The organism is Mycobacteriales bacterium, from assembly GCA_030697205.1.
Classification (GTDB): Bacteria; Actinomycetota; Actinomycetes; order Mycobacteriales; family SCTD01; genus JAUYQP01.
This window is the reverse complement of sequence record JAUYQP010000025.1, coordinates 1-55355: the sequence shown is the minus strand read 5'-3', so window position 1 is coordinate 55355 and position 55355 is coordinate 1. Positions and strand designations below refer to the sequence as shown.

Here is a 55355-nt window from a genome sequence, read left to right as displayed (position 1 = left end):
GGGAGAGCCACGGCGCGTACGGCGTCGTCGACGCCCTTGTAGGGCACCAGGCGGCCGAGCACGACCGCAGTGGGGCGGTCGTCGAGCACGAGGCCGTGGCCGGCCAGCTCGGCGCGGGCAGCAGCGCGGTCGAGGGGTGGCTGGTCGGGTCGTGGCGGCGGGACGACGACGACGTCGTCGCGACCCACCGGCTCGCCGAGCTCCTCGACCGCTGCGACCACCCGGGTGCACAGGCGCCCGAGCAGCGGTGCGATGCGGTCGTAGGAGTGGTCGTGCTTGGCCCACACCAGGGGGGACCCGACCTGCAGGCACGCGGGAGCGGTCACGACCGCAGCCTTCACGCCGTTGGCGAGCACCACGTCGGGGCGGACGCGCCGCAGCACGCGACCGACCCCGGCCGTCGCCGTGACCAGGTCGACGGGCCGGTTGCCGACGGGGAGCAGCTCGACCGGGACGCCACGGGCCTCGAGCGCGGCGCGCAGCGGGCCGTCCTGCAGGAGCAGGACCTCCGGCTCGAGCCGGTCGGTGGCGGCGAGGACCTTCAGCAGCCAGCCCTCGGCCCCGCCCAGCACCGCCGACGGGACGACGACGAGCACCCGCAGCCGCCGGGTCACGACGACTCCTCGGCTGCCCGCCCCGGCAGCAGGCCGCGCAGCAGCGCCACCGGTTCGGGAGCGAGGCGTACGGCGAGCAGCAGCCAGGCCACGGCGTACGCCACCGCGCCGACGGCGACCGCGGCGAGCAGCGGCAGGCCGGTGAGCAGGACCGCGGCGAGCGGGACCGTGGCCAGCACGGGCACCAGCAGCGGTCGCAGCACCTGCTGCGCCTGCAGCCCCACCTCGCGCCGCAGCCAGACGACGAGCACGACCGCCTCCAGCAGGTAGGAACCGGTGGTGGCCGCCGCCGCGCCGGACGCCCCGAACACCGGGATCAGGGCGAGGTTGGCGGCGATGTTCACGCCCGCTGCAACGCAGCTCGCAGCCAGCACCCGCCCGCGGCGCTCGCGGGCGAGCAGGGCGTAGGAACACAGGTAGCCCAGGGCGAAGGCCAACGGCGCCCCCGCGAGCAGCCGCAGGACCAGCGCGCCGTCGGTGACGAAGGCCTCCGTGTAGAGCAGCCGGAGCAGGTCCTCGGGCCGCAGCAGCAGGAGGACACCGAAGGGCACGTAGACGGTCGCGATCGCCGCCAGGCCGGTGTCGACGCTGCGACGGACCCGCCACGGCTCCGGGTCCGCGGAGACCGAGGGGAAGACGGCGCTGTTGACGACCCAGGTGAGGAACAGCACCGTCTCGAGGAAGCGGTACGCCGCCGAGTAGTGCCCGACCGCCCGATCGCCGGCGAGCAGACCCAGCAGTACGGCGTCGAGCCGGAACAGCGCCATGGACACGATGCTGTCGACGCCGATGGCGAACGACGACCGGGCCAGCTCGGCGAGCTCGCCGCGGCTCGGTAGGGCCCGGTCGACCCGGACGCCCGCGCGGTGGGCGGCGACGGCGAAGGCCACCAGGCCCAGCGCGCTGCCGACCAGGTAGCCGGTGCACAGCGAGACCACCCCGCCGCCGAGGGCGAGCAGGACGCACACGACGGTCGTGGTCACGAGCCGCTGGACGACCAGCGCCGCCGAGACCCCCGCCTGGCGCTGGAGGGCCTGGGCACCGGCCCGCAGGACGTCGCCCCACAGCTCGAGCAGCACGGCCACCATGAGCAGGCCCACGGCGATGCCGCCCTCGCGGGTCGGTCGGGCCACCGCGGCGGCACCGCCGACCAGCCCGAAGACCGGCAGCGCGATGAGGGTCGTGAGCGCCAGGCACCGGGCCATCAGCAGCGGCAGCGACGCGGGATCGGCACTCGCCCGCTGGACGAGCACGGTGGTGAAGCCGCCTGCGGGGACTGAGGCGAGCAGCAGCGCCAGGGCGAGGGCGAAGGAGAAGACGCCGAAGCCCTCCTCGCCGAGGCTGCGCGCCGCGACGACCATGAGCACGAGCGTCGCGACCTTGCCGAGCAGCTCGGCGACGCCGCGCACCGCGGCATTGCGGGCGGCGACGACGGTCCTGGACCCCTCCTCGGGGACGGCCGCGTCGTCCTGGGGGGTGGTCACCTCCACAGTGTGCCGTCCTCACCTGTGGGCTCTCAGGTGCGATGCTCCCGCGGTGCAGAGCGAGCGCGACCAACCGGACCCCTCCACGCGGCGGGTCGTCGTGCGCAGGGTGCTGCTCGGCACCGGCGTGCTGCTCGGGACCAGCGCGCTGTGGACGGCGGTGGCGCTGCTGAGCGTGCGCGACGACCTCGAGCAGGCGCGCGAGGTGCTGTCCGAGGCCCGCGACGCGGGGGACGTCGACGCGAGCCGCCCCCGGCTCGCGGACGCAGAGGAGCGGCTGGACCGCGCGTCGTCACGGCTGCGTGCACCCGGACCGGCGCTGATCGGCGCGCTGCCCGTCGTGGGGCGCCCCGTCCGCGGGATCGAGAGGGCCTCGACGGCCGGGCTCGCGGTGGTCCGCGGCACTCGCGCGGCGCTCGACGCGGCGGACCCCGGGGGCACGGGCCTGGTCGGCGAGGGGAGGGTCGACGTCGACGGCCTGCGGGCCCTCGCCGACGTGCTCGCCGACGCGGCCGCCGACAGCCGGGGCCCGGTGGCCGACCTCGTCAGCCAGCCGACCCGTGGCGTGCCGGCATTCATCGCCGACCCGCTGCGCGGCGCCCAGGCCGACCTGGCCGCGGTGCCCGACACCCTCGACCGGGCCGCGAGGTCGGTCCGCGCCCTGTCCGGAGTGCTCGGCGGCGACGAGCCCCGCCAGCTGCTGCTCGTGCTGGAGAACAACGCCGAACTGCGGGGCACCGGCGGCATCGTCACGGTCTTCGCGGAGGCGGTGGCCGACGACGGCCGCGTCGACGTCGGGCGGTTCCGCGATGTGAAGGACGTCGCGGACGGGGCGGGCACGGCGCGTCGTGTCGACGCACCCGAGGACTACCAGCAGCTCTGGGGACGGTTCCTCGCCGACACCACGCTGTGGAAGAACACCAACATGTCGCCCGACGTGCCGACATCGTCGGCAGTGCTGGCCAACGTCGCCGACGCGGCCATCGGGCGTCGCCCGACAGCCGTGGTGTGGCTCGACGTCCCGGCGATCGCCCAGGTGCTGCGCGCCACCGGTCCGGCCGAACTCGAGGACGGCACCGTGCTCACCGCCGACAACGCCGTGAAGACCCTGCTCTCCGACGCCTACCGGACGGCACCCGACGACCTCGAGGGCCAGTCGCAGCGCCGGGCACAGCTGCGCGGCGTCGCTGACGCCGTTCTGGACCGCATCGTCGGCGGCGGCGACGGCAGCACGAGTGCGAGCCGGCTCGGGCTGGCACTCGCCGAGGCGGCCCGCGGCCGCCACCTCAAGCTGTGGTCGGCCGAGCCCGACGAGCAGGCCGACCTGCTCGCGGGGGGCCTCGCCGGCGAGGTCGCCGCCGACGGCGGAGACCTGACGTCGTTCGTCGTGCAGAACTTCGGTGGCGGCGGCGGCGAGGGCAACAAGCTCGACTACTACGCCCGCCGGCAGACCACCATGACCGTCGAGCTCGGCCGCGACGTCGCGGTGGTGCGACAGGAGGTGGCATTGCGCAGCACCGCACCCGCGCGCGGGCTGCCTCGCTACGTCGCCGGCTTCGAGACCCCCGGGATCCTCAACTCGCTGGTCACCCTCGCCCTGCCGCGCGACGCGTCGCTGCTCGAGTTCAGCCGCGAGGGCCGGTCGGTCAACACCGAGCTGCTCCCCGAGGGCGACCACACGGTGGTGACCGACACCACCGCTCTCGCGCCGGGGACGACGGCCACCTGGGTCCTCAGCTACAGCCTCCCCCTGCGCGACGGTCGCTACCGGCTCACAGCCCTCCCGCAGCCGCTCGCGGTCGACGGAGGGCTGTTCGTCCAGGTCTCGGCGTACCCCGGCCTGGAGCTGCGGTCGACCGACCCCCGCACCGACCTCACCACCGGGCGCCTGACGATGTCCGGTCCGTTCTCGGAGCGGGTCGACGTCGAGCTGGAGGTCGTGCGCCCCGGGCTGCTCTCGCGCACCCTCGACCGCGCCCGGGACTTCTGGCGCCAGCCGCTCGGGTAGCGCTCGCGTAGGCAGTGGGGCCGCTCAGCCGCCCTTGCGCGCCAGCACGGCCGACACCGTGCGCAGGATGATCTTGATGTCGCTCCAGAGCGACCAGTTCTCGATGTAGTAGTTGTCGAAGCGGGCGCGGTCCTCGATGGAGGTGTCGCCCCGGAGCCCGTGGACCTGCGCCCACCCGGTCAGCCCGGCCGGCACCCGGTGGCGCGCCGTGTAGCGGGGGAACAACCGGGTGAACTCCTGCACGAAGTGGGGCCGTTCCGGACGCGGGCCGACCACCGTCATGTCGCCGCGCAGGATGTTGAGCAGCTGGGGCAGCTCGTCGAGGCTGGTCGCGCGGATGAAGCGCCCGACCGGGCCGAGCCGGTCGTCGTGGCTGATGTTCCAGTTCGTGGCGGATTCGGACTCGTCGACGGGCTTGAGCGAGCGGAACTTCAAGACCTCGAAGGGACGGCCGTCAAGGCCGACCCGCTCCTGGCGGAACAGGATGCCGGGCCCGCCCTCGAGCCGCACGCCGAGCGCCACGGCCCCCATCACGGGGGCCAGGACGAGCAGAGCGGAGCCGCTCGCGACGATGTCGAAGAGCCGCTTGAGCCGCCACATCGGGCTGCGGAAGGCGGCCCGGCGCAGCCGGACCAGCGGGAGACCCCAGACCTGGTCCATGTCGCGGCTGGTCGTGTGGAGCTCGAACAACCGAGGCACGAAGAAGATCTCGGCCTCGAGGCGGTCGCAGGTGCGGATGATGTCGACCATGTCGGACTCGGGGACGTTGCCGAAGGCGACGACGACGTCGCGCACGCCGAACTCCACGATGACGCTCGCCAGCGACTCGTGCCCGCCGAGCAGCGGCACCGGGCGCTCGGCCTCCTGCAGGAGCGGGTCGCGGTCCAGGAAGCCCACGGGACGCAGGCCGTACTCCCGGTGCTCCAGCAGCATCCGGACGATCTGCCCGCCGATCCGCCCCGCCCCGAGGACGAGGGTCGGGTGCGACACCCAGCCACGCGAGCGGAACCGCCGCACCACGGCGTAGGAGACCGCGCGCAACGTCACCGCCAGCGTCGCGAACACCGCTGCCGTGCCGAGCAGCCCCGCGTCGACGAGCGTGGGGTCGAGCAGCAGCGCGAACGACGTGGCGAGGGCAGCGGCAGCGAGGGCCCGCCCCACCAGCGCGGGGAGGTCGTCGAGCGCGGACAGCGACAGCCGGCTCGAGTAGAGCCGCGCGGAGGCGTAGAGGGTCAGGGTCAGGGCGAGGACGACGAGCTCACCGCCGGTGCCGGCTCCCGTGAGCAGGACGGACCCGAGCCAGGCCAGGACGTCGGCCACGACGAGGAACGGACTGACGCCGTAGCGCAGCAGGGTGCGGTCGGTGAGCCGCCCGCGCATGCCCCTGAGGCGCACCGGAGGCTGGTCCACGACGACCTCGACCGGACCGGCGGCGGTGAGAGATGTCACACCGCGTGACGATCGGACCGTGCGAGACCCTCCCACCGATCTCCTCCTCGCCCTACGCGACGCCCCTCATTGCTCCATCGGCACGCTAGTGCCCGCGCTGGACGCCTGCAGCCGGACGGCGTGACTCACCCGTTCGGCGTAGCGCACAATTGGGCCATTCGGGGGTCTAGTCAAGGTGCTCCATTGGGCTGACAATGGTTACAGCGGGTGAGAGCCTGGTACGACCGCACAGCACCTCGACCCATCACCGAGCACCGCCCACCGACACGACACGGAAGACCGGTCTCCACACCGGCCGCTGTGACAGCTCAGGAGAAGCCATGCAGGACGCACGCACCGCTCGACTCAACTCGGTGGCTCGCGCCCTCGTGGCCGGCGGACTGAGCCTCACGGCTTGGACGCTGTTCACCGCCCCTGCTCAGGCCGCGCCCTGCGAGGGCTACAGCGGGGTCTGCGCCGAGACTCCGACCAACCCGCCGCCCACGAACAACCGCCCCACCCCGCCTGCGGAGCTCGAGTCCACTGGTGCCGAGGTGGCCCTTCTCACCGTCACCGGGCTCGGTGCCGTCGGCGGGGGCGCAGGCCTGGTCATCGCCGGTCGTCGGCGGTCGCGCCGCGGCGCCACCGCCACCGCCTGACGACGCACGGACGCTGCCGACCGGTCCTGACCGGTCGGTAGCGTCGTACCCGTGACGACCGCCGCGACCGACCCCTGGCCGGCGCCGCGCGCTCGCGCCCCGCTGTCGTCGCGGGTCTCACTGCCGGGTTCCAAGAGCGTCACCAACCGGCTGCTCGTCCTCGCCGCACTCGCCGACGGCACCAGCATGGTGCGCCGCCCCCTGCGTAGCCGCGACACCGAGCTGATGGCGGCGGCGCTCACCGCGCTGGGCGCCCCGGTGGACACGTCCGGCGCGGACTGGGTGGTCACCGGGTGCGCAGGCCGACCCGTCGTCCCCGGCGGGCACACCGTCGTCGACGTCGGCAACGCGGGGACGGTCGCCCGCTTCCTGCCGCCCTTCGCCGCCCTCGCCACGGGCACGGTCGGCTTCGACGGCGACCCCCGGGTGCGCGAGCGCCCGCTCGGTGCGCTGCTCGCCGCCCTCCGCGAGCTCGGTGCCGACCTGGACCGGGTCGATGCGCTGCCCGTGGAGGTCCGCGGCCGCGGTGGGCTGAGGGGTGGGCGCGTCACGCTGGACGCGTCACTGTCGTCGCAGCTGGTGAGCGGGTTGCTGCTGAGCGCCCCGGCGTACTCCTCGGGGGTCGAACTCAGCCACGTCGGTCCGCCGCTGCCGAGCGCTCCCCACCTGGAGATGACCGTGGAGGCGCTGCGCGCCGCCGGCGCCCGGGTGGAGGTCGACGGAGACACCTGGCGGGTCGCGCCTGGGCCGCTGGTCGCCCGCGACGTCGCGGTCGAGCCGGACCTGTCCACCGCTGCGGCCTACCTCGCCGCGCCGCTCGTCGCCGGCGGCTCCGTGACGGTGACGGACTGGCCCGCGACCACGACCCAGCCCGGGGCAGTGCTGCCCGACCTGCTCGCGCAGATGGGCGGCGTCGTGTCACGCGACGGCGACGACCTCACCGTCAGCGCCGGCTCCGGGCTGCACGGGATCGAGGCCGACCTGCGCGACGCCGGCGAGCTGACCCCCGTCCTCACGGCACTCGCGGCACTAGCCGACTCACCGTCGCGCTTCACCGGCGTCGCGCACCTGCGGGTGCAGGAGACCGACCGGCTCGCTGCCCTGGCCACGGAGCTCAACGCGCTCGGCGCCGATGTGCGCGAGCTCCGCGACGGCCTCGAGGTCCGACCACGGACGCTCACCGGTGGGGTGCTGCGCAGCTACGACGACCACCGGCTCGCGATGGCCTGGGCCGTGCTGGGCTTGGGCGTCGACGGCGTGCTCGTGGAGGACGTCGCGACGACCCGCAAGACGGTGCCGGACTTCGTCGGGTCGTGGACGGACCTGCTCGGGTGAGCCGCGCGTGAGCCAGTCGTGAGCCGCAGATGAGCCCGAGAGAGCTCGACGAGGACGACGTCCGCATCCGGCCCGGCAAGGGCTCGCGGCCACGCACCCGCACCCGCCCCAAGCACGAGAGCGCCTCAGGTGCGAGCGTCGTGACCGTCGACCGCGGGCGCTACCGCCTGCGCACCGACGACGACGTCCTCGTCACCGCCGTGCGGGCCCGCGAGCTCGGCCGACGGGCTGTGGTCGTCGGGGACCGCGTCGGCGTCGTGGGCGACCTGTCCGGCGGGCCCGACGCCCTGTGCCGGGTCGTGCGGGTCGAGGAGCGCACCTCGCTGCTGCGCCGCACCCCCGACGACACCGACCCGATCGAGCGGCCGGTCGTCGCGAACGCCGACCTGCTCGTCGTCGTCACCGCCCTGGCCGACCCGGTGCCACGGCCACGCCTGGTCGACCGCTGCCTCGTCGCGGCCTACGACGGGGGCCTCGAACCCCTGCTGTGCCTCACGAAGTCGGACCTGGCCGACCCCGCCGAGCTGCTCGCGCTCTACACGCCGCTCGGGGTGCGGGCCGTGGTGACCGGCCCGGGCGACAAGGACGCGGGGGTCGACGAGCTGCGGGCGCTGCTCGCCGGCCGGGTCTCGGTGCTGTTCGGGCAGTCGGGCGTCGGGAAGTCGACGCTGGTCAACCGGCTGGTGCCCGATGCCTTCCGGGCCGTGGGCGACGTGACCGGCGTCGGCAAGGGCCGCCACACCTCGTCGTCCGCTGTGGCGCTCCCCCTGCCCGGTGGCGGCACCGTCGTCGACACCCCGGGCGTGCGGTCGTTCGGCCTCGGCGCGGTCACCCCGGCCGGCGTCCTCGCGGCCTTCCCCGACCTCGCCGAGGAGGCCGAGCTCTGCCCGCCCGGGTGCGCGCACCGCACGGGCGCGACCGGCTGCGCCCTCGACGCCCTCGTCGCCGGAGGCGGCGCGACCGGCGCGCGGCTGGTGTCGCTGCGGCGGCTGCTCGACGCCCTCGGCGGCACGGACCAGGCCGAGACCGACGACGTGCCCCGGTGACCCCGGTGAGCGCGGTGCTCGCGACCCGCAACCGGCTCGACCACCTGCCGCGCGCTCTCGACGAGGTCCTGACCACGGGCGTCGGGCAGGTCGTCGTCGTCGACGACTCCTCCACGGACGGCACGTGGGCGTGGCTGACCGCCCGCGCCGCGACCGAGCCCCGACTCACCGTCCTGCAGAACCCCGGCCCGCGCGGGATCGCCGCACGCGCAGCAGGGGTGCGCGCTGCGGCGTACCCCCTGCTCCTCATGCTCGACGACGACTCGTGGCCCGACCCCGGCGCCCTCGAGCTGCTCGTCGCCCACCTGGCCGCGTCTCCCGGGACCGCGGTGGTCGGCGGGCTCGTGCGCGACGTCGACCCGACCGGCGCCGTGTCGGCGGACCACGGGCCCGGGACCTTCGACTGGTGGCTGCGGGTGTCCGCGCCGTTCTTCTTCCCGGCCTGCGGCGCGCTCGCCCGGCGCGAGGCGGTGCTCGCGGTGGGTTCCTGGCAGGACCGCTACGGCCACGGCGGGGTGCTTGAGCTCGACCTGACCCTGCGACTGCGTGATGCCGGCTGGTCGGTGGACTACCTGCCTGCCGCGTCCTTCACCCACATGAAGGCGCCCGTCGCGCGACCCGACGACGGGCAGATGCTGGCGCTGCGGGTGCGCAACGGGCGGTGGTACGCCTACCTCAACGCGCCCGGTCCGCTGCCGTGGACGAGATCGCTCGCGCCGCTGCTCGTCGACCTCGTGCTGGGTCTGGTGAAGGGCCACCCGGGCGCGGTGACGACCGGCCTACGGCGGGCCTGGACCGACCGTGCGACCGTCACCGGCGGTCGCCGACCGGTGGCAGCGGCGACCTGGCGGGCGGTCGAGCGCCCGCGGGCCCGTCGGCACCTGGAGCTGCTCACCGCGCAGGCGAGGGGCCTGCGCGCTCGAAGGCCGTCCACCACAGCAGGGCCGCCAGGCTGAGCCCGTCGAGGACCTCACCTGCGCGCAGCCGGGCCACCACCTCCTCGGCCGGCAGCCACTCGACCCGCTCCGACTCCTCCGGGTGCTCGGGCTCGCCGACCTGCTCGGCGCCGTCGGCGAGGAAGAGCACGAAGCGGTGGTCGGACAGCCCGTTGGTCGGGTGGAAGGCGTGCATCAGGCGCAGGCCCGTGGGGACCCAGCCGGTCTCCTCGCGGACCTCGCGCACCGCCGCCTCCTCGAGGGTCTCTCCCGCCTCGACGCGACCGGCCGGCACCTCGTAGCCCCACGTGCCCGTGATGAAGCGGTGCCGCCACAGCAGCAGCACGCCGCGGGCCTCGTCGTGGACGACCACGCCCACCGCCGGGAAAGGCACCCGCACGACGTGATGCTCGAAGCGCCGCATCCCGGGGATCTCGACGTCGGTGAGCCGCAGCGACACCCAGTCGCTGTCGTAGACCGAGCGCTCGCCGTGCACCGTCCACTCCACGACCCGACGCTAGCGCCGATGGGCCCCGGTGCGGACCGAAGCCACGGCGGCCCCCGTGCTGCCACCCGAGGAGCTCGCGTGGGACGCCCCTGTCGTCTTCCACGCCGAGTCACGCGCCGGCGACGGCGCCGGCTTCCTGCTGCGCCTGCACACCGATCCGGCCTGCCCGCTGCGCCTGGTGCCCGAGGGCCTGCTGGTGAGCCGCCGCTACGACCGGGCCCGCGCCGACGCGCTGTGCCCGACCTGCGCGGTCGCGACGGTGCCCACGAGCACGAGCACCGTCGTACGCCGGCTGCGTGACGCGGCCCGCACGCTGGACCGGCTGCGCGCGTCCGCGTCCGCCCCGGGCGCCGGTCCGATGCCGCGCGAGGTGGTGCACGTGCGGGCGCTGCGCTACGAGGCGCAGCACGCCGTGTCGGTGCACCCGGACGCTCCGCGTGCCGCGGAGGCCGTGGTCACGCTCGCCGACGAGGTCGCCGAGGCCCTCCGCCACGCCTTGACGTCGTACGACCGTCGCCGGTGACCCGGCCGAGGGCTCAGTCCGCGAGCGCGATCACCTGGTCGACCTGGCCCTTGCGGGCGGCCATCTCGCGCTTCTCGGCGTCGATGAGCTCGGCGGTGTCCTCGTCGTTCTTCATGAGGGCGTCGAGGTCGATGCCCTCCATGTCGAGCACGCCCATGTCGGCGTAGGCCTTCTGGACCTTGTCCGACCACAGCCCGATGTCCTTGACGCACGGCACGATCCGCTGGAAGAGCAGCGACTGGTAGGCCTGGAAGTAGGGCGCCTGCGAGACCGCCTCGAGGCAGGCCTCGACGTCGAGGCCCATGTTCTCCCAGACCTCCTGCTGCCGGAAGCGGTCGCGCATGAGGTAGCAGCCCTCGACGACGAACTCCTCGCGCTCGGCCAGCTCGGCCGACGTGAGCTGCGCGTAGTAGTCGCGCAGGGCGATCCGGCCGAAGGCGACGTGGCGCGCCTCGTCCTGCATGACGTAGGCAAGGATCTGCTTGGGCAGGGGCTTGGTCGTCATGTCGCGCAGCAGACCGAAGGCGGCCAGCGCGAGGCCCTCGATGAGGACCTGCATCCCGAGGTAGGGCATGTCCCAGCGGCTGTCGGACAGCGTGTCGTCGAGCAGCGCCTTGAGGTGCGGGTTGATCGGGTAGAGCAGCCCGACCTTCTCCTGCAGGAAGCGGGCGTAGGTCTCGGCGTGGCGCGCCTCGTCCATGGTCTGCGTCGCGGCGTAGAACTTCGAGTCGAGGTCCGGCACCGACTCCACGATGCGCGCGGAGCAGATCATCGCGCCCTGCTCACCGTGCAGGAACTGGCTGAACTGCCACGCCCCGAGGTGCAGGCCGAGCTCGTCCTTGGCCTTCTGGTCCTTGGCGAAGTGCTTGTCCCACATGGGGGTGCCGTGGATGGAGATGGCCTCCTCCGGCATGCCCAGCAGGTCATAGGGGTCGACCTGCTCGGACCAGTCGATGCGGTGCACCTGGTCCCACTGCTTGTCCTTGCCCTTCTGGTAGAGCCGCAGCAGCTGGTCGCGCTGGTCGTCGTACTCCCAGGTGAAGCGCGCGGCACCGTGCGCCTCGACGTCCCAGGTCGAGAGCTCGGCGGGCATCGTGTAGAGCTCGTGGGTGCTCATCTGGCGGTCCTTCCGGAGGGCAGCAGTCGGTCGACGAGGTGGGCGATGGAGGTGGCGGTCTGGTCAGGTCGGGCACCCGGCAGCACGAGGTGGGAGACGGTGAGGCGCACGACCGTGTCCGCGACGAGGTCGACCTCGTCGACGGGCAGGTCCGGCCAGTGCGAGGAGCAGTACGCCGCGATGCGCTCACGCACCGCCGTGAGGATGCCGTCGGCGCGGGTCGTGAGGTAGGGCAGCATCGCGCCGGCCCCCTCCATCCGGCTGTCGGTGAGCACCGCCTTGAGCAGCGGGTTGCTCGCGGCCTCGCGCAGGGTGAACTCGGTGGCCGCGCCGATCGCCTCCGCGGGCGAGCCGTCGTGGTCGACCATTGCGGCCTCTGCGCCGGTCATGTAGCGCTCCGCCTCGCGCAGCGCGAGCGCCTCGGCGAGGGCGTCCTTGGTGCCGAACTCGTAGTAGAGCGTCTGGCGCGAGACCCCGGCGGCGCGGGCGACGTCGGCCATCCGGGTGCGCGCCCAGTCGCCGTGCAGGACGGCATCGGCCGCCGCGTCGAGGAGTGCCGCCCGGGTGTCGCTCACGTCACACACCCTGACACAGATGCCGTCCGTGTCAAGACACCGATGCTCTCGGTGTCATATGACCGGGGTCACGTCGAACCACCTGGGCCGCCCGCACGAACGTGCGGGCATGTCGTCCCAGGTCCCTGCCGGCACCCTCGCGCCCGGGTCGGCGTGCGTCGCCGTGGTCGACGGCACCGAGCGCACCGCCGTCGTGGTGCGGCTGCGCGGGGACAAGGCCTACGTGAAGTACGCCGAGGGCGCGCTCTACCGCTGCGCCTGGGTGACGACGGGAGAGCTCTCCCCCGCCTGAGAGGGTCTGCGGCGTGCTCGTCGACGCCCTGGTGGTCCTGCTGCTCGTGAGCGGGATGCTCGCGACCGGGACCGTCCTGGACCGCGACCTCGTCGCCGCTCGGGCCCGGGACCTGCGGGTGCTGCTGCCCGCCCTGGCGGCCAACCTTGTCACCGTCCCGCTCGCGGCCCTGGTCGCGTGCGAGGCCCTCGACCTCGAGGGCCCGGTGCGGCTCGGGGTCCTGCTCGCCGCAGCCAGCCCTGGAGGTGGCACCGGAGCGCTGCTGTCGCTGCAGGCCCGCGGCGACGCCGCCCACGCGGTGGTCCTGCAGGGGGTCCTCGCGGTGTCGGCGCTGGTCGTCACGCCGCTGTGGGTCGGGGGCTCCACCGACGGCATCCCGCTGGCGCCGGTCGTCGGCGGCCTGCTGCTGCTCCAGCTCGCACCACTGCTGCTCGGCGCGTGGCTGCGGGCCCACCGACCCGCTGTCGCCGCGCGCCTGCACCCCCGGGCCCGCCGGGTCGCCGACACCGCACTGCTCGTCCTCGTCGTGGGTCTGCTCGTCACCGAGCTCGACCAGCTCGACCGTACCGGCACCGGGGGCTCACGGCGATGGCGCTGGTCGTGGCCTTCTCGCTGACGACGCTCGCGCTGCCGGCCGCGCCCGCGGTGCGTCGCGCCACCGCGATGACGACCGCGGTCCGCAACCTCTCGCTGGCACTGCTCGTCGCCCGCTCCGCCCCCGACCCGGACGCGACCTCGCTCGTCGTCCTCACCTACGGCCTCGTCATGTACGTCTCCGCCCTCGCGGCCGCGCGGGTCCTGCGCGTGCGAGCATCGGCCACGTGATCCGGGACCTGCTGCCGGGCGACTGGCCGGCCGTCGCCCGGGTCTACGCCGCGGGCCTCGCCGGCGGTGACGCGTCCTTTGCCACAACCGTCCCCGACTGGGCCGACTGGGACGCCTCGCACCTCGCGTCACCGCGACTGGTGGCGGCCGACCCCGAGGTCGTCGGCTGGGCCGCGCTGGCACCGGTCAGCGACCGCTGCGCCTACGCCGGTGTCGCCGAGGTCAGCGTCTACGTCGACCCGTCAGCCCACGGCCGGGGCGTGGGCACCGCGCTGCTCTCGCAGCTGGTGTCCCGGTCCGAGGCCGACGGGCTCTGGACCCTGCAGTCCGGCGTCCTGGCCGAGAACACCGCGTCGCTCGCCCTGCACACCTGCTGCGGCTTCCGCGTCGTCGGCACCCGCGAGCGGCTCGGCCGCGACGCCACCGGCCGCTGGCGCGACGTCGTCCTGCTCGAGCGCCGCAGCTCCGCGTCCTAACGCGACCAGGCGAGACTGCGCTCGAGGGTCACGCATCAGCGGGAAGCAGTCGGAACGACCCCCCGCCTAACGGGCGCAGCACCCGGAAATGCCGCTCGTCGAGGGTCAGCAGCGCGTTGGTCGCGACCCGCTCAGCCAGCACCACGACACTCGCGTCTGCGAGGCCGACGCCCAGGTCGCGGTGCGAGCGGTCCACCGCGACACAGCGCGCGACGTCCTCGGCACCGAGTGCCTCGAGCCGGTAGGCACCCGCAGCGACGTCGTCGGCGACGCGACGCGCCACGTCGGCTCCCAGCCGCGCCCGGACGAGAAAGTCCAGCTCGGCGAGCACCAAGGGGCTTAGCACGAGCGCGCCCGACCACGTCTGGAGCACGGCCCGGCACGGCTCGTGCGCCGGGTCGGCGGTGTCGAGCGCCGCGAGGATCCCGCTCGTGTCGCAGACGAGCGGGCTCACTCCCCGAAGCCGTGAAGGGCGAGCAGATCGTCGCTGTCGGCAGCGGACCTGCCGTCGGTGCTGGCGCCCAGTGCGAGGTGTGGGCGCGGCGCGGCTGCCTGCTCGAGGACGAGCCGGACCCCACGACGGAGCAGCTCGGCCTCGCTGGTGCCCGAGGACTGGGCAAGACGCGCGAGCGCAGCCTTGTCACGGTCATCGAGGTAGACGCTCGTCTTCACGGTCACGGACGTAGGGTACGACGTAGGGCAATGCCCTGGCAATGCCTGCCTGCTGCACGATGCCGTCATGCAAGCGCCAGACACGGACGGCCTCGTCCTCCACGACGTCGACGACCGGCCGGGGGACCCGGTCGTCGTCGAGACCTGGCTCGGGGCGCCGGCGCTGTCCTACGCGCGCCGGCCGGCCACCGTCCTCGACGTGCTCGACCGGGCGGTCCGCCGCTGGCCGGACCGGACCGCCTTCGTCGACGGTGACGAGGTCGTCTCCTACGCCGCCTTCGCCGACCGGGTCGAGACCGCGGCCGCCGCGCTGCTGGCCCGCGGGCTCGTGCCCGGCGACGCCGTCGCGGTCGCCGCCGGCAACTCCCTCGACCTCGCGACCCTGCTCTTCGCGTGCGCCCGCGCCGAGCTGGTGATGGTCGGGCTCAACACCCGGCTCGCCCCGCCGCAGTGGGACTACATGGTCGAGCACATGCAGGTCCGGCTGGTGCTGGCCGAGCCTCGCTTCCCGCTGCCCGGCGCGCTCCCACTGGCCGAGGTGCTGCGCGAGGCCGACCCGCAGCCCTGGTCCTACGACAGGACTGACCAGCCCAAGGAGTCCTCGACGTACGCCGTGGTCTTCACCTCGGGGACGACCGGTCGGCCGAAGGCCAGCCAGGTCGTCCACCGCGCGTCGGTGCACTCGGCGATGAGCTACCAGCGGGTGCTGCAGCTCGGGCCCGACGACGTGACGGCCGTGCTGTTCCCGATGTACTACATCTCGGCGATGCACGCCCACGTGCTGCCGGCGATGCTGGCCGGCGCGAGCTGCGTGCTCGTCGACACCCAGTCCCCGCGCGACTACGTCGCCCTGCTGCGCGAGCACCGGGTGTCCTGGGCCTACGCCGTGCCGTCGTGGTGGCGGCTGTGCCTGCGGGTCGAGGCCTTCCGCGACCTGCCGTCGCTCACGCGCCTCGCCGCGGGCGGTGCGCCGTTCCCGACCGACCTCGTCGACGAGCTGCGGGCGCGACTGCCCAGGGTGCGGCTGCACGACGTCTACGGGCTGTCCGAGACGCACTCCCCCGGCTGCATCGCGACCGACGACGTCGTGCGCGCGCACCCCGGCTCGGTCGGGCGGACGCTGCCCTGCATGGAGGCGGAGGTCCGCGACGACGACGGCCGCGTCCTGCCGGCCGGCGAGCCGGGACAGCTGTGGCTGCGCGGGTCGCTGGTGACGACCGGCTACGGCCGCGACCCCGAGGCGACGGCGGCCGCGATCGTCGACGGGTGGTTCGACACCGGTGACGTCGCGCGGCTCGACGCCGACGGCCACGTCTACGTGCTCGACCGCACCAAAGACATGATCAACCGGGGCGGCACGAAGGTCTTCAGCGCGGAGGTCGAGGAGCTGCTGCGCCGACACCCGGCGATCGACGACGCCGCGGTCGTGGGGGTCCCGGACGCACTCGGCGGTGAGGCGGTCGCGGCGTTCGTGGTGGCGGCCGGTCCGCTGACCGCCGCCGAGGTGCGGGCCTGGGTGCGGGAGGGGATGGCCGACTACGCCGCACCCAAGGTCGTCGAGCTCGTCGACGCGCTGCCCCGCAACGCCGTCGGCAAGACCGACAAGCAGTCCCTGCGCGCTCGCCTAACCTCGTGACGTGCTGCACCACTTCTACGACGGGGCCCGGCAGGCGCCGCGCTCGGACCTGACGACCCGCGTCGTCGACCCCTCCGACGGGCTCCCCTACGACGACGCGCCGGTCGCCGGCCAGGAGGACCTCGACGAGGCCTTCGCGAGCGCGGCCGCGGCCTTCCCCGGCTGGAAGCGCACGACCCCCGCCGCCCGGTCGCTCGCGCTGCTCCGCCTCGCCGACGCGCTCGAGGCCCGCACCGAGGAGCTCGTCGAGGCCGAGTGCCGCAACACCGGCAAGCCGGTCGCGCAGATGCGCGCCGAGGTTCCCCACATCGTCGACGTCATCCGCTTCAGCGCCGGGGCGAGCCGCGTCCCGGACGGCCTCGCCGCCGGGGAGTACGCCGAAGGCCACACCTCCGTGCTGCGCCGTGAGCCGCTCGGCGTGATCGCCCAGATCACCCCGTGGAACTACCCGCTGATGATGGCGACCTGGAAGTGGGCGCCGGCCGTCGCGGCCGGCAACACCGTCGTGCTGAAGTCGGCGGAGACCACCCCGGTCACCCCGCTGATGCTCGCCGAGATCGCCGCCGAGCACCTGCCGCCCGGCGTCCTCAACGTCGTCTGCGGCGACCGCGGCACCGGACAGCTGATGGTCGAGCACCCTGTCCCCGCGATGGTGGCCCTGACCGGCTCGGTGCGCGCCGGCCGCGAGGTCATGGCGGCCGCGGCCGGCGGCCTCAAGCGGCTGCACCTCGAGCTCGGCGGCAAGGCCCCTGTGCTCGTCTTCGACGACGCCGACCTCGACGTCACGGTCGCGGGCCTGCGCGACATCGGCTACTACAACGCCGGCCAGTCCTGCACCGCCGCGACCAAGGTGCTGGTCACCCGTGGCGTCCACGACGAGCTCGTACGCCGGCTGGCCGCCGAGGCGCGGGCCCTGCCGGTCGGGCCGGAGGGCTACGTCGGGGCGCTCAACAACGCCGACCAGCTCGCGCGGGTGAGCGGCCTGGTCGACCGCCGCGGCCCGCACTCCTCCCTCGTCGCGGGCGGCCAGCCGCTGCCCGGCACCGGCTACTACTTCGCCCCGACCGTCATCGCCGGGGTCCGTCCCGACGACGAGCTCGCCCAGGTGGAGGTCTTCGGCCCGGTCGTGACGGTGACGGCCGTCGACGACGAGGAGAGCGCCCTGCGGGTCGCCAACGACACCCCCTACGGCCTGGCCGCGAGCGTCTGGACGACCTCGACCGCCCGCGCCCACCGCTGCGCCGCCGCGCTCGACTTCGGGGCCGTGTGGGTCAACTGCCACTCCGTCCTCGCGACGGAGATGCCGCACGGCGGCTACGCGAGCAGCGGCTGGGGCAGCGACCTGTCGGCGTACTCCCTGCGTGACTACACCCGGGTCAAGCACGTCGTCACCCGGCTGGCCGACTGATCGCCGCCGCGACGTGGCACGATCAAGGGGCCTTGATGGCCCGCCTGAGTGGGGAGAGCAGCACCGCATGACCCGGATCGCCGTCAGCGGTGGTGTCTACTCCAACCCCTACGCGCTGCGCGCCTTCGTCGCCGATGCCCGCGCCCGCGGCGCCGAGCGGCTGTTCAACCTCGGCGACCTCGGGGGCTACGGCGCCGAGCCCGACGCGGTCTGGCCGATCCTGCTCGACGAGGGCATCGAGTGCATCGCCGGCAACTACGACGTCGCGATCGGCCGCGGCGACACCGAGTGCGGCTGCGGCTACACCGACCCGCGCGACAACGAGTTCGCGCAGCTGATGTACGACTACACCCTCGCCCACACCAGCCGCGACTACGCGCAGTGGATGACGACCCTCGACACCGAGCGCCGGCTCGAGGTCGACGGCGTGTCGATCCACCTGGTCCACGGCTCGACGCTGGCCCTCAACGACTTCTGGTGGGAGTCGCTCGACGACCTGCAGCACACGCTGCGCGTGCAGGAGTCCGGCGCGGACCTCGTCATGTGCACCCACTCCGGGCTGCCGTGGCAGAAGCAGGTCGGCGACACCCTCGTCGTCAACGTCGGCGTGCTGGGCCGGCCGGCCAACGACGGTGGCCGCCACGTCTGGTACGCCCTGGTCGACCTCGAGGACGGCAAGGCCACCGCCGAGCTGGTCCCGCTGGAGTACGACTGGGAGGCCCAGGCCGCGTCGATGCGCGCCGGCGGCCTGCCCGAGGCCTTCGTCGAGACCGTCGAGACCGGCTGGTGGACCACCTGCCTCGAGGTCGTCCCGCCTGCCGAGCGGTCACGTGGCCGCTACCAGCTCTACCGCTCGGCGCTGCCGGACTCCTTCGACCAGGAGCAGGTCAGCTGGGCCGACGCGCCCGAAGTCGTCGACGACGGCCTGCCGGTGGTGCCGCTGTTCGGCTCGGCGCTGTTCCCGCCGCGTCTGTGGCTCTACACCAACTTCCACTGCAACCTCGCCTGCTCCTACTGCAGCGTGGCGAGCAGCCCGCAGGCCCGGCGCCGGTCGGTGTCGCTGGAGCGGGTGAAGATGCTCGTCGACGAGGCCGTCGCCGAGGGCTTCACCGAGGTCTACATGACCGGTGGCGAGCCCTTCCTCGAGCCCGACATCGTCGACATGGTCCTCTACGCGACCGAGCAGCTCGACGTCGTGCTGCTCACCAACGGCATGCTCTACCAGGGCTACCGCCTCGAGCAGCTCAAGCGCCTCGCCGGTCGCGAGCGTCTGGTGCTGCAGACGTCCATCGACGCCGCGTCGCCTGCGGGTCACGACGTCAACCGGGGCGAGGGGTCCTGGCAGAAGGCCATGGACGGGCTGCGCCTCGCCAAGGACCTCGGCCTGCCCGTGCGGGTCGGCATGACGTCCACGCCCGACAACGAGCACGAGGTCGAGCCGCTGCGCGCGCTGCTCGCCGACATGGGCATCACCGGCAAGGACTTCGCGGTCCGGCCGCTCGTCGCCCGTGGCGTGTCCACCACGGGTGCCGAGATCGCCGACACCAACACCGTGCCCGAGCTCGCCGTCACCGCCGACGGCGTCCACTGGCACCCGGCTGGTGCCGACGTCGGCACCAGCCCGGACATGCTGCTCGCCCGGCACCCCTCGGTCGACGAGTGGGTGCCGCTGGCCGAGGCCAAGCGGCTCGCCGTGGAGCGCTTCCTCGTCCTCCGTCGCAACGACGGATCCCTCCCGCTCGTCTACAACTGCGCCGTCTGAAGAGAAGGAACGTCCGTGACCCTGACTACCAACACCGAGGTCGAGCAGGCTGTCTCCGAGCGCTACGGCGCCGGGGCGCAGGCCGTCGAGGCGGCGCTGTGCTGCCCCGTCGACTACGACCCCCGCTTCCTGACCGTCATCCCGCAGGAGGTGCTCGACCGTGACTACGGCTGCGGTGACCCGAGCACCCACCTGCTCGCGGGCGAGACCGTCCTCGACCTCGGCAGCGGCGGCGGCAAGATCTGCTTCATCGCCTCGCAGGTCGTCGGCGCCGAGGGTCGCGTCATCGGCGTCGACATGACCGACGAGATGCTCGACCTGGCCCGCAGCGCCGAGCCCAAGGTCGCCGAGGCCGTCGGCTACTCCAACGTGGAGTTCCGCAAGGGCAAGATCCAGGACATGCGGCTCGACGTCGCGGGCACCGAGGCCTACCTCGCCGCCCACCCGGTCAGCGACCTCGCGTCGCTGCAGGCCTACGAGGCCCACGTCGCGACGCAGCGCCTCGAGCAGCCGCTCGTCGGCGACGCCTCCGTCGACGCGGTCGTGTCCAACTGCGTGCTCAACCTCGTCGCCCACGACGAGAAGCCGGCGCTGTTCGCGGAGATCTTCCGCGTCCTCAAGCGCGGCGGCCGCGCCGTCATCTCCGACATCGTCAGCGACGTCGAGGTGCCCGAGCACCTGCGCGCCGACGCCGACCTGTGGAGCGGCTGCATCTCCGGCGCCTTCCAGGAGGAGGCGTTCCTGCAGGCCTTCCTCGACGCCGGCTTCTACGGCGTCGTGCTCGACAAGCGCGACAGCGCCCCGTGGCAGACGGTCGAGGGCATCGAGTTCCGCTCGGTGACCGTCGTCGCCTACAAGGGCAAGCAGGGCCCCTGCTACGACCACGGCCAGGCCGTCATCTTCAAGGGCCCGTGGAGCGCGGTCGTCGACGACGACGAGCACGTCTACGAGCGCGGCGTCCCGACCGCGGTCTGCGCCAAGACCTTCGAGATCCTCAGCCGCGCGCCCTACGGCGAGTTCTTCGAGCTGCTCGAGCCGGCCGAGCCGGTCGACCCGGCGACCGCCCCGCTGTTCGCCTGCGCCCCGCCCGCGACGGCGACCGCCACGGGCACGTCCGCTCCCCTGCGCCGCGCGGTGGCCGGCATGTCGACCGCCGCCTGCGCCCCCGACAGCGGCTGCTGCTGAAGCGCACCGCGCCGGGCCGGCTCGCGCTCGCCTGCGGCATCGCTGCCCCCGCGTCCTTCATCACCGCGTGGGCCGTGGCCGGCGCGCGCCGCGACGGCTACGACCCGGTCTCGACCACGATCAGCCGCCTCGCCGAGCAGGGCGCCGACACCCGGCCGCTCATGACCGCCGGCTTCGTCGGCTTCGGCGTGCTGCTGCCGGTCTTCGCCCGCGCTCTCGGCCGGGCCGGCGGGCCGCGGGCCGTCACCGCCACGGTGGCGTTCAGCGGCCTCGCCACCCTCGGCGTCGCCCTGACCCCGCTCTCACTCGAGGGGGGTACGACGACAGACCTGCTCCACGCCGTCGCCGCCGGCTCCGGCTACGTCGCGACCGCTGTCAGCCCCGCCCTGCTCGCCCGCGCGCGGCTGCGCGGGCCGACCGCGGCAGCGTCGTACGCCGTGACGGCTGTGTCCGCGGGCGCGCTGGTCTGCTCGGTCGCGGTGCCTGAGGTCGCGGGGCTGTGCCAGCGGCTCGGGCTGGGCGTCGTCGACGTGTGGTTCGCCTCCGTGGCGGCCGCGCTGCTGTCCGGGCGACGACTACCCTCACGCCCCTGACCGCCCTCCCAGGAGCTTGACCCGTGCGCCTTCCCGTCCTGCCGATCCTGCTCGCCGGAGCCCTCGCGCTGACCGGCTGCGGCAGCAGCAACGAGCCCGTCGACCCGGCCGACGAGCCGCTGACGCTCACCGTCCAGGCCGCTGGCGGTGAGGGCGAGCTGCGCGCCGTGCAGTCGCTGCTCGACGCGTTCTCCGCGAGCAAGCCGGGCCTCGAGATCAGCTTCACCGGCGTGCCCAGCCAGGGCGACCACATCGCCAAGCTGGCCGCGTCCTTCGCCGGCGGGGCGCCGCCCGACGTGTTCCTGCTCAACTACCGCCGGTTGGGGTCCTTCGTCGACCGCGGCGTCGTGCTGCCGCCCTCGACCGAGGGCCTTGACGAGCTCTATCCGCAGCCGGTCGAGGCCTTCACCTACGAGGGCGCCCCCGCGTGCCTGCCGACCAACGCGTCCTCGACGGTGGCCTACGTCAACACCGCGCTGTTCGCCGAGGCGGGCGTCGCGCTGCCGACGTCGGCGTGGACCTGGGACGACCTGACGGCGGCCGCGAAGGCCTTCGACGCCAAGGGGATCGCGGCGGTCGGCTTCGAGGTCGGCCTGCGCAACAGCGCCCCCTTCGTCTGGACCGCCGGCGGCGAGGTCGTCGACGACACCGCGGCCCCGACCTCGACGACCCTCGACACCCCGCAGGCCAAGGAGGCGCTCGCCTACCTCGCGTCGCTCCAGGACTACGGCGTGGACGCGACCGCTCGCGCCGCGACCGAGCCGGTGGACCTGTTCGAGCAGGGCAAGCTCGCCGTCTTCTTCGACAGCCGGCGCTCGGTGCCGGCCTTCCGCAAGGCCGAGGGCCTCGCCTTCGACGTCGTGCCGCTCCCCCGCAAGGACGCGGCGACCCCCAGCACGACGCTGCTGGCCTCCGACGCCTACTGCGTGGCCAAGGCGTCGAAGAGCCCGACGCTCGCCGCGGAGCTGGCCCGGTTCGCCGTCTTCGGGCAGGGAGCGACGATCCTCGCCGAGAGCGGTCGGACCGTGCCCGTGCAGATGGCCCTCGCAGAGAGCCCGGCGTTCCTCGCACCATCTCTCGCCCCGAAGGCAGCCCAGGTGTTCCTCGACGCGATCACCACCACGAAGCGACTGCCCAACGTCGCCGGGCAGGACGAGGTGGAGGAGGCCGCGGACGACCTGCTCACGCAGTACTTCGCGGGCAAGGCCTCTCTCGATGAGACGGTGAAGAAGGTCGACGAGGACACCGCCGCGATCTACGGGCAGGAGCGCTGAGACCGGAGCAACCCATCCATCGCGGTTGATATGAACAGCGGTTGATGCAAGGGTGTCCGGCAACCGTCCGCAGGGTGACCTCCGGACCCTGACCCGGAAGGCCTCTGCGCGTGCGTCGCACCCTGCCCCTGATCACCGGCGGCCTCGTCGCCGCCCTCCTGCTGTCCGGCTGCGGCGGAGGCTCCGAGGCCGCCTCCTCGAGCACCCTGCGCATCAGCGGCTCGACGACGGTCAACCCGGTCGCGGCCGACGCGGCCGAAGCCCTCCGCAGCGACAGCCTCACCATCACTGTCGACACCCAGGGCGGCTCGGCCGGCGGCATCACCCAGCTCGGCGCGAAGCAGATCGACATCGCGATGAGCAGCAAGCCGGTGTCCGACGACGACAAGGCCAAGGCCCCCGGCATCGACTTCACCGCGACTCTCATCGGTCAGGACGCGGTGGGTGTCGTCGTCCGCAAGGAGGTCGTCGACGGCGGCCTGCGCAACATCAGCAAGGCCCAGCTGCGCGCGCTGTTCGAGGGCAGGGTGCGCAACTGGAAGGAGATCGGCGGGCCCGACCTCGAGACGTTCGTCTACGACAAGGAGCCCGGCCGCGGCACCCGTGAGGTCCTCGACACGTTCCTCTACGCCAAGGGCGAGAAGGCCCCGGCACCGCCGGCCGACAACCCCCGCTACGCCATCGTCGGCGGCAACGAGGAGACCCGCACCAAGCTGCTGTCGACCCCCGGCTCGGTCGTGCCCCTGTCGAGCGCCTTCGCCGACGGCTACCCGCAGCTCGCCGTGCTCTCCGTCGAGGGCATCGCGCCGACGGCGGCCACGATCGCCGACTCGAGCTACCCGATGTCGCGCCCGCTCTACTTCGTCACCGACGGCCCGCCCACCGGTGCCGCCAAGACCTTCATCGACTACGTCCTGTCGGCGAAGGGCCAGGAGCTCCTCACCACGCATGGCTACCTCACGTTGGCCCAGCTGACGACGTGACCTCCACCGCGCTCCGGGCGGTCGCCGCGGCGACTCCCCGACCGCGGGCCCCCCACTGGGTGCCCGCCCTCGGGGCCGCGGGTGGCGTCCTCGCGGCGCTGTCCGCGCTGCTCGTCGTCGGCTTCCTCGTCGACGGGCTGCGCGCCGGTGACCTCGACTGGGGACGGCTGCTCACCTCGTCGACGTGGAACCCGCCCACCGGCGACTTCGGCGTCACGGCGATGCTCTGGGGCACCCTCGCGGTCAGTGGCGTCGCGCTGCTGCTCGCCGTCCCTGTCGGCTGGGCGGCGGCGATCGCCCTGCACGAGCACGTCCCGCCCGGCCTCGCCCGGCCGCTGCGCACCGGTGTCGAGCTGCTCGCGGCGGTGCCCTCGATCGTCTACGGCCTGGTCGGCATCGCCGCGGTGCGGCCCTTCGTCTCGCGGCTCGGCGACGTGCCCGGCGGCGACAGCCTGCTGGCCGCGGGACTGGTGCTCGCCGTGATGGTCCTGCCGACGGTGGTCGCGGTCAGCGTCGACGCCCTCGCCGCCGTCCCCGCGGCGGTCCGGGAGGCCGCGGCCTCGCTCGGCCTGACCCGCTCGGAGGTGGTCCGCTCCGCCGTCCTGCCGCTGGCCCGCCCCGGCATGCGGGCCGGGGTCCTGCTCGGCCTCGCCCGCGCGCTCGGCGAGACGATCGCGGTCTTCCTCGTCATCGGCCGCGCCGACGGGCGGCTCCCCGACCCGGCCTCCGCGCTGCGCTCGATGCTCGAGCCGGGGCAGTCCCTCACGACCAAGCTCGGCGGGCCCGAGCCCGTCCTCGCGGGCGCCGTCGGGCCGCACCGCGCCGCGCTCTGCGCCGTCGGCCTCCTGCTGCTGCTCGCGGTCGCCGCAGCCACGGTCGCGGGAGCGAGTGGCCGGCGGGGCAGGCCTTCCGGCGTACGCCGGGGTCGTGCCCTTCCTGCCCGCGAGCTGCGCTGTGCCGCTCGGCGGTCCGTGCGGCTCGGCGCCGTCGCGCTCCCCCTGGCCCTGCTGACCGGCGTGGCCGTGCTGCTGCTCGACCGGGGATCGGTGGCGCTCGACCCGGCGTTCTGGACCTCGGCCTCGACAGGGGCGAGCGGTGGCGGAGTGCGTGACCAGATCCTCGGGACGGTGCTGCTGGTCGCGGCAGCCGGGGTCCTCGCGCTGCCCGTGGGTCTCGGCCTCGGGCTGGTGCTCGGGGAGTACGCCTCGCCGCGCACCGTCCGGGCCCTGCGCACCGCGACCCTGACCCTCGGCGGCGTGCCGACGATCCTGCTGGGCCTCGCCGGCTACGCCGTCTTCTCGACCGCGCTCGGCTGGGGCAAGTCGTGGCTCGCCGGAGCGATCGTGCTGGCGATCGTCGTCGTGCCCGTCGTGGCCCTGACGACCGCCGCACGGCTGGACTCGCTCGCCCCGGAGCGGCGCGAGGCGGCCCTCGCGCTCGGACTGTCGAGGTCGCAGCTCATCCGCTCCGTGCTGCTCCCCCACGCGCGGCCCGCGGTCCTCACCGGGCTGCTGCTCGGACTCGCCCGGGCGGCTGGCGAGACCGCCCCGCTGCTGTTCACCGCGACCGTCTTCGCGGGTGCGCCGTCCCTGCCGAGCGGGGTCGTGCAGCAGCCGGTGCAGGCGCTGCCGTCGCACGTCTTCACCCTCGCCCAGGACGCCGCCGACCCGGCGTCGATCGCCAACGCCTGGGGCGCCGCCCTGGTGCTCGTCGTCCTCGCCGGCCTGCTGCTGCTCGCCGCCGTCCCCGCCCGCCGCCGCCTGGAGCGCACCTCGTGACCTCCCACCTCCCGGAGTGGACCCCGTGACCGCTGCCGTCTCCGTCACCGGACTGTCGGTCCGCACCGCCGAGCGGACCCTCGTCGGGCCGGTGTCCTTCGCTGTCGCCGCCGGCACCACGGTCGGCCTCGTCGGACCGTCCGGCGTGGGCAAGTCGACGCTGCTGCGGGCCCTGGTCGGGCTGCTCCCCGAGGGGCTCACCGCCGACGGCGAGCTGCGCCTGCTGGGCCAGCGGCTCGACGGCGCCGGCTCGCTCGCCGATCTGCGCGCCCGCGCCCTCCTCGTCGGCCAGACACCCGTGGTCTTCCCCGGGTCGGTGCTCGACAACGCGCTGTTCGGGCTGCGCCACGTCGTGCGCGCGCCGGCCCGCGACCTGCGCGCTCGTGCCGTCGCCGCCCTGGAGGAGGCGGGCCTGCTCGCCGAGGTCGAGGACCGGCTCGACGACCGCGCCGACACCCTGTCGGTCGGTCAGCGCCAGCGGCTCTGCCTCGCTCGCGCCCTCGCCCTCGACCCGGTCGTGCTGCTGCTCGACGAGCCGACCTCTGCGCTCGACGCCGGCAGCCGCGCGACGGTGGAGGCCTCGGTCCAGGGCCTGCGCGGCCGCCGTACCGTCCTGCTCGTCAGCCACGACCCGGCGCAGGTCCAGCGCCTGTGCGACGAGGTCGTCGACCTCACCCCTGCGCTCGCCTGAGGCCGCACCCAACCGGAGCGTCCTCGCGCGGCTACTACCTGGTGTGAGGCAGTCTTCGCTGATGGGCAGCGCGCCGACCGACGCGTTCGCGGCGTGGGTCGAGCCGCACCTGCCCGCGCTCTGGCTGCTGGCCCGACGCTGCTGCGGCCAGGACGCCGCCGACGTCGTGCAGGAGGCGCTGCTCAAGGCGTGTACGACCAGGGAGACCTACGACGAAGATCGCGGCTTTCTGCGGACCTGGCTGCTGGTGCTCGTGGCCGACCGCTGCCGCAAGCACCTCCGGCGAGCGCGCACTGAGTCGCCGCTGGTGGAGGTCGCAGCCGCGTCGCGCGACCACGACGTGGACCTCGATCTTCGCCGTGCGGTCGCCCGGCTCGCGCACAGGCAGCGACTCGCCGTCGAGCTGCACTACGTCCTCGACCTGCCGGTCGCCGACGTCGCCACCGTCATGGGCTGCTCGACCGGCACCGTGAAGTCCACGCTCTTCGACGCCCGGGCCCGCTTGCGGGTCATGCTGGAGGTGACCGGATGACCGACGACCTCGACGCACGGATGCGGACGTGGGGCGAGACCGAGCGACAGCTCATGGGGTCGCCCCCAGCCAACCTGGTGTCACCGCCCCCGAAGCTCCCAAGCCGCCTGAGCGGGCGCTGGCAGCCGTGGGCGGCGGCAGCAGCGGTGGTGGCGACCGCCCTGGCGGCTGTCCTGCTCGTGACGCTGCCGAAGCCCGACGACCCGACGCCTCCTGCGAGCTCACCGCCTCCGACCTCACCGACGCCGAGCGGCTCCACGGTCACAGCCGAGCTGGGCGACGACGTGTCGCTCCTGCGCTCGCTTACCGGCGGACGAGCGCTGCTCGCCACGTCGAGCCCGAGTGGCAGGTGGCTGCTGCTCGAGGACGACGGGCGAGGGCTGGCCGACCGCACCCCCGCAGCCCTGACTGCGGACGACGTCCCGGCGGACGCCGCCGCGCGGGGACAGGACTGGTGGCTCCTCACCCAGGACTGCGTGGCCGGGGGCGGCGTCCTGCTGTGGCGCAGCGGCGATGCCGGGCGCTCCTGGGACCGCACTGCCTACCGCCGCGGCGTCTCGTGCTCTGCCGGCTCGGGCGCGCGCGTGCACGTCCTCGGCGCGGAGTCGGTCGTCGTCAGCTACACCAGCTTCGCCGGCGAGGAGAGCTCGCTCATGCGGACCACCGACGGCGGTGCCACCTGGTCGGCGCAGGAGGAGCTGCCGCTAAGGGCGCACCCGGAGTTCCTCACTGCCGACGTCGCCTTCCAGACCAGCCCGTCCACGGGCGAGGCCGTGCGGTCGACGGACGGGGGGCGGACCTGGCGGCCTGTGCCCGAGGCAGCCGGCGCGTGCTCGACGTCGACAGTGACAGTGACCGTGGTGAGCACCACGGAGGCCTTCGTCGCAACGGCGACCCCCAGCGGCATCACCCGGCTGCGAACGACCGACGCCGGAGCGAGCTGGGAGCGCACGCCGATCGAGTACCTCAAGACCGGGCCGACCTGTCGCGCGCCGCAGCTCCTGACGGCAGGAGGCACGACGCTCTGGACCCTTGGCGAAGGGGGCCTGCGGCCGACGCTGTCGCGCCATGTCGACGCGGACCCGACGACCTGGATGCCTGTCGAGGCTCCCGACGGCCTCGGCCCTGTCCTGGACGACTACCGCGTGCAGCTGTTGCCGACCGGTGACCGCTCCGCGCTGCTCACGTTGTCGCTCAACAGCCGTAGCCGCACGTTCCGGACCACCGACACCGGCACGACGTGGCAAGAGCTGCTGTGACCAGTGCCGTCCGGCACACGCTCGCCAACGAAACCCAGTCTGATTGCCGAGCCGCGATGACGCCCCGCGGCTGTCCGGCCTCAGCCGTGAGGCGAGGAACCCGTCGCCGAGGTGGGACTATGGCTCACTTCGGAGAGGAGACTGACGTGAACGAGGCCGCGGACAGAGAAATCCCCAGCGACACGGTGAGGCGGTTCTGGGAAGAGGTGTGGACAGGCGGACAGGTCGATGTCCTGACTGACATCCTTGGCCCTCGCTGGACGGAGAACGGTGAGCCGAGCGACGTCGGTGCCTTCCAGCGAGGCGTGACCGCGTGGCGGGAGGTCTTCCCGGACTTCTCCGCGACGGTCGAAGAAGTACTGACGATCGGTGAAGACCGAGTGGTCTCCCGTGTCACCTATCGCGGCACACACAGCGGGAGCCTGTGGGGTCTTGAGGCGACCGGGGCCCATACGGAAGTCGTCGGTGTCGACCTGTTCCGTGTCGAGGACGGACGCATCACCGAGCTATGGCACGCCGTTGACCACCTGGAGCTAGTGCTGCAGGTCGGCGGCGTCGTCAAGCCTGGCGGGAGATTAGGGGGGTCAATGCAGCACCAGGTCTGAAATCATGATCGCGATGACTCAGGAGGTGGCGTATGGCTCCTCCAATGACGCAGGAAGAGATCGACCGGATCTGGGATCTGGTGATGCCCGGCGAAGCCGTGGGCCTTGCAGCGGTGACTGCCCTGACGAGGGAAGCCTTCACACGGGTCGACCAATGAGGACGTGCCGCACCCCGGCTCACTCACGCGAACTCGGCGTACTCGACGACGGTCTCGAAACCCATAGAGCGATAGACCGGTAGCCCCATCGGTGTCGCCTGCAGCACCACGGTGTTATGCCCGCGGGTCACACTGGCCTGCGCGGCGGCCCACGTCATGGCGGTCCCTACACCCCGGCCTCGCGCCTCCTCCAGGGTCAAGACGTTGACGACTCCTCCCGCGCCGGCGCTGCTGACCGCGACGGACGTCCCGACGGGCGCGCCGTCGAGATAGCCCACGAACAGGTCCACGTCGGCACGAGCGACGAACGACGGTGACGTCAGTTGCGCGGCTGTCTCCTCACCCAGCCCCAGGCCGACGACCACCCGGGCGAAGTCGCTTTCCCGGCCGGTGCCGGCGGGTTCGATCACGAGACCGGGAGGCAGGGCAGGGCTAGCCGGGACAGGGTTCAGCACCATGCCTGGCAACGGCTGCGGCTCCCGGGCGAGCCCGTGTTCCGCGGCTAGGGCATCCACCTCGTCAGGGACGATGCCGGGGACCCAGAGGGTGTAGGGCAGGTCGTGCTCGGCGACCCAGGTCAACGCCTCCCCGAGCCCCGACGTGTGATCCGGGTCGGTGATGATGCACCCGTTGAACATCGGCATCGACAGCCCTGTCGCGAACGCAAAGACCCCGACCTCGTCGCGGACCGATCCACCCGGGGCCGCCTCGGCAAGCGCGCGGTAGCAAGCCATGAAGTTCTCGCGCTCGAGCGCAACCAGCTCACTGTGGGCTAGCACCGCGAACCCCCTCAGCAGGACGACGCGGCCCCATGGTCGGGCACACACGTTGACGCAGCATGGCAGCAGACAAGGCTGCACTGCCAGTCCCGGCTCGATGACGCTCCGCGCCGTGGTTGCACACGCTCATTCCACTGAGCGCTACCTGCCGCTTTCAACAGAGCAGCCAGGGTCGCACACGACGCCCTGAATCACGTACGGGACGACGGGCTCGGCAATGCCCTTCACCTGCTGCGGCTCGCGCGCCTCAACGTCCCACGACGCCCCGAGCCGGGAGGCCAGCACCGACTCGGCAAGCACCTCCCCGGGCAGGGCCAGTTCGAGCAGCCGCGCGGCGAGGTTCACCGCCGGGCCGAAGTAGTCACCGGCTCGGACGATGACGTCGCCAGCAGCCATGCCGACTCGTACGGGCAAGGCCTCCTCGAGCTCCGCCAGCCGGACGATGACACCGTGCGCGGCTCGGGCGAGAGCGTCGGGCGACGCGCCCACGAGCATGGCGGCATCACCGATGAGCTTCACGCAACGGACGCCCGCCGCGGCCGCTTCGTCGTGCGCCACGCTCTCGAAAACGCCGAGCAACGTGTGCAGCGTGACCGAGTCGAGCCGCTCTGTCGCCGCAGTGAAGCCGCACAGGTCCGCGAAGGCAACGCACCACGGCACGCCCCACGGACCGAATCCTGTAGGGGCCTGGGCCTGCTCGAAGTGGCGTGTCGCCGCCAGCAGGTGGTGTCGGTACATCATCTCAACCGACCGCACGACCTGCGGCATGAGAGAGGCCGCCGCGGCAAAGGCGCGCGACGTCGCGAGCTCGTCAGAGCTGTGCAGCAGGTCCACGTCGGGGAGGGCTTCGACCAACGTCGCGGCCACCGCTTCACCCATCCGTGCGACGGCCGATGCGTGCACTCGGGCGAGTGCCAGCGCCTGATGCTCACCAACGATCTGCGCGACGATCGGCCACACGCCGAGGGCATCGGCCTCCTCCTCCGTGGCCACCGGCTCGTCGGCCACCGGCTCCGTGAGCCCCAACGCCCGCCACAGCTTCTCCGTCGCGGCCGGGTCCTGGCCCAGGCGCGACGCCACGCCGTCGATGGTCAGCAGCACGGCACCGGGCCGGACCAACTGGTCACCTTCGAGGGCGTAGAGCCGGCCGTGCTGCGCGGCCTGGTGCAGCAGCTGCTCGTCGTAGCCGGCGGCGCGCAGGTGGGCCACCAGAGCCTGCCGGATCGCAGTGTCCGGAGCACCGACCAGCAGAGTGTCGTCCTCCACGCGTAGCAGCCTGCCGCACGATCGCCTTTCCGGGTAGCAGCGTCACGCGTGGGCGCGAACCTCGACGCAGGGATCGGGCTCTCCATGAGGACACCGTCCCCGAGCCCGAGGTCAGACCTTGCCCCACCGCCGTACCACCGCCGCTCTCACCCTGGCCGCCACCGTCATGATCTGCGCCGGCCACGCGGCCTCGGCCGCACCCGCGAAAGGCGACCCGCTGCTGCCGCGCCAGTGGGGCATGGCGCAGGTGCAGGCGCAGCAGGCTTGGAAGGTCGCGACCGGCAAGGGTGTCGTCGTGGCCGTCGTCGACGGTGGCGTCGACGCGACCAACCCGGACCTGCGGGGCCACGTGCTGCCCGGCAAGGACCTCGTCCACGGGACGAAGAACGCATGGACCGACGTCGACGGGCACGGCACGAGCGTCGCGGGGATCATCGCGGGGACCCGGGACAACGGGGTCGGGATCGCCGGGGTCGCGCCCAACGCGCGGATCCTGCCGGTCAAGGACGGTGAGTACCAGCCCGACGCGAGCCTCACCCCGAAGGGCGTGGTGTGGGCCGCGGACCGCGGCGCGAAGGTGATCCTCATCTCCACCGAGACCCTCGCCGGCGTCGACGCCGTCTCACCTGCGCTGCTCGCCGACGAGATCCGCCGGGCCATCGAGCACGCCTGGGCCAAGGGCGCGGTCATCGTGGTCGCCGCCGGCAACAACTCCGAGCCGATCTGCTCCTCCCCCGCGTCGCTGCCTCGCGTCGTGTGCGTCGGAGCGGTCGACAAGCGTGCCCTCAAACCGGCGTTCAGCTCCTACGACGCCGCGATGAGCACCGACTACCTCGTCGCTCCCGGCGGCTCGGACCTCCCCATCGGCTTCGACAACCCGACCGGAGTCGGCAACGACGAGAACATCTGGACGACGACCGTGGTCGGTGTCGGCACCACCCCCACCCAGGAGCGCTGGACCCAGGTCCGCGGCACCTCCTTCGCGGCGCCGTTCGTGGCCGGCGTCGCGGCCCTGCTCGTGCAGCAGGGGCTCACCAACGCCCAGATCGTCGAGCGGCTCACCTCGACCGCCACCGACCTGGGGGTGCCAGGCCGCGATCCCGTCTACGGCTACGGCGAGGTCAACGCCGCCCGCGCCGTCGGCGCCACGCGGTAGCGCGTCAGACCGGCGCCAGCAGCTCGGCGTCGAGGGCGGTGAAGACCTCCTCGACCTGCTCCCAGCCGACCCGCAGCAGGAAGGTGTTGTTGCGCCCGTAGGACTTCGACCCGAGGACGAAGAAGCGCGGCTCCGGGTTACGCAGCGCGTCGACGCCCGCGGAGACCTGGGTGAGGCAGTCGCCGCCCTCGGACCCGAGCAGCGTGGCGGCCAGGCTCATCGGGCCCTCGGTCGCGTAGCACTCGTGGACCTGCAGCTGGCGGTAGAGCGAGCTGTCGCCGACCGCCCCGGTCATCGACACGACGACGTCGACGACGACCTCCTCGGTGGAGGAGTCGGCGAGGGACAGCAGCGTCACCGCCGTACGCCCGTCGTGGTCGCGCAGGGACTCGACGACGACACCGGTGACGACCCGCGCGCCGGGCACTTCACCGGCCGCGATCCGGCGCGAGGAGGCGACCAGCTCGACGCGGTCGGGCAGGACGTCACCCTCGACCGCACCCCACGTCGGGGTCGCGCGACGGACCGCCCAGGTGACGCGGGCACCGACGGCGGCGAGGTCGCGGGCGACGGTCTGCGCGCTGTTGCCCGCACCGACGAGCAGCACCTCCCGGTCGGCCCAGGTCGCGTCGACGGCGGGGATCTCGCGGACGATACGGTCAGCCAGCGACCGCTCGCCCGGCGCGGGGATGCCGCCGTGGCCGAGCGGGTTGGGGTTCGACCAGGTGCCGGTGGTGTCGATGACGACGTCGGCGTGCTCGACCACCTCGCCGGACGGGCCGTCGAGCAGCAGCCGGAAGCGACGACCGGCGCGGACGTCGGAGCCGATCTCCTCGTTCTTCAGCAGGCCCTCGCGGGCGATGCTCACGACCTGGGTCGACAACCGGACGTCGGGCAGCAGCGCCGCGACCCGGTCGAGGTGCTCGGCGTAGTCCGCCCCCGTCGGGCACTCGCCGTCCGCCGGGACACCGACGGCGGATGCGGCGCGCGGCGAGACGTTCATCGACCACGGCGTGAACAGCCGCACGTGCCCCCACCGCCGGACGTGACCGGCGACGGTCGGCGCCTGCTCGTAGACGACCGCGTCCCAGCCGCGCTGCGTCGCAGCCAGCGCGGTCTCGAGACCTGTCGGACCTGCACCCAGCACCGCGACGCGCACCATGCCCAAGACCCTAATCTGCGTTGATGGACCGCGCGCAGTGGCTGACCCTGCTGGGCCTCGCCGACGACGAGGTGCCGCAGCTGCTCGTGCTCGAGGGCACCTGGTGGCGGCAGAAGGCGCTCGACGCGCGACTGCCGCTGCTCACCGACGTCCGCGAGACCGGGATGCCCGACCTGTGGTGGGGCCGCCTCGACGAGGTCCCCGTCGCCTACTGCACCGCCTACGGCTCCCCGCGGGCCGTCGAGCCCGTCCACGCGCTCGGCACCTGCGGCACCCCCGTCGTCGTGCAGGTCGGGTCGTGCGGCGGCCTCCAGCCGGGCGTGAGCACCGGCGACGTCGTGCTGCCGACCGCGGCCACCATCGCCGAGGGAGCCTCGCGCTACTACGGAGGGTCGATCCAGTCGTACGCCGACCCCGCCCTCGTCCGCCGCCTCGCCGACGGGCTCGACCCGGCGGTGCCGCGGCACGTCGGCGCGACGGTGACGACTGATGCGCTGCTCGTGCAGCCGGTCGAGCTCGTCGAGGCCTGGGCGGCCGGTGGCCACCTGGGCGTGGACATGGAGACCTCGGCGGTCTTCAGCGCCGCCGCAGCCTTCGGCATGCGCGCGGCCGCCGCGCTCTTCGTCTGGGACGAGCTGCCGGGACGCTCCTGGACCGACGCCTTCACCGACGAGGAGCGGGCGGCGCAGGCCCGGGCGTCGGTCGCCGTCTTCGACGCCGCGCTCTCACTGGTCCGTGCCACGATGGCCACGTGACGTCCCTGCCGACCGTGGACACCTCGGTGATCCTGCACGCGCTCGCGGAGGACAACCGGGCCGCGATCGTGAAGCTGCTCGTCGACCGCCAGCTCGCCGTGAAGGACCTCGTCGGCCTGACCGGGCTGTCCCAGCCGCTGGTCTCCCACCACCTCAAGGTGCTGCGCGAGGCCGGCATCGTGGAGTCCACGACCTGCAGCACGAAGACGTTCTACCGGCTGCGAGCCGACACCCTCGCGGAGCTCGCCACCCGGCTGTCGGCGATGGCGGAGCGGGCCGCGGTCACCTCCTCGGCCGACTGCTGCTGAGGCCTTCCCTCGACGCGCGCGGCGTGCCAGGCTCCGGCCCGTGGACCTCGCGCACGACCTCGGTGGCCGCGACGGCTTCGGCGCCGTCGTGGTCGAGCCCGACGAACCGGTCTTCCACGAGCCGTGGGAGCGCACCGCCCGGGCACTCGTCTACGCCGCGATCATGGCGACCGACAACCCCAACACGTCGGCGTTCCGCTGGTCGATCGAGCGGATGGACCCGCAGCACTACCTCGAGTCGAGCTACTACGAGCACTGGCTGACCTCCGCCGCGACGCTGGCCGTCGAGAGCGGTGCCGTCACCGTCGAGGAGCTCGAGGAGCGGGCCGGCGGTCGCTTCCCGCTGTCGCGTCCCGTCGAGGTCGCGGTGGTGCCGACGCCCGGTGGGGAGCGGTTCTCGGTCGGTGACCGCGTCCGGGTCCGCGCAGAGGTGCCGGTCAGGCACACGCGCTGCCCTGCCTACGTCCGCGGGCGCACCGGCACCGTCGTCGACGTGCAGGGCACCTTCAGCCTGCCGGACGTGGAGGCCCACTCCACCGAGCGGGTGCCAGAGCGGCTCTACACGGTGCGCTTCGACGCGGCCGACCTCTTCGACGACGCCGCCGCCGCGACCTCGGTCAACGTCGGGCTGTGGGACAGCTACCTGGAGGACGAGTGAGCGGTCACCACGACGACGCGCCCGCGCCGATCGAGCAGCGCGTCGCCGCGCTCGAGGCGCTCCTGACCGAGCGCGGCCTGGTGCCTCCCGGCTTCGTCGACGACATCAACCGCACCTACGAGAACGACGTCGGCCCGATGAACGGCGCGAAGGTCGTCGCGCGGGCCTGGGTCGACCCGGCCTACCGGGAGCGGCTGCTCACCGACGCGACCGCGGCCATCGCCGAGCTCGGCTACGGCGGCAACGAGGGCGACCACATGAAGGTCTGCGCCAACACCCCGACGGTCCACAACGTCGTCGTCTGCACGCTGTGCTCCTGCTACCCGTGGCCGGTGCTCGGCCTGCCGCCAGCCTGGTACAAGGACCCGCCCTACCGAGCGCGCATGGTGCGCGAGCCGCGCGTGCTGCTGGCCGAGATGGGCTGCGACGTCCCCGCCGACATCGAGGTGCAGGTGTGGGACAGCTCCGCCGAAGACCGCTACCTCGTCCTGCCCGAGCGCCCCGCCGGCACCGAGTCGCTGTCCGAGGCCGAGCTTGCCGCGCTCGTCACCCGCGACGCCATGATCGGGGTGGCGCGGCTGTGACCGTCGACGTCGAGGGGCTGCCGCGGCGCAACGGCGAGCTCGCCTTCGACGCCCCGTGGGAACCGCGCGCCTTCGGTCTCGCCGCCGCTGTGGTGTCGACGTCGTTCGCTGGTGACTGGGAGCCCTTCCGGCAACGCCTCATCGCGGCTGTCGCGGCCGACCAGGCCCGCCCCTACTGGGAGAGCTGGGCCGCCGCACTCGAGGACCTGCTGGCGACGAGCGGCCTGGTGCCCGCCCACGACCTCGCCCACCTGCCTGCCGGTGACTGAGCCGCTCGTCGAGCTCGTCGAGGTGACGGCCGACAACGTCCGCGCCGTCTGCGCCCTCGAGGTGGCTCCGCACCAGACCGGCTTCGTGACGCCCAACGCGATCTCGCTCGCCGAGGCGTCGTGTCCACCCCCAGGCCTGGCGCCGCGCCGTCCTCGTCGACAGCGAGCTCGTCGGCTTCGTCATGATGTGGGACTCGCTCGAGCACCCCGGCTACACGCTCGTGCGCCTGATGATCGCGGCCCCGCACCAGGGCCGTGGGATCGGCCGGGCGACCGTCGAGCAGGTCAAGGCCTACGTCGCGATGCGGCCGGGCGGCACCTTCCTCAAGGTGAGCGCCCACCGCGGTGACGGTGCGCCAGGCCCCTTCTACGAGCGGCTCGGCTTCGTCGCGACCGGCGAGGTCACCGGCGACGACGACGGTCCGGAGGACGTCTACCGCACCGAGTGGTGACGCTGCGCCCGCCGCCCGCATTCCCGACGCCACCAGCAGCGACGCCTTAGGCAGTGACGCCTTAGGCAGTGACGATCTGCACGAGGCCTTCGAGGCCCGCGAAGTCTCGCTCGTTGCGGGTGTAGAGGACCGCGTCGTGCGCGTGAGCAGTCGCCGCGATGAGCAGGTCCATCGATCGGGGCCGGGGGCTCCTCCCCTGCGCTGCCACCCTTGCGGCCAACTGGCCGTAGCTGTCCGCCACGGCGTCATCGACGGGGAGAGCGTCGAAGCGGCGCTGGATACGGGACAGCCGCTGCAGCCGACTGGCGCGGGCAGCGGCTGAGGCGGCCACGAGGACGCCGTAGTGCAGCTCGGCGATGCTCACCGCGCTCACTGCCAGTTGACCGGGCAGGGGCGAGACGTCGGTGGCGATGAGCACGCTGGTGTCGAGGAGCCCTCGGCTCACCGCGCGGCCCAGGGGTCGCGAACCCCGTGATCGAGCAGGTCCCGGTCAGCGTCCCAGGACGGGTCGGCGTCGCCGACGAAGACATCGGCGATCGCGTCCCAGGACAGCCAGGACTGCGCCCTCACCGGACCCAGCTCGGCCGCGGCGCGACCCGACACTGTGATGGTCATGCGCTCACCAGCCTCGGCGCGGCGAACGAGGTCGCTCGCGTTCTGCCGCACCTCGCGCAGGCCGATGTCCGTCATCTATCAAGGATAGCATTTGTGCTACCGGACATGTTGGTCAAGAAACGATCTTGAGCGCGCAGCCGACGTCATGCTCGATGATCTGCTCCTTCGTGCGGGGCGCGTCCGGTGTGCACCACTCCGGCAGGCGGACGCCCATGGCGCCCAACGCCTTCGCGTCGAGGAACGCGTCGGTCGTGGAGAAGCCCCCAGACGGACACCGCGCTCGAGCACGTCGATGAAGACCTGCTCGGTCTGCGAGCGGATGGCAAGGACCGTGGTCAGCTGGTCGGGGGCCAGAGGGCGTGGACGAGCGGCTCCCCGCGGTGGAAGCGCTCGACGTCACCGACGAGCATCTCGGTGTGGTGGCGCACGACGTCATCGGCCGCGCCGGCCAGGTGGGGGGTCAGCACGAGACCGGGTGCGGTGAGCAGCAGCGAGTCGCGAGGCAGCGGCTCGGACGCGAAGACGTCCAGCGCCGCTCCGGCCAGCCGACCCGAAACGAGCGCGTCGACGAGGGCGGTCTCGTCGACGATGCCGCCACCCGCGGTGTTGACGACGTAGGACGCGGACGGCATCAGCGCGAGCTCGCGGGCACCGACCAGTCCGATCGTGGCAGCCGAGCGCGGGCAGTGCAGCGAGAGCGCGTCGGAGCCCGCGAGCAGGTCGTCGAGGGCGACCGAGCCGTCGACCTGCGGGTCGTAGAAGGCGACCGCGCAGCCGAAGCCGTCGGACAGCCGCTGCGCGACGCGGCGCCCGATCGCACCCATCCCGACGATCCCGACCCGCAGCCGGGACAGTTCCGGCCCGCGGAAGTGCAGGTAGGGCAGCTCGTCCCCGACGTGCCACCCCGTGCCACGCAGGTGGCGCTCGGCGGCACCGATGCCACGCGTGGCCGACAGCAGCAGCCCGACGACGTAGTCAGCGACCGAGTCGGCGTTGCGGCCGGGCGTGAAGAGCACCGGGATGCCACGGGCGTGGCACGCCGTGGCATCGACGTTGACGGGGCCACCACGCGCGGTCCCCACCAGCCGCAGCTCCGGCACGGCCGCTACGAGCGTCGGTCCGACGACCTCGATCTCGGTCAGCACCAGCGCGCAGCCGGCGGCCGCGGAGGCGAACGCCGACTCGTCGAGCACCTGCCCGTCGATGCCCCACCCGGCGCGCGTGACCTCGTAGCCCAGCGCCTCGAGTCGGCGTACGCCGTCCTCAGTGATCTCGGCGGTGACCAGGGCTCGCATCGTCCGATGGTCCCGCACCGAACCTTCGCGCCTCCCCCGGGCTCCCCGGTGCGTGCTCCGTCGCCTGCTCCTCGTCCTCGCCGTCACGGTCCTGACCGTCCCGGCGCAGGCCGCGCCACCTTCACCGATCACCCTGCTCTCCACGGTCCCAGCGCCGGGCGCGGTCAGCGCACGCCTGGTCGGCACCGTGCTGCACGTCTCCACGGCAGCAGGTCTGCTGACGTACGACGTCAGCCGTCCGGAGTCGCCGCTCGAACTGGGCCGGCTGCCGCTGCCCACCTTCCAGAACGAGGACCTCGACGTGGGCGGTGGCCTCGCGCTGCTCAGCGAGGACGTGCCCGTGCGAGCCGCCGACTCCCCCGTGGGCGGGCAGCTGGTGGTCGTCTCAGTCGCGGACCCGAGCCGTCCCGCTGTGCTCGCCGAGGTGCCGCTGCCCGACGGCGCGGGCCACACCGCGACCTGCCTGCTGGAGTGCCGATGGGCCTACGCCAGCAACGGGGCCACCCTCGTGGCCGTCGACCTGAGATCCCCGTCTGCTCCCGTCGTCCACCGGGTCCCACTTCCGGCGGCGAGCGGCGCAGTGCACGACCTGGACGAGGACGACCGTGGGCTGGTGTGGCTCTCGGGCGAGGGCGGGGTCACCGCCTTGGCCGTGGCGCCCGTCCGCAACCTCGGCGCGAGCGTGGCCCGTCGGACCGCTGCGGCGAGCCCCCTCGCGCCCGTGGAGCTCACCTCCACCGGGCCGGCGGGGTCCAGTGCGCTGACCCGGGTCGGGGTCGCGCATGGCAGTCTCCGCCCGCTCGACGTGGATTGGCGCGGGCCGCTCGGGCGCGGGGACGTGCTTCTCGTCGCTGAGGAGTCGACGGCCGACGACTGCCTCGACGGCGGTCGCCTGCACAGCGTCGATGCGCGCGGGCACGCGACGGGACGCCCCCTGACTGTGCTCGACAGCGTCGCACCGGTCGATCGCAAGGCGACTACCGCACCCGGCCCCGGTGCCGGCTGCTCGGCGCACTGGTTCTCGACGAGCGGGCCGCTTGTCGCCACGGCGTGGTTCGGCGCCGGAGTGCGGATCTTCGACGCGAGCGACCCGCGCCGGCTGCGCCAGGTCGCGAGCTACGTCCCGACGGAGCCACGCACCTGGTCGACGGTGTGGGTCCCGGGCACGCGGATCGTCTACGCGCTCGACCTGCACCGCGGGATCGACGTGCTGCGCGTCGACGCGCGACCCGGCGGTCCGGCGGTCGGCGCGACAGACCACCAGCCCCGACCGTTGACGCTGGCGCGCGTCCTCGCGGGCGCTCGCTGCTCCTCGGACTAGTCCGCGAGTCCTGCCCGCAGCGCAGCCTCGACCTCGAGCCAGCGCTCACGCGCCGAGGTCCAGTCCGCGGTGTCCCCCGCGGGCACGACGCGGGTGGGCAGCGACGGGACGTGGGTGTGCGCGCCTATGGCGCGCGCCACGAGGTGGCACCCGCCGACCACCGCGGAGGGCGCGCCGGTGTCGTCCCAGTGGACATCGCGACCGAGGACGACGGCGAGCAGTGAGGGCAGTACGCCGTCGGAGGCCGCGCCGCCGGTGACGACGACGGCGGACGACGGGCGCCCCACGGCCCGGTCGAGGTCGGCGATCCCGCCGGCGACAGCGAAGGCGTGCGCCTGGACCAGCGCGCCAGCCACGTCGGCAGCGGTGGTGGAAGGGCCCAGCCCGACGAGCGACGCCGGCGGCTTGTGCTGCCAGGTCTCGCGCGACCACCAGGGCGCGGCGGTCACCGCCACGACCGGGCTCGGGGTCAGCGCCACGGTCGACGGCGCGAGGTCGGCCCACCAGCCCGACATCGTGCCGGGGTAGCCGGCGTTGCCCTCCGCCGCCCACAGCCCGGGGGCCGCGTGCGTCGACACCCAGGGACGCCCCAGCGGGTCGGTGACCGGTGCGGCGGTGGCGACCTGGATCGGCGTCGACGACCCGGCCACCACCGTGACGACGCCGTCGCCCAGCCCGCCGACACCCAGCGCGGCGACCTGGGTGTCACCGCTGCCGGCGACGACCGGCAGGGACGCCGGCAGCGCCCAGCCGTCGACCAGCTCACCGACGAACGCGCCGGCCTCGACCAGCGGCGCAAGCCGCGACATCCCGAGACCGGAGACCTCCAGGAGGTCGACGGCCCAGCCACGGCGCGCGACGTCGGCCATGCCGCCGGCGCAGGCGTAGGAGGTCTCGGTGACCTGCCGTCCGGTCAGCAGCCACAGCACCCAGTCGTGCACGAAGAGCACCCGCGCGGTGGCGGCCCAGCGGTCGGGCTCCTCGGCCGCGACCGCGAGCAGCTTGGGCAGGGTCAACTCGGGTGCCGGCCAGTGTCCGGTCACGCCATGGGTGCCGGCGAGCACCTCGGCGTAAGGCCCGCCTCGGCGGTCACTGTTGAGGACGCCGTTGCCGAGCACCGCACCGGCCGCGTCGAGCAGCACGAAGCCCTGCCGCAGCGAGCAGACGGTCACGCCGGCGTAGTCCGCTCCCGGGCGGTCTGCCTGCGCGACGGCCGACCCGAGCGCCGACCTGCAGGCGGCCTCCCACTCGACCGGGTCGAGCTCGGCGCGGTGCGGTCCCGGTCGCAGCGTCGTGACGGCGACCGTCGCCGACGCGAGGCAGGCGCCGGTCTCGAGGTCGGCGACCCAGGCCTTGACCGTCGAGCCGCCGAGGTCGAGCCCGGCCGCGAGCAGCACTAGTGACCGGCCGGGCCGGCAGCCGCGGCTTCCTTGGCGCGGATCGTCTCGAGGTAGGACGGCGGGCAGACCGTCGTCGTGTCCCCGAGCTGCAGCATCGTCAACGTCGCGCGCGCGGCCTCCTCGAGGTTGGCTGCCCGCTTGTGGGCCTCCTCGACCGTGGTCCCCAGCGCCGAGCAACCATGGTGGCCGAGGATCACGCAGTTGCAGCCGTCGGCCACAGCAGCGGCCCCCGCGTCGGCGAGCTCCTGCGTGCCGCTCTGGATGAAGGGCGTCGAGCGGACCTCGCGGACGTAGTAGGCGTGGTCGATCGTCAGCAGCCTGATCTGGTGCCCGAGCGCGTCGAGCAGCACCGAGGTCTGCGGGTGCAGGTGCACGACGGCGTTGACGTCGGGCCGGACCCGGTAGGTCGCGAGGTGCAGCGGCACCTCGCTCGACGGCGTCGGGTGCCCGCCGACCACGGCCCCGTCGGAGATCCGCACGACGGAGAACGCCTCCCGGTCGAGCTCGTCGAGCCAGGTGCCGCTCGCGGTCACGACGCAGGTGTCGGCCCCCGGCTCACGGGCCGACAGGTTGCCGCCCGAGCCGATGACGAGACCAGCCGCCACGGCCTTGCGGCCCACGGTGACGAGCTGGTCGATCAGGTCGGGCACACGATCTCCTTGAGGCGTCGGGGGTGCGCGGCGGTGAGCGCGTCACTGATCGTCTCCAGCGGGTGCCGGCCGCTGACGACCAGGTCACCGTCGACGCCGGCGAGCAGCGCCAGCGCGGTCGGGAAGCAGCCCGGAGCGAGGTGCCCGCCGGCGACCGACAGCTCGCCGAACTCCGCCAGCGCGTTGAGGTCCAGCGGCAGCGGCCGGTCGTAGACGCCGTAGACCCCGACCCGCCCACCGGGTCGCACGGCGCGTAGCAGCACGGCCACGGCGTCGACCGAGCCCGACACGTCGAGCACGGCGTCGAAGGCCGCGTCGTCGGGGGCGAGGACGGCAGCGTCGTACCCGAGGGAGAGCGCGAGGCGCGCCTTGTCGTCGGACCTGACCACGGCCACGACGTACGCCGCTCCCGCTGCGCGGGCGGCCACCACGGCGAGCGCCCCGAGGCCACCGAGGCCGGCGATCGCGACGTGGTCGCCCGGTCGGACGCCGGTGCGCGCGACGGCGTGGACCGCGCAGGCCATCGGCTCGGCGAGGACGGCCTGATCCGTCGACAGCGACTCGGGCACGACATGGACGGCCAGGCCGGCCGGCAGGGCGAGCCGCTCGGCGAAGGCCCCGGGGAAGCCGCTGCCGAGGTGCGCGCCGTGCGGGCACAGGTGCTCGTCGCCGCGCACGCAGGTGGGGCAGGAGCGGCACGGCAGCTTCACCTCGGCGGTGACACGGGTGCCGACGGGCAGGTCGTCGCGGTCCGACGAGACGACCCGGCCGAGCAGCTCGTGACCGGGGGTGAACGGCCAGGCCAGCTCGCCCCAGGGGTGGGCGCCGGTCCACAGCATCCGGTCCGCGGCGCAGACACCGGCCGCCTCGACCTCGACGACCGTGCCGCTCGGATCGTCGGCCTCGGCAACCCGGAAGTCGCCCGGGCCGTGCGCGACGACCGCCCTCACGCGCGGCTCAGCAGCACGTGGTCGCGGCTCTCCCGGACAGCCTCGAGGCCGGTCATCGCCCCAGACGACACCGCGCCGTAGAGGTCGAACGACGCCGCGCCGGCGAACGACGCGTCGAGCGCCGCGACCAGCGAGCCGAAGTCGTGCAACCGACCACAGGGCAGGTCGTCGTCGCCGGCACCGAGCGCCGCGTCGCCGAGGTGGCAGTGCAGCAGCAGGTCGCCGAGGTCGTCGACGACCCGAGCCGGGTCCTCGCCGACGGCGTGGGCGTGACCGGTGTCGAGCAGCACGCCGAGGCCCGGCACCTGCTCGCAGAGGTCCATCGCGACGCGGCTGTCGGGGACGGCGGTCTGCGGCTTGTACTCCAGCGCGACCCGCACGTCACCGGCCGCGTCGACGACCCGGCGCAGGCCCTCGACGACCCGCGCGCCCTGGGGGTCGGCACCCGGCCACAGCCCCAGCACCGGCAGGCCGAGCGAGCGGCACACCTCGGCGCAGTGCGCGACCTGCGCGACGAGGCGGTCGACGTCACCGGACAGCGCACCGCCCGGCCACAGCGCGACCGGCAGCGACAGCAGGACACCGGCGACGGGCACGTCGTGCTGCGCGGCCAGGGCGGCCAGCTGCTCGAGCCGCGCGGGCGCGAGCTCGACGGCGGCGTCGTAGACCCCGAGCTCGATGCCCTCGATCCTCAAGGAAGCGGTCTGCTGCCACACCTCGGCATCGGACAGGCCGTCGGGCCAGGAGTTCCAGTCCGCGTCGGTCAGCCGCCAGGTCACCGGCTCGCCATTCGTCGGAGCGTCGCCTCGCGCACCGGCCCGGTCTGGGCCTGCACGACGTGGAAGACGGCCTCGCGGACCAGCCGCTGCGGTGCGGCGTCGAGGGCCAGCGCCGACCCGCCGGTCGCGGCGACCAGCGCGGTCGCGGACCGCACGACGAGGTCGAGGCTCGCGGCCCGGGTCGTCAGCCGGTCCTCGACGCGCTCGGCCGGGTGGACGTCGTCGAGCAGGGAGTACGCCGAGGCCCGCAGCACCTCGCCCTCCTCTGCGAGCTGCTCCGCGAGGTCGAGGGCGGCCTGCTCACCACGCCGCTCGCCGGTGGCGCGCAGCCGGCCCACGCATTCGCGCTGCAGGCCGAAGGTATGGGCGCTCGGGTTCGCGGTCTTCTGCCGGTCGGCCTCGAGCCAGGGCTGCAGGGGCGCGACCTCGAGGACCGCGCTGTCGGGCACGTGCAGCCCGGTGAGGTCGAGGGTGACCGTGCGGGTCGCGGTCATGGCAGCCAGCCGCATCGGCTCCGACGCGGTCAGGCCCGGCTGCTCGACGGCGTCGAGCACGACAGTGACGACCTCGTCACCGGCGACCGCGGCGAGCAGGAAGACGTCGCAGATCCCCCACGACGTCATCCACCCGACGTGGCCGTCGAACCGCCAGCCGCCGTCGACGCGCTGGGCGGTGACCGCGGGCGGGCCGGGGCGGCGCAGGTGGGCGACGGCGACCCCGGAGAGCAGCCGGCCGCTCGCGAGGTCAGCCGCGACGGGGTGGCCGGTGCGGGCGGCAGTGAGCATCGGCAGGGCGTGCTGGGTCAACACGAACCACGTCGCGCCGCACGCGCCGGCGACCTGCTCGACGACCTCGCGCCCGACGGCGGGCGGGTGGCCGCCACCACCGAGCTCGGCGGGCGCGCTCACCCCGAGAAGTCCGGCGGTGGCGAGCGCGTCGAGGTGGCTGCGCGGGACGACGGTGGCGTCGACCCGCTCGGCGGCGGGGCGCAGCAGCTCGTCAGCGAGTGCGCGGGCGGCGAGCACCGGCGAGGTCAGGGACCCGGTGTCGAGGGCGGTCATGCTCGAAGCGTAGGCGGGGCAGACTGCGGGGCATGGCGAGAGCGGTGGTGCTTCTGCGCGGGGTCAACGTCGGCGGCCGCAACATGATCCGGATGCCCGTCCTGACCGAGCTGCTGGAGGGCCTCGGCTGCACCGACGTCGTGACCTACCTGCAGAGCGGCAACGCGGTCGTCACGTCGCCGCTGCGCCCCGCCGGGCTCGAGGCGGCTGTCCGTGAGGCGCTGGTGCAGACCGGTCTCGACGTACGCGTGATGGTGCGCACCGCGCGCGACCTCGACGCGGTCGTCGCGGCCAACCCCTTCCCCGACGCCGAAACCAAGCTCCTGCACGTCGCCTTCCTGTCCGGCGACCCGGTCGCGGTGCCGGAGGCGACACCGCCGGAGGCGGTCGTGGCCGGACCGGCGCGCTCGCTCTACGTCCACTACGCCAACGGCGTGCACGGCTCGAAGCTCGCTCTGTCGGACAAGAAGCTCGGCGTCGCCGCCACCGCCCGCAACTGGCGCACCGTCCTCGCCCTGCAGTCCCTGCTACGGGGGACCGGTCAGACGCCGACGGCGGAGAAGCCCCCGTCGACGTAGACGATCTGGCCGGTGGTGGCGGGGAACCAGTCCGACAGCAGCGCGACGACCGCCTGCGCGACCGGCTCGGCATCACCGACGTCCCACCCGAGCGGCGCGCGGTCACCCCACACGTCCTCGAACTTCGCGAAGTCCGGGATCGACTTCGCGGCCATCGTGCGGATCGGCCCGGCCGACACGAGGTTGACCCGGCAGCCGCGCGGCCCGAGGTCGCGGGCGAGGTAGCGGTTGGCCGACTCGAGGCCGGCCTTCGCGACGCCCATCCAGTCGTAGCCGGGCCAGGCGACCCGCGCGTCGAAGTCGAGGCCGACGTAGGAGGCCTTGTCGGCGAGCAGCGGCAGGCAGGCGCGGATGAGCGACGCGTAGGACCAGGTGGAGACCTGCATCGCGGTGCCGACGTCCTCCCAGGCGGTGTCGAGCAGGCCCTGGCCGAGGCAGGACGCGGGCGCGAAGCCGATCGCGTGCACGACGCCGTCGAGGCCGTCGACGTGCTCGCGCAGCCGGTCGGGCAGCGCCGCGAGGTGCTCCTCCGACGACACGTCGAGCTCGACGACCGGCGGCTCGCCGGGGAGCCGCCGCGCCATCCGCTGGGTCAGCGACATCGGCCGGCCGAACGACGACAGCACGACGGTCGCGCCCTGCTCCGCGGCCAGCCGCGCGACGGAGTAGGCGATGGAGGAGTCGGTCAGCACCCCGGTGACCAGGAGGCGCTTCCCCGACAGGATCACTTCGCGAGCACCTTGGCGTGGACGAGGTCGACGAAGGCGCCGATCGTCTTGAGGTCGGTCAGCTCCTCCTCCGGCAGCTCGATGCCGAAGACGTCCTCGAGGTCCATCGTGTACTCCACGAGAGACAGCGAGTCGACCTCGAGGTCGTCGACGAAGGACTTGTCGTCCTGCACGTCGTCGGCCGCGACCTCGAGCAGCTCGACGGCCTTGTCCCGCATCGTCCCGAACACCTCTGCGCGCTCCATGCGACCGACCCTAGTGGTGACCGGTGAGTAGCACGGATCAGTGGCCCATGCCCAGGCCGCCGTCGACCGGCAGCACCGCCCCGGTGACGTAGGACGAGGCGTCCGAGGCGAGGAACGCCACCACCCCGGCGACCTCCTCCGGCGCAGCCGTGCGACCCAACGGGACCGCCGCGAGCAGCTCCGCCCGCCGCGCGCCGGACAGGCTCGCGGTCATGTCGGTGTCGACGTAGCCCGGGGCGACGACGTTGCTCGTGATCCCTCGCGACCCGAGCTCGCGGGCGATCGAGCGCGACAGCCCGACCAGGCCGGCCTTCGACGCGGCGTAGTTGGCCTGCCCCGCCGCACCGGACAGCCCGACGACCGAGGAGACGAAGACGAGCCGTCCCCAGCGGGCCTTGAGCATCGAGCGCGACGCCCGCTTGGCGACCCGGTAGGCGCCGCTGAGGTTGGCGTCGAGCACCCGCGCCCACGACTCCTCCGACATCCGCAGCAGCAGCCCGTCGTCGGTGATCCCTGCGTTGGAGACGAGCACCTCGACCGGGCCCTGCGCGGCCTCGACCTCGGTGAAGGCACGGTCGACGTCGTCGGCCGAGGTGACGTCGCAGCGCACCCCGAGCAGCCCGTTGGGCGCCTCGCCGCGGTAGGTCACCGCGACCCGGTGCCCCTCCGCCGCGAGCTGCCGCGCGACGGCCAGCCCGATCCCGCGGTTGCCCCCGGTCACCAGCACGGACCTGCTCACGGCGCCTCCTCGGGCGTGGCGACGGCGACGACCCGCACATCAGGGCGGATCCGCTTCACGAGACCGGCGAGCACCCCGCCCGGGCCGACCTCGACGACGGTGTCGACGTCCATCGCGAGCACCGACTCGCGCCACCGCACGGGTGCGGTGAGCTGTTCCGACAGCCGCCGCGCCACCTGCCCGTCGTGGGGGGCGGCGGTCACGTTGGAGAGCACAGGCACGACCGGAGAGGCGTACGACGCACGGCTCAGCGCCGCCTCGAGCCGGTCCCGCGCGGGCGCCATCAGCGGGGTGTGGAAGGCCCCACCGACCGGGAGCGGCAGCACCCGGCGGGCCCCCGCCGCCTTGAGCGGACCGGTCACCGCGGCGACCCCGTCGAGGGTGCCGCTGACGACGACGTGCAGGGACGCGTTGTCGTTAGCGGGCCAGACGCCCTCGACACCTGTGCAGACCTCGGCGACCACCGACGGCTCCAGCCCGAGGACCGCAGCCATCGTCCCCGGGGCGGCGTCGGCGGCAGCCCGCATCGCCTCGCCGCGCTCGGCCACCAACCGGATCCCGTCGGCCACGGAGACCACGCCCGCCGCCACCAGCGCAGTCCACTCCCCCAGCGAGTGGCCGGCGACGACGGAGGGCTCGACCGTCAGGCAGCGCCAGGCGAGCAGCGACGTGAGGAAGGTCGCGATCTGCGCCTCGCGGGTCGGGCGCAGCTCCTCGGCGTCGGCCTCGACGAGCAGCCGCGCGAGGTCGCGACCGACGACGTCGGAGGCCTCCTCGACCAGCGCCCACCCGGGGGTGTCTCGGAAGGGCGCGCCCATGCCCGGGCGCTGCGAGGCCTGTCCAGGGAAGACGAGAGCAGTGGCCACGGGGCGCCATCCTGCCCCAACTACGCTGACGCCCGTGACCCTGCCCGCCGACCTGACCTCTCGGCTGCGTGACCTGTCGGCCCGCCAGCTCGACGTGAGCCCCACCGAGCTGCTCCCCGACGCGCTGCTCGGCGACGACCTCGGCGTCGACAGCCTCGCCGCGATCGAGTGGGCGATGGTCATCGAGGACGAGTTCGGGATCGCCTTCCCCGACGACGCCTGGGAGCACACCCGCGACTACGGCGCGGTGGAGTCCCTCGTCGGCCGGCTGGTCGGCGCGTCGTGATGGGCCGTCGCGTCGTCGTCACCGGCATCGGCGTCGTGTCTGCCGCGGGCATCGGGCTCGAGGCCTTCTGGCAGGGGCTTCGCACGACTCCGCTCGACCGGCGCGAGCGCACCGTCGAGGGCTTCGACCCCTCACCGTGGCTCACCGGCAAGGAGGCGCGGCACCACGACCGCTTCACCCACCTCGCGGTGGCCGCCGCGCAGATGGCGATCGACCACGCCGGTGGTCCCCCGGCAGTCGACCCGACCCGCGCGGGCGTCCACCTCGGCACCGGTATCGGCGGCGTCGGCACGCTGGAGACCCAGGTCGGCGTCCTCGCCGAGCGGGGCCCCAAGCGCGTCTCGCCCTTCACCATCCCGATGGTCATGCCCAACGCCGGTGCGGCCGCGGTGTCGCTGCGGCTCGGCTGGCAGGGGCCGTGCGAGACGCTGACGACGGCCTGCGCGGCGGGCACCCACAGCGTTGCCGCCGGCGCGCGGATGGTCGCCGACGGCCGCTGCGACGCGGTCCTCGCCGGGGGCGCCGAGTCGTCGATGACGCCCACCACGGTCGCCGCCTTCACAGTCATGACCGCGCTGTCGAAGACTGGGCTGTCCCGCCCGTTCGACGTCGACCGCGACGGCTTCTGCATCGCCGAGGGCGCCGCGGTCCTGCTGCTCGAGGACCGCGACGCCGCGCTCGCCCGCGGCGCGACCGTCTACGGCGAGGTCCTCGGCAGCGCCTCCACCTGCGACGCCCACCACATCACCGCGCCCTCCCCCGGAGGGGTCGGCGCGGCGGCCTGCATGCGGATGGCGATGGCCGACGCGGGCGTCACCGCCGACCAGGTCCGCCACGTCAACGCCCACGGCACGTCGACCCCGCTCAACGACGCCGCCGAAGCTGCCGCGATCACCACGGTCTTCGGACCGCGTGGCGTCCCCGTCACCTCCGTCAAGGGCGTCACCGGTCACTCGCTCGGTGCCGCCGGCGCGGTCGAGGCGGCCGCGGTCCTGCTGTCGTTCCTGCACCGCGAGCTGCCCCCGACGATGGGCACGAGGGTCATCGACCCGGAGCTCGACATCGACGTCGTCCTCGAGCCGAGAGCGTGGGAGCCGGGGCCGACGCTGTCGAACTCCTTCGGCTTCGGCGGTCACAACGGGACCCTGGTGCTGGCACCCGGATGAGCCCTGACCTGCAGCTCGCGCACGACCTCGCCGATGCCGCCGACGCGATCTCCCTCGCGCGCTTCCGCGCCCTCGACCTGCGGGTCGACACCAAGCCCGACCTCACGCCGGTGTCCGACGCCGACACCGCCGTCGAGACCGCGATCCGCGTGCTGCTCGGCGCGCAGCGGCCCGACGACGCGGTCCTCGGCGAGGAGGAGGGCCTGGTCGGCAGCGGCCCGCGGCAGTGGGTCGTCGACCCGATCGACGGCACCAAGAACTTCGTGCGCGGGGTCCCGGTCTGGGCGACCCTGATCGCCCTGCAGGTCGACGGTGCGGTACGCGTCGGCGTCGTCTCCGCACCCGCCCTCGGCCGCCGGTGGTGGGCGGCCCGCGGTGAAGGCGCCTGGGCCGGCCCTGATCGCAACGCCGGCAGCCGCCTCGCGGTCTCCGGAGTCGCCCGCCTCGAGGACGCCTCCCTGTCGTACTCCTCCCTCACCGGCTGGGACGCCCAGGGTCGACTGCCCGGCCTGCTCGACCTGTCGGCCCGCTGCTGGCGCACCCGCGCCTACGGCGACTTCTGGTCGCACTGCCTCGTCGCCGAGGGCGCCGTCGACGCCAGCTGCGAGCCCGAGGTCAACCTCTGGGACCTCGCCGCCCTGCAGCCCATCGTCGAGGAGGCCGGCGGCCGCTTCACCGACCTCGCCGGCGACGCGCGCCCGGACGGTGGCTCGGTCGTCTGCAGCAACGCCTTGCTGCACGACGAGGTCCTCGACGCGCTGTCCGCGTGACCCCGCCCGTCGTCCTGCTCGACCTCGACGGCTGCCTCACCGACGCCGCGCCCGGCATCGTCGGGTGCGTCCGCCACGCCCTCGCCGGCCTCGGCGCACCCGACCCCGGCGACGCCGTCCTGCGCACCTTCCTCGGGCCGCCGCTGCACGAGTCCTTCGCCCGCATCGGCGTCGACCCCGAGCCCGCCGTCGCGCTCTACCGCGAGCGCTACCGGGAGGTCGGCATCACCGAGCTCGAGGTGTACGACGGGATCGTCGACCTCCTCGCGGGCCTGCGGGCCGACGGCTCGCGGCTGTGCCTCGCCACCTCGAAGCCGGAGGTCTTCGCCCGCCGCATCCTCACCGCAACCGGCCTGTCGCTGGACGAGGCCGTCGGGTCCGAGCTCGACGGGTCGCGGTCTCGCAAGGCCGATGTCATCGCCGAGGCGCTGCGCCGGCTCGACGCCTCACCGTCGGACGCGGTCATGGTCGGCGACCGTGCCGAGGACTGCGTCGGTGCGCTCGCCTGGGGTGTCGGCTTCGTCGGCGCCGGCTGGGGTTACGGGCTCCCCGGCGAGCTCGCAGGTGCCGGTGCGGCCCAGGTGGCGGCACGCCCTCTCGACCTCCTGCAGGTGCTGCGGTCCGGGACGCTCACGGCAGGATGAGCCGCATGGACGAGGAGCAGACGGCGCGGCAGATCCTGGACGACCTGCAGACCGCAGTCGCCAGCAAGGACCTCGACCGGGTGGTCGCCCTGCTCGACGACGACGTCGTGGTCTTCGGCACGGCCGCCGCGAACCTCGGCCTCGAGCAGACCACCTCCTACCTCGCGGCCCTGTTGCAGCTGGACGGGACTGTGCGGTGGGGCTGGGACCACGTCCTGCCACTCGCCAGCGAACCCGGGCTCCTGGCCTTCGCGGTGCTTGGGACGGCCGGTGTCGAGGACGACGACGGAGTGCCCGACGGCGATCCCGATCCCTTCCGCCTCACCTGCGTCGCGGTCCTCCGCGACGACCGCTGGCGGCTCCGCCACTTCCACGGATCCTTTCCGTACACCGACTGAGCGCGCCCCGTTCCCGAGCCGGCCTGCTGATCGGCCCCGGCGCCAGCAAGGTCAACAGCACATCTGCACGCGCCCGAGCGGCTGCTCGAGCGTGCCCGCCGTACCGGATGTGCTGTTGATCTTCCGGAAGCGATCGTGAAGATCGTCGTGAAGCAGGGGCGAGCCGGCGGGCCGCGGACCAGCGCTTTCGCGCGCCCGCACCTGAGCCCACTACACGACGATCTTCACGACCTCAGGGTGCGGAGGCCGCCGCCGCGGAGGTGTTCGTCGCAACCCCGACTGTCTGCCGTTCCCAGAGTCCGGGTGTTCACCGCTCAGCAGTGGCGGCTACTCCACACCGAAGTGGGCTGGCCCGCCGTCGCAGGTGATCCCCCCGCCCGCGAGACCCGCTCCTGCCACGGCCAGCAGCCCCCACGCTCATGCAGCCAGCTGGCGACAACCACAGCGAGCAGGGCTGCGAGCACCACCCCCATCGCGCCGAGAAGGACGACAGCGGCAAGCCTCGTCCTTCCGGAAGCCTGACCAGCCGTCAGGCCCAACTGCAGAGAGCGGTTCGAGGCAGGCGACGACGGTCACGGCGTCGGGTCGGTCGCGAGAGCGACCAGGGCGTTGGCGTGGCCGCGGACGAGATCGATCCACTCGCTGACCGGGAGACCGTACTTCGCCTCGATCGAGGGGAAGTAGCTCGCCGGTCCCTTCGCGGCATCCGCCAGGGGGACGAGCCTGCCAGACCGGTCAGGCCACCACGCGGAAGGAGCCGCTGGCACCGGGCAGGCCCTGCACGGCGTTGGCCGAGCCGCTGAACGAGTACTCCCCCGGGACGACGAGGAAGCCGTCGGCGCCGCGGGTGTCCCAGGGCGAGGACCACACGATGCAGGAGCCGGCGCGCAGGACCTCGCTGTGCGGAGTGGCGGAGTAGGCGATGCCCTGACCGGCGCGCCAGTCGGGGGTGTCGTAGCTCCCGACGTAGGCGTCGACCTCGAGCTCGCTGTCGTAGGAGATCGTCGCGTCGCCAGCGGTGGGGTAGCGGCAGAGCTCGAAGGACAGCAGGACGCTCTGGCCACGTCGCGCGGTGGCCGGGCCGGTGTAGCGGGCGCACCACGACGACGTCGCGTCGGTCAGCCCGCCGTCGCACAGGTCGACAGTCTCGATCGTGGACGAGCTGCGGGTGACCGGCGCGGCGGCGGACTGACGCGGCGGGCGGGGCGTCGTCGCGGGCCGGCTGATGACGGGCGACTCCGTGTCCTCGGACGCCTCGGGGACCGCAGGCGGCGACGAGGTCGGGGAGGCAGCGCTGGACGGCGGCGACGGAGTCGGGTCGGACGACGACGCAGAGGCAGACGGCGAGGCGGAGGCAGGAGCTTCCGCCGGCTGCGACGTCACCGTGGGCGACACCGCAACGAGCGAGTCGTTGCGCGGAGCGCCGGCGCTCGCGACCACGACCAGGGGCACCGCGGTGAGCGCGAGGGCCGCGCCGCCGGACGCGAGCGCCCGACGCAGGCGACGGACCCGCGCGGCGGCGAGCACGGCGTCGGCGCCACCGGGGCGCACGGGGAAGTCAGTCACGGGAGGCTCCCAGCAGGCCGCCGAGGACCGCGCGGGCCTCCGACAGCTGGCGCTTGACGGTGCCGACGGGGCGTCCGGTGGCGGCAGCGACGTCGGTGACCGTGAGGTCGGCGTAGTAGTGCAGGAGCAGGACGTCGCGCAGCTTGGGCGGCAGCGCATCGACGGCAGCGCGCATGACGACGGCCCCGTCAGGAGAGGCGGCGTCGGCGGCCGGCTCGGCCGCGAGCCGCCCGACGGCGACGACGTCCTGGGCGCGCTTCTTCCAGGCCCGGCGGCACAGATTCGTCGCGACGCCGTAGAGGTAGGCGCGCGGCTCGTCGACCTTCACCCAGCGCCCGATCATGCGGGTGAAGGCCTCCTGCGCGAGGTCGTGGGCGAGCTCGCGGTCGGCGACGAGCTTGTGGCAGTAGCGGGCGAGCGCGGGGTACTCCAGCGCGTAGAAGGCGCGGAACTCCGCCTCGCGGGCATCGGCGCGGGAGCCCGCTGCCTCCTCCCGCCCCCGCACGGGGGGCATCGTGGCAGGCAGCGCTCCTCCTCCGGCCGTCAGGACGCTCACGAACCACAACGAGCCGCTGGTGACCCGGATGGTTCGGTCAGGGAGGAACCGAACCGTTTCGTGTCGAACTGGCTCGTCACGGGGTGTCACCACCCAGAGGAGGACATCCGTGAAGCACCTGCTCCGTCCCGCGCTCGCTGCAGCCCTCGTCGCCGCAGCGGCCACCTCCCTGCCCGCCGACGCCCGCGTTGCCCGGCCGGTCGAGCTCACCCGCACCACCACGTTCGTCTCCAGCACGAGCGGCTGGCTCGACGTCGTCGTCCCTGAGGACGCGGTGATGGACAAGGCCCTGCTCGGCAATCCCGACGTGACCATCTCCGGCACCGGCCGCTTCGTGGGGCTCGAGATGTACCGCAAGGACGCGCAGTTCGGCTACGCGATCCCCTCCCTCAGCACCTTCCGCTACCCGGGGTTCACCGCACTCGGCACCCGCACCTGGGGCGACGGCACGCCGCCGCCGGAGTGCGAGGCCGAGCTGCTGCCCGGCGACCCGCTGCCCGAGCAGTGCACCTACCCCGAGCAGCAGCGCATCGAGCTGCTGCAGGGCCGCTACCGGATCCGCGTCGTCACCGACGGCGCCCCGGTGCGCATCACCTTGGACCTCGAGGGCCTCGACGAGGGCGAGACGACCCTGCGCACCGTCAACCGGCTGCGCAGCCTGCAGAAGCCGCTTCCTGCCCTCGACGCGATCGGCGACCAGGTCGTGACCTACGGCGCCACGGGCCTCACCGGAGCCCTCGACGGCGCGGTCTTCGCCAACGCGACCCTGAGCGGCACCGGGACCCTCGAGGAGGCCTCGCGCTGCAGCCGGGCCGACGACGGCCCTCCCCCGCCCTTCGCCTACGACAGCACCTGCGCGGGCGGCGACGGCGGCGCGACCCAGCGCACCGTCCGCCTCGGCGGCCAGGAGTACACGACCTCGTCGGGGTTCGTCAGCGCGAGCTCGGCCGAGCCGACCGCGCCCGCCGGGCTCGGTGGCGGCTTCCGTGACTCCGACGGCGTGACCCTCGGCGAGACGCTCGGCGTCTGGCTGGACCAGCTGCCGCAGTAGCCGAGCAACCCGGTCGACGCTGCCGCTAGCGTCGGCGCGGTGGACCAGCGACGTGCCTTCGGCGTCGCGCTCGCGGTGACGAGCGCGACGTCGTTCGGCGTGATGCCGGTGCTGACCAAGGTGGTCTACGACGACGGCGCGGACACCTACGGCGTGCTGTCGTTCCGCTTCACCCTCGCGGCCGTCGTCCTGCTCGTGCTGGCGAGGATCCGGCGCGAGCAGCTCCCCCGCGGCCGCCAGCTCGGGGCGCTCGCGCTGCTCGGCGGGGTCGGCTACGTCGTCGAGTCGCTGTGCTACTTCCAGGCCCTCGAGCGGATCTCGGCCGGCCTCACCGCGCTGCTGCTCTACCTCTACCCCGCGCTCGTGGTCCTGCTCGCCGCCGCCTTCCTCCACCAGCGCCCGAGCCGCAAGGCGGCCCTCTGCGTCGCGGCGGCCACCGCCGGCACCGCCCTCACCGTCGGCCCCGTCGCCGGTGGCCAGCTCACCGGTGTGCTGCTCGGCCTCGGCGCGGCGGTCTCCTACAGCGTCTACATCGTGGTGGGCAGCCGCCTCACCACCGGTGTTGGACCCTTCGCCACGGCGGCGGTCGTGATGGGTGCGTGCGGCCTCGTCTACGTCGCGATCGCGCTCACCCGCGGCGCGGCGTACCCCTCCTCCGGGACCGCCTGGACCGCGCTCGTCGGCGTCGCCCTGCTCGGCACCGTCGTCGCGGTGGCCTGCTTCTTCGGCGCGCTGGCGCTGCTCGGGCCGAGCGACACCGCGGTGCTGAGCACCGTCGAGCCGGTCGTCTCGGTGGTCGTCGCGATGGTCGTGCTCGACGAGGTCCTCACGCCCGTGCAGGCTGCAGGGGGCGCGCTGGTGATCGCCGCGGTGGTGACCCTGGCCCGTATCGGTTCGTCGGGTGTCGGGATGAAGACACCTGAGGGGGCTGCGCGATCGGCCTGACGGGTGCACGATGTCCGGCATGCGCCGGATGCTGCTGACCGTCATCGCTGCCACGTCGCTGCTCGCGCCGCTCGCGCCCACCCCTGCGGTCGCCGCGGCGCCGGGCTGCACGAGCGCCCGCCCGACGAGCATCGGCGGCGCGATCTACGGCTACCCCGACAACCGGTCGGTCAACGTGCTGATCGGCATCGACCTGCAGGACGCCAACCGCAAGAAGGTCGACCGTGACGGGGCGGCGAGCACCAGCGGCACCTACCTCTACCGCGAGCGCATCAACTCGGACATCTCCGCCGACGGCTCCGACGACAAGAGCCTCACCCGCACCTGGGGCGACCCGTCGACCACCGGCGTCTTCTGCGTGTCCAGCAAGGTGAAGTACGCCTACATGGAGGTCTACCCGCAGAACTCCAGCAACGTCACGACCAAGACGAGGTACGGCGCTGCCGCCCACCACGCGCAGGTCCTCACGGCAGGCGCCAAGCACGACATCGTCCTGCGCACCCCGCTGCGGCGCGACTTCCCGGGCGGCATCACCGGCTATCTCAACGGCTACCTCAGCTACCAGGGCAAGGCGATCGAGCCGTCGCAGATCACCCGTGCGCGGGCCTTCCCACGCCGTGCAGGCTCGGAGTGCGGCATCGAGGGCTTCACCGCCAACGCCGACCAGATCGCGAAGAGCTCGTCGCGTCCGGCGACCTACTACCGCCTCGACCACCTCGCCGGTGGCCGCTGCGGCCAGGCGACGCAGCTCTACAACATCTTCCTGGACTGCACCTGCGGGGGCGTGAAGCGCACGGTCGTCAAGATCGTGGAGATCGCGAGCGGCAAGGGCACCGGGCTCAACATCTCGTTCGGCTAGTGGTCCGCGTCTGAAGTTGTCTTACGGACGGCGTGGGTGAGGATCTCGTCGGCGGTCTTGGTCCAGGTGAAGGGGTGGCAGCGGTCGTTCCAGCCTTCGATGAACCGGCTGATCGCGGAGACGAGTTCCTTGACGCT

At 73.5% G+C, this 55355-nt stretch carries 65 protein-coding genes (1 of these 65 running past the window's edge); 39 read left to right on the top strand and 26 right to left on the bottom strand.

Going from position 1 to position 55355, the window contains the following annotated elements:
- Together Q8R60_08320 and Q8R60_08315 are read right to left on the bottom strand one after the other, a co-directional pair.
- On the bottom strand, positions 1–614 hold the 5' end (the start) of the coding sequence (locus Q8R60_08320) for a glycosyltransferase (protein ID MDP3712475.1). The gene continues 1516 nt to the left of window position 1, outside the view; 614 of the gene's 2130 nt are visible here — the first part of the coding sequence; it begins with the start codon at positions 612–614; its stop codon lies beyond the left edge, outside the window.
- Positions 611–2098, bottom strand: coding sequence for an oligosaccharide flippase family protein (locus Q8R60_08315; GenBank protein ID MDP3712474.1), 1488 nt, complete (start codon positions 2096–2098; stop codon positions 611–613). Before Q8R60_08315 ends, Q8R60_08320 begins: the two co-directional genes overlap by 4 nt.
- 52 nt (positions 2099–2150) lie before the next feature.
- Here Q8R60_08315 and Q8R60_08310 point away from each other — a divergent pair, with 52 nt between their 5' ends.
- Positions 2151–4106 (top strand): DUF4012 domain-containing protein, encoded by a 1956-nt coding sequence (locus tag Q8R60_08310; protein MDP3712473.1) that lies wholly within the window; start codon positions 2151–2153, stop codon positions 4104–4106.
- A 24-nt stretch (positions 4107–4130) separates the two neighbouring features.
- Here Q8R60_08310 and Q8R60_08305 read toward each other — a convergent pair whose 3' ends face one another.
- Complete coding sequence (locus Q8R60_08305) at positions 4131–5555, bottom strand: sugar transferase (GenBank protein ID MDP3712472.1); 1425 nt, start codon at positions 5553–5555, stop codon at positions 4131–4133.
- Positions 5556–5875: 320 nt separating this feature from the next.
- On the opposite strand from Q8R60_08305, the gene Q8R60_08300 reads away from it, so the two are divergent.
- The 4 genes from Q8R60_08300 to Q8R60_08285 are packed head-to-tail and all read left to right on the top strand — an operon-like array spanning position 5876 to position 9530.
- Positions 5876–6193 carry a hypothetical protein gene (locus tag Q8R60_08300; GenBank protein ID MDP3712471.1) on the top strand — a complete coding sequence of 106 codons (318 nt, stop codon included), beginning with the start codon at positions 5876–5878 and terminating at the stop codon, positions 6191–6193.
- A gap of 51 nt (positions 6194–6244) precedes the next feature.
- Positions 6245–7528 (top strand): 3-phosphoshikimate 1-carboxyvinyltransferase, encoded by a 1284-nt coding sequence (gene aroA / locus Q8R60_08295; protein ID MDP3712470.1) that lies wholly within the window; start codon positions 6245–6247, stop codon positions 7526–7528.
- A 29-nt stretch (positions 7529–7557) separates the two neighbouring features.
- Positions 7558–8574, top strand: a complete 1017-nt coding sequence (gene rsgA / locus Q8R60_08290) for a ribosome small subunit-dependent GTPase A (GenBank protein MDP3712469.1) — start codon at positions 7558–7560, stop codon at positions 8572–8574.
- On the top strand, positions 8571–9530 hold the full coding sequence (locus Q8R60_08285) for a glycosyltransferase (GenBank protein MDP3712468.1): 960 nt from the start codon (positions 8571–8573) through the stop codon (positions 9528–9530). The genes rsgA and Q8R60_08285 overlap by 4 nt, the downstream gene beginning before the upstream one ends.
- Here Q8R60_08285 and Q8R60_08280 read toward each other — a convergent pair.
- Positions 9466–10017, bottom strand: coding sequence for an NUDIX hydrolase (locus Q8R60_08280; protein MDP3712467.1), 552 nt, complete (start codon positions 10015–10017; stop codon positions 9466–9468). The genes Q8R60_08285 and Q8R60_08280 overlap by 65 nt on opposite strands.
- A gap of 55 nt (positions 10018–10072) precedes the next feature.
- Between Q8R60_08280 and Q8R60_08275 the strand changes: the two genes are divergently transcribed.
- A complete protein-coding gene (locus Q8R60_08275; protein MDP3712466.1) occupies positions 10073–10540 on the top strand; it encodes a hypothetical protein in 468 nt (155 codons plus the stop codon).
- A 13-nt stretch (positions 10541–10553) separates the two neighbouring features.
- Here the strand turns inward: Q8R60_08275 and Q8R60_08270 are convergent, their stop codons facing one another.
- Complete coding sequence (locus Q8R60_08270) at positions 10554–11657, bottom strand: ferritin-like domain-containing protein (protein ID MDP3712465.1); 1104 nt, start codon at positions 11655–11657, stop codon at positions 10554–10556.
- Positions 11654–12232: a TetR family transcriptional regulator gene (locus Q8R60_08265; protein MDP3712464.1), complete on the bottom strand. Its 579-nt coding sequence runs from the start codon at positions 12230–12232 to the stop codon at positions 11654–11656. Before Q8R60_08265 ends, Q8R60_08270 begins: the two co-directional genes overlap by 4 nt.
- 109 nt (positions 12233–12341) lie before the next feature.
- On the opposite strand from Q8R60_08265, the gene Q8R60_08260 reads away from it, so the two are divergent.
- The 4 genes from Q8R60_08260 to Q8R60_08245 are packed head-to-tail and all read left to right on the top strand — an operon-like array spanning position 12342 to position 13825.
- On the top strand, positions 12342–12524 hold the full coding sequence (locus Q8R60_08260; GenBank protein MDP3712463.1) for a hypothetical protein: 183 nt from the start codon (positions 12342–12344) through the stop codon (positions 12522–12524).
- A gap of 13 nt (positions 12525–12537) precedes the next feature.
- Positions 12538–13140: a bile acid:sodium symporter gene (locus tag Q8R60_08255; protein MDP3712462.1), complete on the top strand. Its 603-nt coding sequence runs from the start codon at positions 12538–12540 to the stop codon at positions 13138–13140.
- A complete protein-coding gene (locus Q8R60_08250) occupies positions 13113–13349 on the top strand; it encodes a hypothetical protein (protein MDP3712461.1) in 237 nt (78 codons plus the stop codon). Before Q8R60_08255 ends, Q8R60_08250 begins: the two co-directional genes overlap by 28 nt.
- Entirely contained in the window at positions 13346–13825 is a 480-nt protein-coding gene (locus tag Q8R60_08245; GenBank protein ID MDP3712460.1) for an N-acetyltransferase family protein, read from the top strand. The genes Q8R60_08250 and Q8R60_08245 overlap by 4 nt, the downstream gene beginning before the upstream one ends.
- A 28-nt stretch (positions 13826–13853) precedes the next feature.
- Here the strand turns inward: Q8R60_08245 and Q8R60_08240 are convergent, their stop codons facing one another.
- Both Q8R60_08240 and Q8R60_08235 read right to left on the bottom strand, forming a co-directional pair.
- Complete coding sequence (locus Q8R60_08240; GenBank protein MDP3712459.1) at positions 13854–14279, bottom strand: PIN domain-containing protein; 426 nt, start codon at positions 14277–14279, stop codon at positions 13854–13856.
- Positions 14276–14503: a CopG family transcriptional regulator gene (locus Q8R60_08235; GenBank protein ID MDP3712458.1), complete on the bottom strand. Its 228-nt coding sequence runs from the start codon at positions 14501–14503 to the stop codon at positions 14276–14278. Before Q8R60_08235 ends, Q8R60_08240 begins: the two co-directional genes overlap by 4 nt.
- A 61-nt stretch (positions 14504–14564) precedes the next feature.
- Between Q8R60_08235 and Q8R60_08230 the strand changes: the two genes are divergently transcribed.
- The 12 genes from Q8R60_08230 to Q8R60_08175 all read left to right on the top strand — a co-directional run bounded on the left by Q8R60_08230 (position 14565) and on the right by Q8R60_08175 (position 28203).
- A complete protein-coding gene (locus Q8R60_08230; GenBank protein ID MDP3712457.1) occupies positions 14565–16133 on the top strand; it encodes an AMP-binding protein in 1569 nt (522 codons plus the stop codon).
- A gap of 1 nt (position 16134) precedes the next feature.
- Positions 16135–17541 carry an aminobutyraldehyde dehydrogenase gene (locus Q8R60_08225; GenBank protein MDP3712456.1) on the top strand — a complete coding sequence of 469 codons (1407 nt, stop codon included), beginning with the start codon at positions 16135–16137 and terminating at the stop codon, positions 17539–17541.
- Positions 17542–17608: 67 nt separating this feature from the next.
- Entirely contained in the window at positions 17609–19303 is a 1695-nt protein-coding gene (locus Q8R60_08220) for a radical SAM protein (protein ID MDP3712455.1), read from the top strand.
- 15 nt (positions 19304–19318) lie between these two features.
- Positions 19319–20488, top strand: a complete 1170-nt coding sequence (locus Q8R60_08215) for a methyltransferase domain-containing protein (protein ID MDP3712454.1) — start codon at positions 19319–19321, stop codon at positions 20486–20488.
- Positions 20380–21081, top strand: a complete 702-nt coding sequence (locus Q8R60_08210; GenBank protein ID MDP3712453.1) for a DUF998 domain-containing protein — start codon at positions 20380–20382, stop codon at positions 21079–21081. The genes Q8R60_08215 and Q8R60_08210 overlap by 109 nt, the downstream gene beginning before the upstream one ends.
- A 23-nt stretch (positions 21082–21104) precedes the next feature.
- Positions 21105–22355 carry a sugar ABC transporter substrate-binding protein gene (locus Q8R60_08205; GenBank protein ID MDP3712452.1) on the top strand — a complete coding sequence of 417 codons (1251 nt, stop codon included), beginning with the start codon at positions 21105–21107 and terminating at the stop codon, positions 22353–22355.
- Between the two features lie 110 nt (positions 22356–22465).
- Positions 22466–23338, top strand: a complete 873-nt coding sequence (locus Q8R60_08200) for a phosphate ABC transporter substrate-binding protein (GenBank protein ID MDP3712451.1) — start codon at positions 22466–22468, stop codon at positions 23336–23338.
- Positions 23335–25116: a phosphate ABC transporter permease subunit PstC gene (gene pstC / locus Q8R60_08195; protein MDP3712450.1), complete on the top strand. Its 1782-nt coding sequence runs from the start codon at positions 23335–23337 to the stop codon at positions 25114–25116. The genes Q8R60_08200 and pstC overlap by 4 nt, the downstream gene beginning before the upstream one ends.
- A gap of 25 nt (positions 25117–25141) precedes the next feature.
- Positions 25142–25807, top strand: coding sequence for an ATP-binding cassette domain-containing protein (locus Q8R60_08190; protein MDP3712449.1), 666 nt, complete (start codon positions 25142–25144; stop codon positions 25805–25807).
- 61 nt (positions 25808–25868) lie between these two features.
- Positions 25869–26339 carry a sigma-70 family RNA polymerase sigma factor gene (locus Q8R60_08185; GenBank protein ID MDP3712448.1) on the top strand — a complete coding sequence of 157 codons (471 nt, stop codon included), beginning with the start codon at positions 25869–25871 and terminating at the stop codon, positions 26337–26339.
- Positions 26336–27598, top strand: coding sequence for a hypothetical protein (locus tag Q8R60_08180; protein MDP3712447.1), 1263 nt, complete (start codon positions 26336–26338; stop codon positions 27596–27598). Before Q8R60_08185 ends, Q8R60_08180 begins: the two co-directional genes overlap by 4 nt.
- Before the next feature lie 119 nt (positions 27599–27717).
- Positions 27718–28203, top strand: coding sequence for an ester cyclase (locus tag Q8R60_08175; protein MDP3712446.1), 486 nt, complete (start codon positions 27718–27720; stop codon positions 28201–28203).
- Between the two features lie 181 nt (positions 28204–28384).
- On the opposite strand, the gene Q8R60_08170 is transcribed toward Q8R60_08175, so the two are convergent.
- On the bottom strand, positions 28385–29140 hold the full coding sequence (locus Q8R60_08170) for a GNAT family N-acetyltransferase (protein MDP3712445.1): 756 nt from the start codon (positions 29138–29140) through the stop codon (positions 28385–28387).
- A 141-nt stretch (positions 29141–29281) separates the two neighbouring features.
- Complete coding sequence (locus tag Q8R60_08165; protein MDP3712444.1) at positions 29282–30406, bottom strand: adenylate/guanylate cyclase domain-containing protein; 1125 nt, start codon at positions 30404–30406, stop codon at positions 29282–29284.
- Positions 30407–30524: 118 nt separating this feature from the next.
- Between Q8R60_08165 and Q8R60_08160 the strand changes: the two genes are divergently transcribed.
- Positions 30525–31562 carry a S8 family serine peptidase gene (locus tag Q8R60_08160; protein ID MDP3712443.1) on the top strand — a complete coding sequence of 346 codons (1038 nt, stop codon included), beginning with the start codon at positions 30525–30527 and terminating at the stop codon, positions 31560–31562.
- A gap of 4 nt (positions 31563–31566) precedes the next feature.
- Here the strand turns inward: Q8R60_08160 and Q8R60_08155 are convergent, their stop codons facing one another.
- Positions 31567–32724, bottom strand: coding sequence for an FAD-dependent oxidoreductase (locus Q8R60_08155; protein ID MDP3712442.1), 1158 nt, complete (start codon positions 32722–32724; stop codon positions 31567–31569).
- 23 nt (positions 32725–32747) lie between these two features.
- Between Q8R60_08155 and Q8R60_08150 the strand changes: the two genes are divergently transcribed.
- The 6 genes from Q8R60_08150 to Q8R60_08125 all read left to right on the top strand — a co-directional run bounded on the left by Q8R60_08150 (position 32748) and on the right by Q8R60_08125 (position 35750).
- Positions 32748–33479, top strand: coding sequence for a hypothetical protein (locus Q8R60_08150; protein ID MDP3712441.1), 732 nt, complete (start codon positions 32748–32750; stop codon positions 33477–33479).
- Entirely contained in the window at positions 33476–33787 is a 312-nt protein-coding gene (locus Q8R60_08145) for a metalloregulator ArsR/SmtB family transcription factor (GenBank protein ID MDP3712440.1), read from the top strand. Before Q8R60_08150 ends, Q8R60_08145 begins: the two co-directional genes overlap by 4 nt.
- A gap of 40 nt (positions 33788–33827) precedes the next feature.
- Positions 33828–34445 carry a nitrile hydratase subunit beta gene (locus tag Q8R60_08140; protein ID MDP3712439.1) on the top strand — a complete coding sequence of 206 codons (618 nt, stop codon included), beginning with the start codon at positions 33828–33830 and terminating at the stop codon, positions 34443–34445.
- Complete coding sequence (gene nthA, locus Q8R60_08135) at positions 34442–35029, top strand: nitrile hydratase subunit alpha (protein MDP3712438.1); 588 nt, start codon at positions 34442–34444, stop codon at positions 35027–35029. Before Q8R60_08140 ends, nthA begins: the two co-directional genes overlap by 4 nt.
- Complete coding sequence (locus tag Q8R60_08130; GenBank protein ID MDP3712437.1) at positions 35026–35298, top strand: nitrile hydratase subunit beta; 273 nt, start codon at positions 35026–35028, stop codon at positions 35296–35298. The genes nthA and Q8R60_08130 overlap by 4 nt, the downstream gene beginning before the upstream one ends.
- A 182-nt stretch (positions 35299–35480) precedes the next feature.
- Entirely contained in the window at positions 35481–35750 is a 270-nt protein-coding gene (locus Q8R60_08125; protein MDP3712436.1) for a GNAT family N-acetyltransferase, read from the top strand.
- A gap of 61 nt (positions 35751–35811) precedes the next feature.
- On the opposite strand, the gene Q8R60_08120 is transcribed toward Q8R60_08125, so the two are convergent.
- The 3 genes from Q8R60_08120 to Q8R60_08110 all read right to left on the bottom strand — a co-directional run bounded on the left by Q8R60_08120 (position 35812) and on the right by Q8R60_08110 (position 37660).
- Entirely contained in the window at positions 35812–36195 is a 384-nt protein-coding gene (locus Q8R60_08120; GenBank protein ID MDP3712435.1) for a type II toxin-antitoxin system VapC family toxin, read from the bottom strand.
- The gene (locus Q8R60_08115) at positions 36192–36440 is read right to left on the bottom strand and encodes a type II toxin-antitoxin system prevent-host-death family antitoxin (protein MDP3712434.1); all 249 of its coding nucleotides are present in this window, start codon (positions 36438–36440) and stop codon (positions 36192–36194) included. The genes Q8R60_08120 and Q8R60_08115 overlap by 4 nt, the downstream gene beginning before the upstream one ends.
- A 260-nt stretch (positions 36441–36700) precedes the next feature.
- Positions 36701–37660 carry an NAD(P)-dependent oxidoreductase gene (locus Q8R60_08110; protein MDP3712433.1) on the bottom strand — a complete coding sequence of 320 codons (960 nt, stop codon included), beginning with the start codon at positions 37658–37660 and terminating at the stop codon, positions 36701–36703.
- A 52-nt stretch (positions 37661–37712) separates the two neighbouring features.
- On the opposite strand from Q8R60_08110, the gene Q8R60_08105 reads away from it, so the two are divergent.
- A complete protein-coding gene (locus Q8R60_08105) occupies positions 37713–38981 on the top strand; it encodes a hypothetical protein (GenBank protein MDP3712432.1) in 1269 nt (422 codons plus the stop codon).
- Here the strand turns inward: Q8R60_08105 and Q8R60_08100 are convergent.
- The 5 genes from Q8R60_08100 to Q8R60_08080 are packed head-to-tail and all read right to left on the bottom strand — an operon-like array spanning position 38978 to position 43821.
- Complete coding sequence (locus tag Q8R60_08100) at positions 38978–40378, bottom strand: FGGY-family carbohydrate kinase (GenBank protein ID MDP3712431.1); 1401 nt, start codon at positions 40376–40378, stop codon at positions 38978–38980. The two genes, Q8R60_08105 and Q8R60_08100, sit on opposite strands and share 4 nt — an antisense overlap.
- Positions 40378–41031 carry a class II aldolase/adducin family protein gene (locus tag Q8R60_08095; protein MDP3712430.1) on the bottom strand — a complete coding sequence of 218 codons (654 nt, stop codon included), beginning with the start codon at positions 41029–41031 and terminating at the stop codon, positions 40378–40380. Before Q8R60_08095 ends, Q8R60_08100 begins: the two co-directional genes overlap by 1 nt.
- Entirely contained in the window at positions 41019–41981 is a 963-nt protein-coding gene (locus Q8R60_08090) for an alcohol dehydrogenase catalytic domain-containing protein (protein MDP3712429.1), read from the bottom strand. The genes Q8R60_08095 and Q8R60_08090 overlap by 13 nt, the downstream gene beginning before the upstream one ends.
- A complete protein-coding gene (locus tag Q8R60_08085) occupies positions 41978–42760 on the bottom strand; it encodes a TIM barrel protein (GenBank protein MDP3712428.1) in 783 nt (260 codons plus the stop codon). The genes Q8R60_08090 and Q8R60_08085 overlap by 4 nt, the downstream gene beginning before the upstream one ends.
- The gene (locus tag Q8R60_08080) at positions 42757–43821 is read right to left on the bottom strand and encodes an acyl-CoA dehydrogenase family protein (GenBank protein ID MDP3712427.1); all 1065 of its coding nucleotides are present in this window, start codon (positions 43819–43821) and stop codon (positions 42757–42759) included. Before Q8R60_08080 ends, Q8R60_08085 begins: the two co-directional genes overlap by 4 nt.
- Before the next feature lie 32 nt (positions 43822–43853).
- Between Q8R60_08080 and Q8R60_08075 the strand changes: the two genes are divergently transcribed.
- Complete coding sequence (locus tag Q8R60_08075; protein MDP3712426.1) at positions 43854–44399, top strand: DUF1697 domain-containing protein; 546 nt, start codon at positions 43854–43856, stop codon at positions 44397–44399.
- Here the strand turns inward: Q8R60_08075 and fabI are convergent.
- From fabI to Q8R60_08055, 4 genes are read right to left on the bottom strand one after another with little or no spacing between them, the layout of a single operon-like run.
- A complete protein-coding gene (fabI, locus tag Q8R60_08070; protein ID MDP3712425.1) occupies positions 44363–45127 on the bottom strand; it encodes an enoyl-ACP reductase FabI in 765 nt (254 codons plus the stop codon). The two genes, Q8R60_08075 and fabI, sit on opposite strands and share 37 nt — an antisense overlap.
- Positions 45124–45372 carry an acyl carrier protein gene (locus Q8R60_08065; GenBank protein ID MDP3712424.1) on the bottom strand — a complete coding sequence of 83 codons (249 nt, stop codon included), beginning with the start codon at positions 45370–45372 and terminating at the stop codon, positions 45124–45126. The genes fabI and Q8R60_08065 overlap by 4 nt, the downstream gene beginning before the upstream one ends.
- Before the next feature lie 37 nt (positions 45373–45409).
- A complete protein-coding gene (gene fabG, locus Q8R60_08060; protein MDP3712423.1) occupies positions 45410–46111 on the bottom strand; it encodes a 3-oxoacyl-ACP reductase FabG in 702 nt (233 codons plus the stop codon).
- Positions 46108–46977, bottom strand: coding sequence for an ACP S-malonyltransferase (locus tag Q8R60_08055; protein MDP3712422.1), 870 nt, complete (start codon positions 46975–46977; stop codon positions 46108–46110). The genes fabG and Q8R60_08055 overlap by 4 nt, the downstream gene beginning before the upstream one ends.
- A gap of 34 nt (positions 46978–47011) precedes the next feature.
- Between Q8R60_08055 and Q8R60_08050 the strand changes: the two genes are divergently transcribed.
- From Q8R60_08050 to Q8R60_08030, 5 genes are read left to right on the top strand one after another with little or no spacing between them, the layout of a single operon-like run.
- Positions 47012–47263 (top strand): phosphopantetheine-binding protein, encoded by a 252-nt coding sequence (locus tag Q8R60_08050; GenBank protein ID MDP3712421.1) that lies wholly within the window; start codon positions 47012–47014, stop codon positions 47261–47263.
- On the top strand, positions 47263–48429 hold the full coding sequence (locus Q8R60_08045) for a beta-ketoacyl-[acyl-carrier-protein] synthase family protein (protein MDP3712420.1): 1167 nt from the start codon (positions 47263–47265) through the stop codon (positions 48427–48429). Before Q8R60_08050 ends, Q8R60_08045 begins: the two co-directional genes overlap by 1 nt.
- Positions 48426–49199, top strand: coding sequence for a histidinol-phosphatase (hisN, locus tag Q8R60_08040; GenBank protein MDP3712419.1), 774 nt, complete (start codon positions 48426–48428; stop codon positions 49197–49199). Before Q8R60_08045 ends, hisN begins: the two co-directional genes overlap by 4 nt.
- Positions 49196–49843 (top strand): HAD hydrolase-like protein, encoded by a 648-nt coding sequence (locus tag Q8R60_08035; GenBank protein MDP3712418.1) that lies wholly within the window; start codon positions 49196–49198, stop codon positions 49841–49843. The genes hisN and Q8R60_08035 overlap by 4 nt, the downstream gene beginning before the upstream one ends.
- A gap of 5 nt (positions 49844–49848) precedes the next feature.
- Positions 49849–50241, top strand: a complete 393-nt coding sequence (locus Q8R60_08030) for a nuclear transport factor 2 family protein (protein MDP3712417.1) — start codon at positions 49849–49851, stop codon at positions 50239–50241.
- A gap of 735 nt (positions 50242–50976) precedes the next feature.
- On the opposite strand, the gene Q8R60_08025 is transcribed toward Q8R60_08030, so the two are convergent.
- Together Q8R60_08025 and Q8R60_08020 are read right to left on the bottom strand one after the other, a co-directional pair.
- Complete coding sequence (locus tag Q8R60_08025; protein MDP3712416.1) at positions 50977–51807, bottom strand: hypothetical protein; 831 nt, start codon at positions 51805–51807, stop codon at positions 50977–50979.
- Positions 51800–52312: a sigma-70 family RNA polymerase sigma factor gene (locus tag Q8R60_08020; GenBank protein MDP3712415.1), complete on the bottom strand. Its 513-nt coding sequence runs from the start codon at positions 52310–52312 to the stop codon at positions 51800–51802. Before Q8R60_08020 ends, Q8R60_08025 begins: the two co-directional genes overlap by 8 nt.
- Before the next feature lie 160 nt (positions 52313–52472).
- Between Q8R60_08020 and Q8R60_08015 the strand changes: the two genes are divergently transcribed.
- Genes Q8R60_08015 through Q8R60_08005 form a run of 3 tightly spaced genes read left to right on the top strand, consistent with a single transcriptional unit; the run spans position 52473 to position 55218 of the window.
- Positions 52473–53414 (top strand): hypothetical protein, encoded by a 942-nt coding sequence (locus Q8R60_08015; protein ID MDP3712414.1) that lies wholly within the window; start codon positions 52473–52475, stop codon positions 53412–53414.
- 39 nt (positions 53415–53453) lie between these two features.
- Complete coding sequence (locus tag Q8R60_08010; GenBank protein MDP3712413.1) at positions 53454–54359, top strand: DMT family transporter; 906 nt, start codon at positions 53454–53456, stop codon at positions 54357–54359.
- A 19-nt stretch (positions 54360–54378) separates the two neighbouring features.
- Positions 54379–55218 carry a hypothetical protein gene (locus Q8R60_08005; protein MDP3712412.1) on the top strand — a complete coding sequence of 280 codons (840 nt, stop codon included), beginning with the start codon at positions 54379–54381 and terminating at the stop codon, positions 55216–55218.
- On the opposite strand, the gene Q8R60_08000 is transcribed toward Q8R60_08005, so the two are convergent.
- Positions 55215–55355: IS630 family transposase (locus Q8R60_08000; protein MDP3712411.1), on the bottom strand; the 141-nt coding region annotated here is incomplete at its 5' end. The genes Q8R60_08005 and Q8R60_08000 overlap by 4 nt on opposite strands.

What these genes read in the sequence shown, in the direction of transcription:
- Q8R60_08300 (MDP3712471.1), top strand. Translation starts at nt 5,876, where the DNA reads ATGCAGGACGCACGCACCGCTCGACTCAACTCGGTGGCTCGCGCCCTC.
- rsgA (MDP3712469.1), top strand. Translation starts at nt 7,558, where the DNA reads ATGAGCCCGAGAGAGCTCGACGAGGACGACGTCCGCATCCGGCCCGGC.
- Q8R60_08270 (MDP3712465.1), bottom strand. Translation starts at nt 11,657, where the DNA reads ATGAGCACCCACGAGCTCTACACGATGCCCGCCGAGCTCTCGACCTGG.
- Q8R60_08260 (MDP3712463.1), top strand. Translation starts at nt 12,342, where the DNA reads ATGTCGTCCCAGGTCCCTGCCGGCACCCTCGCGCCCGGGTCGGCGTGC.
- Q8R60_08250 (MDP3712461.1), top strand. Translation starts at nt 13,113, where the DNA reads ATGGCGCTGGTCGTGGCCTTCTCGCTGACGACGCTCGCGCTGCCGGCC.
- Q8R60_08230 (MDP3712457.1), top strand. Translation starts at nt 14,565, where the DNA reads ATGCAAGCGCCAGACACGGACGGCCTCGTCCTCCACGACGTCGACGAC.
- Q8R60_08220 (MDP3712455.1), top strand. Translation starts at nt 17,609, where the DNA reads ATGACCCGGATCGCCGTCAGCGGTGGTGTCTACTCCAACCCCTACGCG.
- Q8R60_08185 (MDP3712448.1), top strand. Translation starts at nt 25,869, where the DNA reads ATGGGCAGCGCGCCGACCGACGCGTTCGCGGCGTGGGTCGAGCCGCAC.
- Q8R60_08180 (MDP3712447.1), top strand. Translation starts at nt 26,336, where the DNA reads ATGACCGACGACCTCGACGCACGGATGCGGACGTGGGGCGAGACCGAG.
- Q8R60_08175 (MDP3712446.1), top strand. Translation starts at nt 27,718, where the DNA reads ATGGCTCACTTCGGAGAGGAGACTGACGTGAACGAGGCCGCGGACAGA.
- Q8R60_08155 (MDP3712442.1), bottom strand. Translation starts at nt 32,724, where the DNA reads ATGGTGCGCGTCGCGGTGCTGGGTGCAGGTCCGACAGGTCTCGAGACC.
- Q8R60_08150 (MDP3712441.1), top strand. Translation starts at nt 32,748, where the DNA reads ATGGACCGCGCGCAGTGGCTGACCCTGCTGGGCCTCGCCGACGACGAG.
- Q8R60_08125 (MDP3712436.1), top strand. Translation starts at nt 35,481, where the DNA reads ATGATGTGGGACTCGCTCGAGCACCCCGGCTACACGCTCGTGCGCCTG.
- Q8R60_08115 (MDP3712434.1), bottom strand. Translation starts at nt 36,440, where the DNA reads ATGACGGACATCGGCCTGCGCGAGGTGCGGCAGAACGCGAGCGACCTC.
- Q8R60_08110 (MDP3712433.1), bottom strand. Translation starts at nt 37,660, where the DNA reads ATGCGAGCCCTGGTCACCGCCGAGATCACTGAGGACGGCGTACGCCGA.
- Q8R60_08080 (MDP3712427.1), bottom strand. Translation starts at nt 43,821, where the DNA reads ATGACCGCCCTCGACACCGGGTCCCTGACCTCGCCGGTGCTCGCCGCC.
- Q8R60_08075 (MDP3712426.1), top strand. Translation starts at nt 43,854, where the DNA reads ATGGCGAGAGCGGTGGTGCTTCTGCGCGGGGTCAACGTCGGCGGCCGC.
- Q8R60_08065 (MDP3712424.1), bottom strand. Translation starts at nt 45,372, where the DNA reads ATGGAGCGCGCAGAGGTGTTCGGGACGATGCGGGACAAGGCCGTCGAG.
- Q8R60_08045 (MDP3712420.1), top strand. Translation starts at nt 47,263, where the DNA reads ATGGGCCGTCGCGTCGTCGTCACCGGCATCGGCGTCGTGTCTGCCGCG.
- hisN (MDP3712419.1), top strand. Translation starts at nt 48,426, where the DNA reads ATGAGCCCTGACCTGCAGCTCGCGCACGACCTCGCCGATGCCGCCGAC.
- Q8R60_08030 (MDP3712417.1), top strand. Translation starts at nt 49,849, where the DNA reads ATGGACGAGGAGCAGACGGCGCGGCAGATCCTGGACGACCTGCAGACC.
- Q8R60_08005 (MDP3712412.1), top strand. Translation starts at nt 54,379, where the DNA reads ATGCGCCGGATGCTGCTGACCGTCATCGCTGCCACGTCGCTGCTCGCG.